Source organism: Pseudomonas sp. Yb2C2 (genome assembly GCF_052112325.1).
In the GTDB taxonomy this organism is placed as follows: domain Bacteria; phylum Pseudomonadota; class Gammaproteobacteria; order Pseudomonadales; family Pseudomonadaceae; genus Aquipseudomonas; species Aquipseudomonas marginalis.
This window is the reverse complement of record NZ_JAVAJK010000014.1, coordinates 56,529-113,116: the sequence shown is the minus strand read 5'-3', so window position 1 is coordinate 113,116 and position 56,588 is coordinate 56,529. Positions and strand designations below refer to the sequence as shown.

53 protein-coding genes and 3 pseudogenes (2 of these 56 cut by a window edge) are annotated in these 56,588 nt (G+C 60.7%); 27 read left to right on the top strand and 29 right to left on the bottom strand.

All coding sequences use genetic code 11. The annotated features are described in order from the left end of the window. The 16 genes from Q8X51_RS20060 to Q8X51_RS19985 form a co-directional block, all read left to right on the top strand. On the top strand, positions 1–171 hold the final stretch of the coding sequence (locus tag Q8X51_RS20060) for a YCF48-related protein (RefSeq protein ID WP_407694634.1). Its footprint begins 933 nt before the window's first position; only the last 171 of its 1,104 coding nucleotides appear in the window; its start codon lies beyond the left edge, outside the window; its stop codon occupies positions 169–171. Between the two features lie 4 nt (positions 172–175). Beyond that, on the top strand, positions 176–2,710 hold the full coding sequence (locus tag Q8X51_RS20055) for an efflux RND transporter permease subunit (RefSeq protein ID WP_407694633.1): 2,535 nt from the start codon (positions 176–178) through the stop codon (positions 2,708–2,710). 126 nt (positions 2,711–2,836) lie between these two features. Next, the gene (locus Q8X51_RS20050) at positions 2,837–4,039 is read left to right on the top strand and encodes an MFS transporter (protein ID WP_330215204.1); all 1,203 of its coding nucleotides are present in this window, start codon (positions 2,837–2,839) and stop codon (positions 4,037–4,039) included. Between the two features lie 48 nt (positions 4,040–4,087). Further along, the gene (locus Q8X51_RS20045; RefSeq protein ID WP_407694632.1) at positions 4,088–5,161 is read left to right on the top strand and encodes a Rieske 2Fe-2S domain-containing protein; all 1,074 of its coding nucleotides are present in this window, start codon (positions 4,088–4,090) and stop codon (positions 5,159–5,161) included. Continuing rightward, positions 5,158–6,201, top strand: coding sequence for an aromatic ring-hydroxylating dioxygenase subunit alpha (locus Q8X51_RS20040; RefSeq protein WP_065926053.1), 1,044 nt, complete (start codon positions 5,158–5,160; stop codon positions 6,199–6,201). Before Q8X51_RS20045 ends, Q8X51_RS20040 begins: the two co-directional genes overlap by 4 nt. Then, positions 6,201–7,154: a PDR/VanB family oxidoreductase gene (locus tag Q8X51_RS20035; RefSeq protein WP_407694631.1), complete on the top strand. Its 954-nt coding sequence runs from the start codon at positions 6,201–6,203 to the stop codon at positions 7,152–7,154. The genes Q8X51_RS20040 and Q8X51_RS20035 overlap by 1 nt, the downstream gene beginning before the upstream one ends. A gap of 63 nt (positions 7,155–7,217) precedes the next feature. Then, positions 7,218–7,790, top strand: coding sequence for a cupin domain-containing protein (locus Q8X51_RS20030; RefSeq protein ID WP_065939499.1), 573 nt, complete (start codon positions 7,218–7,220; stop codon positions 7,788–7,790). Continuing rightward, on the top strand, positions 7,787–8,779 hold the full coding sequence (locus tag Q8X51_RS20025) for a fumarylacetoacetate hydrolase family protein (RefSeq protein ID WP_407694630.1): 993 nt from the start codon (positions 7,787–7,789) through the stop codon (positions 8,777–8,779). The genes Q8X51_RS20030 and Q8X51_RS20025 overlap by 4 nt, the downstream gene beginning before the upstream one ends. Further along, complete coding sequence (locus Q8X51_RS20020) at positions 8,770–9,777, top strand: NAD-dependent epimerase/dehydratase family protein (RefSeq protein ID WP_407694629.1); 1,008 nt, start codon at positions 8,770–8,772, stop codon at positions 9,775–9,777. Before Q8X51_RS20025 ends, Q8X51_RS20020 begins: the two co-directional genes overlap by 10 nt. Further along, complete coding sequence (locus Q8X51_RS20015) at positions 9,764–10,549, top strand: cyclase family protein (RefSeq protein ID WP_065939502.1); 786 nt, start codon at positions 9,764–9,766, stop codon at positions 10,547–10,549. Before Q8X51_RS20020 ends, Q8X51_RS20015 begins: the two co-directional genes overlap by 14 nt. Then, positions 10,546–11,277, top strand: a complete 732-nt coding sequence (locus Q8X51_RS20010) for a FadR/GntR family transcriptional regulator (protein ID WP_027603329.1) — start codon at positions 10,546–10,548, stop codon at positions 11,275–11,277. Before Q8X51_RS20015 ends, Q8X51_RS20010 begins: the two co-directional genes overlap by 4 nt. Further along, complete coding sequence (locus tag Q8X51_RS20005; RefSeq protein WP_235865574.1) at positions 11,274–12,224, top strand: LysR family transcriptional regulator; 951 nt, start codon at positions 11,274–11,276, stop codon at positions 12,222–12,224. Before Q8X51_RS20010 ends, Q8X51_RS20005 begins: the two co-directional genes overlap by 4 nt. Positions 12,225–12,323: 99 nt before the next feature. Then, positions 12,324–13,334, top strand: a complete 1,011-nt coding sequence (locus Q8X51_RS20000; protein ID WP_065947812.1) for an ornithine cyclodeaminase family protein — start codon at positions 12,324–12,326, stop codon at positions 13,332–13,334. A gap of 28 nt (positions 13,335–13,362) precedes the next feature. Next, complete coding sequence (locus Q8X51_RS19995) at positions 13,363–14,379, top strand: dihydrodipicolinate synthase family protein (RefSeq protein ID WP_053121680.1); 1,017 nt, start codon at positions 13,363–13,365, stop codon at positions 14,377–14,379. Positions 14,380–14,395: 16 nt separating this feature from the next. After that, a complete protein-coding gene (locus tag Q8X51_RS19990) occupies positions 14,396–15,865 on the top strand; it encodes an NAD-dependent succinate-semialdehyde dehydrogenase (protein ID WP_065926059.1) in 1,470 nt (489 codons plus the stop codon). A gap of 315 nt (positions 15,866–16,180) precedes the next feature. Next, positions 16,181–17,314, top strand: a complete 1,134-nt coding sequence (locus Q8X51_RS19985; RefSeq protein WP_083221216.1) for an FAD-dependent oxidoreductase — start codon at positions 16,181–16,183, stop codon at positions 17,312–17,314. A gap of 44 nt (positions 17,315–17,358) precedes the next feature. Here the strand turns inward: Q8X51_RS19985 and Q8X51_RS19980 are convergent, their stop codons facing one another. The 10 genes from Q8X51_RS19980 to Q8X51_RS19935 all read right to left on the bottom strand — a co-directional run bounded on the left by Q8X51_RS19980 (position 17,359) and on the right by Q8X51_RS19935 (position 29,325). Next, complete coding sequence (locus Q8X51_RS19980; protein ID WP_407694628.1) at positions 17,359–18,093, bottom strand: EthD domain-containing protein; 735 nt, start codon at positions 18,091–18,093, stop codon at positions 17,359–17,361. Positions 18,094–18,396: 303 nt separating this feature from the next. Then, a complete protein-coding gene (locus Q8X51_RS19975) occupies positions 18,397–19,395 on the bottom strand; it encodes a helix-turn-helix domain-containing protein (RefSeq protein ID WP_065926061.1) in 999 nt (332 codons plus the stop codon). Between the two features lie 89 nt (positions 19,396–19,484). Further along, positions 19,485–20,963, bottom strand: coding sequence for an aldehyde dehydrogenase family protein (locus tag Q8X51_RS19970; RefSeq protein WP_407694627.1), 1,479 nt, complete (start codon positions 20,961–20,963; stop codon positions 19,485–19,487). A 74-nt stretch (positions 20,964–21,037) separates the two neighbouring features. Continuing rightward, the gene (locus Q8X51_RS19965) at positions 21,038–21,886 is read right to left on the bottom strand and encodes a VOC family protein (protein ID WP_407694626.1); all 849 of its coding nucleotides are present in this window, start codon (positions 21,884–21,886) and stop codon (positions 21,038–21,040) included. Positions 21,887–21,909: 23 nt separating this feature from the next. Next, positions 21,910–23,556 (bottom strand): bifunctional 3-(3-hydroxy-phenyl)propionate/3-hydroxycinnamic acid hydroxylase, encoded by a 1,647-nt coding sequence (locus Q8X51_RS19960; protein WP_407694625.1) that lies wholly within the window; start codon positions 23,554–23,556, stop codon positions 21,910–21,912. A gap of 21 nt (positions 23,557–23,577) precedes the next feature. Continuing rightward, positions 23,578–24,399, bottom strand: a complete 822-nt coding sequence (locus tag Q8X51_RS19955; protein ID WP_065926065.1) for an IclR family transcriptional regulator — start codon at positions 24,397–24,399, stop codon at positions 23,578–23,580. 2 nt (positions 24,400–24,401) lie between these two features. Beyond that, positions 24,402–25,253: a fumarylacetoacetate hydrolase family protein gene (locus tag Q8X51_RS19950; protein ID WP_407694624.1), complete on the bottom strand. Its 852-nt coding sequence runs from the start codon at positions 25,251–25,253 to the stop codon at positions 24,402–24,404. A gap of 345 nt (positions 25,254–25,598) precedes the next feature. Beyond that, positions 25,599–27,047 (bottom strand): carotenoid oxygenase family protein, encoded by a 1,449-nt coding sequence (locus Q8X51_RS19945; RefSeq protein WP_407694623.1) that lies wholly within the window; start codon positions 27,045–27,047, stop codon positions 25,599–25,601. Positions 27,048–27,095: 48 nt separating this feature from the next. Further along, entirely contained in the window at positions 27,096–28,277 is a 1,182-nt protein-coding gene (locus Q8X51_RS19940; protein WP_065947808.1) for an MFS transporter, read from the bottom strand. Between the two features lie 55 nt (positions 28,278–28,332). Then, on the bottom strand, positions 28,333–29,325 hold the full coding sequence (locus Q8X51_RS19935) for a SphA family protein (protein WP_407694622.1): 993 nt from the start codon (positions 29,323–29,325) through the stop codon (positions 28,333–28,335). Between the two features lie 139 nt (positions 29,326–29,464). Here Q8X51_RS19935 and Q8X51_RS19930 point away from each other — a divergent pair. The 3 pseudogenes from Q8X51_RS19930 to Q8X51_RS19920 all read left to right on the top strand — a co-directional run. Continuing rightward, positions 29,465–29,599 (top strand): annotated as a pseudogene (locus Q8X51_RS19930) (methyl-accepting chemotaxis protein); the annotation flags it as partial. Positions 29,600–29,870: 271 nt separating this feature from the next. Continuing rightward, a pseudogene (locus tag Q8X51_RS19925) lies at positions 29,871–30,380 on the top strand (MCP four helix bundle domain-containing protein); the annotation flags it as partial. Between the two features lie 609 nt (positions 30,381–30,989). Beyond that, positions 30,990–31,511: pseudogene (locus Q8X51_RS19920) on the top strand (methyl-accepting chemotaxis protein); the annotation flags it as partial. A gap of 252 nt (positions 31,512–31,763) precedes the next feature. Here Q8X51_RS19920 and Q8X51_RS19915 read toward each other — a convergent pair. Further along, positions 31,764–32,252: a GNAT family N-acetyltransferase gene (locus tag Q8X51_RS19915; protein ID WP_074845701.1), complete on the bottom strand. Its 489-nt coding sequence runs from the start codon at positions 32,250–32,252 to the stop codon at positions 31,764–31,766. Positions 32,253–32,396: 144 nt separating this feature from the next. Further along, positions 32,397–33,299: a LysR substrate-binding domain-containing protein gene (locus Q8X51_RS19910; protein WP_065947806.1), complete on the bottom strand. Its 903-nt coding sequence runs from the start codon at positions 33,297–33,299 to the stop codon at positions 32,397–32,399. 157 nt (positions 33,300–33,456) lie between these two features. On the opposite strand from Q8X51_RS19910, the gene Q8X51_RS19905 reads away from it, so the two are divergent. From Q8X51_RS19905 to Q8X51_RS19895, 3 genes are read left to right on the top strand one after another with little or no spacing between them, the layout of a single operon-like run. Next, the gene (locus Q8X51_RS19905; RefSeq protein WP_074845708.1) at positions 33,457–34,017 is read left to right on the top strand and encodes a sugar ABC transporter; all 561 of its coding nucleotides are present in this window, start codon (positions 33,457–33,459) and stop codon (positions 34,015–34,017) included. Beyond that, a complete protein-coding gene (locus Q8X51_RS19900; RefSeq protein WP_065926074.1) occupies positions 34,010–34,336 on the top strand; it encodes a hypothetical protein in 327 nt (108 codons plus the stop codon). The genes Q8X51_RS19905 and Q8X51_RS19900 overlap by 8 nt, the downstream gene beginning before the upstream one ends. Positions 34,337–34,357: 21 nt before the next feature. Beyond that, positions 34,358–35,197, top strand: coding sequence for an MBL fold metallo-hydrolase (locus Q8X51_RS19895; protein ID WP_065926075.1), 840 nt, complete (start codon positions 34,358–34,360; stop codon positions 35,195–35,197). 131 nt (positions 35,198–35,328) lie between these two features. On the opposite strand, the gene Q8X51_RS19890 is transcribed toward Q8X51_RS19895, so the two are convergent. The 11 genes from Q8X51_RS19890 to urtA all read right to left on the bottom strand — a co-directional run bounded on the left by Q8X51_RS19890 (position 35,329) and on the right by urtA (position 45,296). Continuing rightward, positions 35,329–36,207, bottom strand: a complete 879-nt coding sequence (locus Q8X51_RS19890; RefSeq protein WP_407694621.1) for an urease accessory protein UreD — start codon at positions 36,205–36,207, stop codon at positions 35,329–35,331. Further along, positions 36,204–36,857, bottom strand: a complete 654-nt coding sequence (ureG, locus tag Q8X51_RS19885) for an urease accessory protein UreG (RefSeq protein WP_027603381.1) — start codon at positions 36,855–36,857, stop codon at positions 36,204–36,206. The genes Q8X51_RS19890 and ureG overlap by 4 nt, the downstream gene beginning before the upstream one ends. Positions 36,858–36,883: 26 nt before the next feature. Continuing rightward, complete coding sequence (ureC, locus tag Q8X51_RS19880; protein ID WP_065947804.1) at positions 36,884–38,596, bottom strand: urease subunit alpha; 1,713 nt, start codon at positions 38,594–38,596, stop codon at positions 36,884–36,886. A gap of 3 nt (positions 38,597–38,599) precedes the next feature. Then, positions 38,600–39,295 carry an urease subunit beta gene (locus Q8X51_RS19875; RefSeq protein WP_137212780.1) on the bottom strand — a complete coding sequence of 232 codons (696 nt, stop codon included), beginning with the start codon at positions 39,293–39,295 and terminating at the stop codon, positions 38,600–38,602. A 45-nt stretch (positions 39,296–39,340) separates the two neighbouring features. After that, entirely contained in the window at positions 39,341–40,096 is a 756-nt protein-coding gene (locus Q8X51_RS19870) for an urease accessory protein UreF (protein WP_323146692.1), read from the bottom strand. Beyond that, entirely contained in the window at positions 40,093–40,533 is a 441-nt protein-coding gene (gene ureE, locus Q8X51_RS19865; protein ID WP_065947803.1) for an urease accessory protein UreE, read from the bottom strand. The genes Q8X51_RS19870 and ureE overlap by 4 nt, the downstream gene beginning before the upstream one ends. A gap of 23 nt (positions 40,534–40,556) precedes the next feature. Then, a complete protein-coding gene (gene urtE, locus Q8X51_RS19860; protein WP_027603386.1) occupies positions 40,557–41,246 on the bottom strand; it encodes an urea ABC transporter ATP-binding subunit UrtE in 690 nt (229 codons plus the stop codon). Between the two features lie 2 nt (positions 41,247–41,248). Continuing rightward, on the bottom strand, positions 41,249–41,986 hold the full coding sequence (gene urtD, locus Q8X51_RS19855) for an urea ABC transporter ATP-binding protein UrtD (RefSeq protein WP_027603387.1): 738 nt from the start codon (positions 41,984–41,986) through the stop codon (positions 41,249–41,251). Beyond that, positions 41,983–43,131: an urea ABC transporter permease subunit UrtC gene (gene urtC, locus Q8X51_RS19850; RefSeq protein WP_027603388.1), complete on the bottom strand. Its 1,149-nt coding sequence runs from the start codon at positions 43,129–43,131 to the stop codon at positions 41,983–41,985. Before urtC ends, urtD begins: the two co-directional genes overlap by 4 nt. A gap of 1 nt (position 43,132) precedes the next feature. Further along, the gene (urtB, locus tag Q8X51_RS19845; RefSeq protein ID WP_027603389.1) at positions 43,133–44,035 is read right to left on the bottom strand and encodes an urea ABC transporter permease subunit UrtB; all 903 of its coding nucleotides are present in this window, start codon (positions 44,033–44,035) and stop codon (positions 43,133–43,135) included. Between the two features lie 79 nt (positions 44,036–44,114). After that, positions 44,115–45,296 (bottom strand): urea ABC transporter substrate-binding protein, encoded by a 1,182-nt coding sequence (urtA, locus tag Q8X51_RS19840; RefSeq protein WP_137212777.1) that lies wholly within the window; start codon positions 45,294–45,296, stop codon positions 44,115–44,117. Positions 45,297–45,947: 651 nt separating this feature from the next. Between urtA and Q8X51_RS19835 the strand changes: the two genes are divergently transcribed. The 4 genes from Q8X51_RS19835 (at position 45,948) to Q8X51_RS19820 (ending at position 49,897) form a co-directional block, all read left to right on the top strand. After that, a complete protein-coding gene (locus Q8X51_RS19835) occupies positions 45,948–47,096 on the top strand; it encodes a transporter substrate-binding domain-containing protein (RefSeq protein WP_407694620.1) in 1,149 nt (382 codons plus the stop codon). Then, entirely contained in the window at positions 47,093–47,725 is a 633-nt protein-coding gene (locus Q8X51_RS19830) for an ANTAR domain-containing response regulator (protein ID WP_407694619.1), read from the top strand. Before Q8X51_RS19835 ends, Q8X51_RS19830 begins: the two co-directional genes overlap by 4 nt. Positions 47,726–47,938: 213 nt before the next feature. Continuing rightward, positions 47,939–49,474, top strand: a complete 1,536-nt coding sequence (locus Q8X51_RS19825) for an amidase (RefSeq protein ID WP_323146689.1) — start codon at positions 47,939–47,941, stop codon at positions 49,472–49,474. A 54-nt stretch (positions 49,475–49,528) separates the two neighbouring features. After that, complete coding sequence (locus Q8X51_RS19820) at positions 49,529–49,897, top strand: NAD-dependent epimerase/dehydratase family protein (protein WP_065926085.1); 369 nt, start codon at positions 49,529–49,531, stop codon at positions 49,895–49,897. Here the strand turns inward: Q8X51_RS19820 and Q8X51_RS19815 are convergent. From Q8X51_RS19815 to Q8X51_RS19805, 3 genes are all read right to left on the bottom strand, one after another. Beyond that, positions 49,797–50,258, bottom strand: a complete 462-nt coding sequence (locus Q8X51_RS19815; protein ID WP_407694618.1) for a helicase — start codon at positions 50,256–50,258, stop codon at positions 49,797–49,799. The genes Q8X51_RS19820 and Q8X51_RS19815 overlap by 101 nt on opposite strands. A 22-nt stretch (positions 50,259–50,280) precedes the next feature. Next, positions 50,281–51,126 (bottom strand): alpha/beta fold hydrolase, encoded by an 846-nt coding sequence (locus Q8X51_RS19810; protein ID WP_407694617.1) that lies wholly within the window; start codon positions 51,124–51,126, stop codon positions 50,281–50,283. A 561-nt stretch (positions 51,127–51,687) separates the two neighbouring features. Continuing rightward, on the bottom strand, positions 51,688–52,788 hold the full coding sequence (locus Q8X51_RS19805) for an alkene reductase (RefSeq protein ID WP_407694616.1): 1,101 nt from the start codon (positions 52,786–52,788) through the stop codon (positions 51,688–51,690). A gap of 148 nt (positions 52,789–52,936) precedes the next feature. Between Q8X51_RS19805 and Q8X51_RS19800 the strand changes: the two genes are divergently transcribed. Continuing rightward, entirely contained in the window at positions 52,937–53,524 is a 588-nt protein-coding gene (locus Q8X51_RS19800) for a TetR/AcrR family transcriptional regulator (RefSeq protein ID WP_065926140.1), read from the top strand. 48 nt (positions 53,525–53,572) lie between these two features. On the opposite strand, the gene Q8X51_RS19795 is transcribed toward Q8X51_RS19800, so the two are convergent. The 3 genes from Q8X51_RS19795 to Q8X51_RS19785 form a co-directional block, all read right to left on the bottom strand. After that, positions 53,573–54,304, bottom strand: coding sequence for an SDR family NAD(P)-dependent oxidoreductase (locus Q8X51_RS19795; RefSeq protein WP_330215219.1), 732 nt, complete (start codon positions 54,302–54,304; stop codon positions 53,573–53,575). A gap of 45 nt (positions 54,305–54,349) precedes the next feature. After that, positions 54,350–55,618 (bottom strand): carbohydrate porin, encoded by a 1,269-nt coding sequence (locus Q8X51_RS19790; RefSeq protein ID WP_407694615.1) that lies wholly within the window; start codon positions 55,616–55,618, stop codon positions 54,350–54,352. Between the two features lie 61 nt (positions 55,619–55,679). After that, a protein-coding gene (locus Q8X51_RS19785; RefSeq protein WP_330215221.1) for an MFS transporter crosses the window boundary here: on the bottom strand, positions 55,680–56,588 show its 3' portion. The gene runs 333 nt beyond the window's last position; only the last 909 of its 1,242 coding nucleotides appear in the window; the start codon falls outside the window, past its right edge; its stop codon occupies positions 55,680–55,682.

Genomic DNA, 56,588 nt, shown 5'->3' with positions numbered 1-56,588 from the left:
GGCATGCTGTTTCGCAACAGCGAGCAGACCGGGGCGGCGCTGCTGCCGTTGGGAACGCCCTTGGGCAAACCTGTTTCAAGTGTGATCGAGGCCGCCGATGGCAGCTTGATCGTTGCCGGTTTCACCGGGCTGCAGCGTCTTACGCAGCCAGCCACTGCCGCTCCGGAGTGAGGTTATGACGTCCCCTGATAAATTTTCCCCGTCTCGTGCAAGTACGTTCGATGACTTTGATCCACGCTCCGGCTCGCTGCTCGAACGAGCATTGTTCAACCATCGTCTGTGGGTGTTGCTGCTGTGCCTGGCGACCACGCTGGTGCTGGGGTGGCAGTCCAGTCGTGTCGAGCTCAATGCCAGCTTCGAAAAAATGATTCCCACCCATCAGCCCTATATCGCCAACTACCTTGAGCACCAGCAGGAGTTGAGCGGGCTGGGGAATGCGGTGCGCATTGCAGTGGTCAACAAGGGGGGCGACATCTATGACAGCGCCTACCTCAAGACCCTGCAGGCGTTGAGCGACAAGATCTACCTGCTGCCCGGTGTCGACCGTGCGTACATGAAATCGCTCTGGACGCCGGCCACGCGCTGGGTGGCAGTGACCGAAGCAGGCCTGGAAGGTGGTCCGGTCATTCCGGATAACTACGATGGCGGCGCCACGAGCCTTGCGGCCTTGCGGCGCAACGTGCAACTGTCCAACGAAATCGGCCAGTTGGTGGCGCTCGACCAGGCTTCGAGCATCATCCAGGTACCGCTGCTGCAGCGGACGCCCGATGGTCAGCCATTGGACTACACCCGGCTGTCACAACAGCTGGAGTCGTTGCGCAGCCAATACCAGAGCGACAGCATCGACATCCGCATCACCGGTTTCGCCAAGAAAGTCGGTGACCTGATTGCCGGCCTACGGCAAATCCTGATGTTCTTCGCCGTGGCGATCCTGATCACCACGGTGGTGCTTTATTGGTACACCCGCTGCATTCGCAGCACTCTGTTGGTGGTGTTCTGCTCATTGGTGGCGGTGGTTTGGCAGCTCGGCTTGCTGCCGCTGCTCAATTATCAACTGGACCCCTATTCGGTGCTGGTGCCGTTCCTGGTGTTTGCCATTGGCATGAGCCACGGCGCACAGAAGATGAACGGCATCATGCAGGATATCGGGCGCGGCATGCACCGGGTGGTCGCCGCACGCTTCACCTTCCGCCGCCTGTTTCTCGCCGGCCTCACCGCGCTGCTGTGTGATGCGGTCGGTTTCGCGGTGCTGATGATCATCAAGATCCAGGTGATCCAGGACCTGGCGATGATTGCCAGTATCGGCGTGGCGGTGCTGATTTTCACCAATTTGATCCTGCTGCCGATATTGCTTTCTTATGTGGGGGTCAGCCGCCGTGCGGCGCAACTGAGCCTGAAAAGCGAGCACGCCGAACTGGCCGGCCACAATCGCCACGGATTCTGGCGCTTCCTCGACCTGTTCACCCAGCGCCGGTGGGCGGCGCTGTGCATCGCCCTGAGCCTGGCGCTGGCGACGCTCGGCTTCATCGTCAGCCTGCAATTGAAAGTCGGTGACCTGGATGCGGGCGCGCCTGAGCTGCGGGCCGACTCGCGCTACAACCAGGATGATGCATTCCTGACCCGGCATTACGGCGCCAGCAGCGATCTGTTCGCGGTCATGATCAAGACACCCGCCAGCGCCTGTTCGCGCTATGACATCCTGAACAAGGTCGATGCCCTCGACTGGCAGTTGCGCACCTTGCCGGGTGTCGATTCGACCAATTCCCTGGCGTTGCTCAACCGCCGCATGCTGGTGGGCCTGAGCGAAGGCAGCCCGAAATGGTATGAGCTGCAGAACAACCAGGCGATGCTCAACATGGTCACCGCCGGGGCACCGCGCGGTTTGTACAACGAAGACTGCAGCCTGCTGACACTGTACGTCTACCTCTCCGACCACAAGGCGCAAACCTTGAGCCGCCTGGTGGATCACGTCGAGCAATTCGCCGCGGCGAACAATACCGATGACGTCCAGTTCCTCCTGGCCGCTGGCAATGCCGGGATCGAGGCCGCGACCAACATCGTCGTCAGGCAGGCCAACCGCGAAATGCTGTTCTGGGTCTACGGCGCGGTGATCCTGCTGTGCCTGATCACCTTCCGTTCCTGGCGCGCCACGATTTGCGCGGTGATTCCGCTGATGCTCACATCGATCCTCTGTGAGGCGCTGATGGTCTGGCTGAACATCGGCGTCAAGGTCGCGACCCTGCCGGTGATTGCCCTCGGCGTGGGCATCGGCGTCGACTACGCGCTGTACGTGATGAGCATCCTGCTCGGTCATATGCGCCAGGGCACAAGCTTGTCTGAGTCGTATTACCGGGCACTGCTGTCCACCGGCAAGGTGGTGATGCTGACTGGCGTGACCTTGGCGATCGGCGTGGCCACCTGGATGTTTTCGCCAATCAAGTTCCAGGCTGATATGGGCGTGCTGCTGGCCTTCATGTTCGTCTGGAACATGGTCGGTGCGCTGGTTCTATTGCCAGCCCTGGCTCACTTCCTGTTGCCGAGCAAGCGGGTGAGCGCGGGGTCGGCCGAGGCCAGACCCAGCCACCCATTGAGCTTGCCGCTAATGCCGGCCGTAGCCGAGGAGGGGGCCTGTGTGAAGCACCACTCACTGCGCCTGACGTCGGGACACGATCAAACGACGACAGCGGCTGCTGACCCTGTCACGTCATAACAACAAGAAAGGACTTTCCCATGTCTCGTGCATCTCTGTTCCAGCAGTCTCTATGGCTTGACGTCATCGCCGGCCTGAGCGCCTTCGGTATGGCATTTTGCGCGGCGCAACCTGCGGAGGTGCGCGATGAACGTTGAACGCCAGGCGCGGCTACCGCAATCCTTGTTGCTGTTGCTCGGCAGTTGCCTGCCAGTGCTCGGTGCGGTGCTGCTGGCCCCCGTCCTGCCGCGTATGCAGGAACACTTCGCCGACACACCGGGTGTGGCCGTGCTGGTGCCCATCGCCCTGACGCTGCCGGCGTTGATGATTGCGCTGTTGGCATCCGTGGCAGGGATCATCGCCGACCGGCTGGGGCGCAAGACGTTGCTGATCGGTGCGATGGTGCTCTACACCGTCTGTGGCGTGCTGCCGTTGTGGCTGGAGTCGCTGCAGGTCATCGTCATCAGCCGCGCCGGCATCGGCGTGGCCGAAGCGGCGATCATGACCTGCTGCACAACGATGATGGGTGACTACTACAGCGGCGCACGACGTGAACGCATGTTCGCCCTGCAAATGGTCGCGACGTCGTTGTCGGCGGCGATCTTCATTGCCGTCGGTGGTGTGCTCGGCGAGCACGGCTGGCGTACCCCGTTTGCCCTGTATGGGCTGGGGCTGGTGTTGCTGCCGCTGATGGCCTGGTTGCTCTGGGAGCCGCGCGGGCATGCGGCCATCGAGAAGAAGGCGATGAGCAGGGCATTCCCCTGGCGCACCTTGGCACCGTTGTATGGCTTGTCTTTCCTGGCGGGCTTGAGCCTGTTCATCGTGCCGGTACAAGTCGGTTATCTACTCAACCTATTGCACGTTGAAGGCGCTCAGCAGATCGGCTTGACCATGGGCGCCAGTCAATTCGGCGTGCTGGTTGGCGCCCTGAGTTTCCGTCTGTTCAGTGGTGTGCCGGCGCACCGGCAGATGCTCCTGGCCTTCGTCGCGGCCGGGATGGGTGGCGGGCTGCTGGCGGTAGCCGACAGTCATGGGCTGGTGGTGATCGCCGTCCTGATCAACGGCCTGGGCATCGGCCTGATGATGCCAACCCTGCTCACCTGGATCATGAGCCAGGTCGACTTCCAGCAGCGCGGCCGCGCGGCCGGCGGCTTCACGGCGATGTTCTTCGCCGGTGAGTTCGCCAGCCCGCTGGTGGTGCTGGCGATCACCGGCGGGGTAATCGGCGCCTTGCCAGCCGCACTGGGCATCGTCGCGGGCGTTCAGCTGGTGGTAGCCCTGGCCTGTCTTCGGTTGCGAGGCAGCGGGGCTGCTTTTACTACTGCGGTTGTCGCAGACCCTGAGCACTGACCTGCCCATTCGACGTTTCATAAAAATAAGAACAACGAGGAGAACATCATGAGTTATTTGCTCAACACCTGGTACATCGCTGGATGGGCAGACGAGCTGGCGCAAGGTGGCATGCTGGGCAGAACCATCGTCGAGCAACCCATCGTGTTCTTTCGCGATAGCCACGGTGTGATCCAGGCGCTCGCCGATCGTTGCCCGCACCGTTTTGCCCCGCTGCACATGGGCAAGGTTGTCGGCGACAGCGTCCAGTGCCCGTACCACGGCCTGCGTTTCGATGGCAGTGGCCAATGCACGCACAATCCCCATGGCGAAGGAAACATCCCCAAGGCCGCCTGTGTTCGCGGTTTCGCGGCCGTTGAGCGCCACGGGGCGATCTGGGTCTGGCCGGGCGATCGTCACCTGGCCAGCGATGCCTTGATTCCTGATTTTTCCTTTTTCGAGCAGGCGCCCACCCATGCCAAAGGGCATGGGTATTTGCCGACCCGTGCGCACTACGAGTTGCTGTCCGACAACATCATGGACCTGAGCCATGTTGATTTCCTGCACCCGGATACGCTCGGTGGCGGGGCGTTGTCGCACACGCGTGCCACCGTTGAGGAATTGCCCAACGATCGTGTGCGCATCAGTTGGTGGGCACCGGATGATGTCCCTCCACCGGCTTTCGCCGCTCAGCTTGAAGACCCGACCCGAGCAGACGTCTGGGCCGAGGTCATCTGGCACGCGCCCGGGCTGATGCTGCTGGGCAGTGGCGCCACTGTGCCAGGGCGTCCCAGGGAGGAGGGGGCTGTCACTTGGAACCTGCATCTGATGACACCGCAGGACGCGATGAACACCCATTACTTCTTTGCCAACACGCGCAGTTTCGAGCAGGACAATGCGCAGTTGAATGCCTTCGTCCAGGAGATGTTGATCGGTATTTTCGCCGGTGAAGACAAACCCATGGTCGAGGCTCAACAGCGCCAGATTGGTGAGGTTGAACTGCTTGGCCTCAACCCTGTGTTGCTGCCAGTCGATGCAGGGGCCGTGCGCTGTCGACGTGTTCTGCGTCGATTGATGGAAGCCGAGCGAGCGGAGACGCAAGCCAGTCGGTCATCAAACTATGAAAAAGAGGAACTGCGATGAGCTTTCTACGCAACGTCTGGTACGCGGCCGCCTGGGGAAACGAGATCAAGGCTGGCGAGTTGTTCCAACGAACCTTGCTCAATGAACCCGTGGTGTTTTTTCGCGACACCCAAGGTAATGCCCAAGCCATTGCCGATCGCTGTCCCCACCGTTTCGCGCCCCTGGGCATGGGCATCCTCAAAGGCGATGCGGTGCGTTGTCCGTACCACGGCCTGGAATTCGATGGCAGCGGCACCTGTGTGCATAACCCTCATGGTGATGGTGCCATTCCCAAGGCGGCAAAGGTCAAGGCCTACCCGCTGGTTGAACGCTACAGCCTGCTGTGGATCTGGATGGGCGATGCACAACTGGCCGATGCGACGCTGATTCCGGATTTCAGTTGCATGGATGAAGACCGTTGGTATGTCGGCAAACGCTACCTGCACGCCAGAGCCAACTACGTGCTGGAAACCGACAACATCATGGACCTGAGTCATATCGAATTCTTGCACCCGTCTACGCTGGGTGGCGATGGCGTCAAGAGCGCGTTGACCAGCGTGCAAGAGGAGGGCAACACCGTTTGGTCCAACCGCCAGACGGTTGCGGAAATCATGCCGGAGTTTCTCTACACCGCCTGGAACATTCCTCAGGGCACACCGGTGGACCGTTGGATCGATGTGCGTTGGGATGCTCCGGCGAACATGTTGCTGTTTTCCGGCGCCGTGGCGACCGGGCTCCCCAGGGATAAGGGCGTTTCCACACCGATTCCGCATCTGTTCACTCCAGAGACCGAGACCACGACTCACTACTGGTTCTCAGTCTGTTTCCCCAAGGCAATGGGCGAATTTGCCGAGAGATTCGCTGATGAGCAGGCGGCCGCGATCAGCCGGCCCTTTGCCGATGAAGACTTGCCAATGCTCGAGGCGCAGCAGCGCATGATGGGCGCTGCATCGTTCTGGGACTTGAAGCCGGTCCTGCTGATTGGTGATGCAGGAGCGGTCCGGGCGCGGCGTGTCCTCGACCGCATGATTGCTGCCGAACAGCCTGCGGGTGCCCAGTGATGATTGAAGTCATCGTCACTCGCAAGCGCCTCGAAGCCGAGGGCATCTACAGCTTCGAACTGGCCCCGGTCGAAAATTCCATGCTGCCTGCCTTCAGCGCTGGCTCGCATATCGACGTGCACCTGCCCAATGGCCTGGTGCGCCAGTACTCGCTGTGCAATCACCCGGAAGAACGCCACCGCTACCTGCTGGGAGTGTTGCTCGACCCAGCGTCTCGCGGCGGTTCGCAGGCCATGCACCAGCAAGTGCACGAAGGCAGCCGGCTGCGCATCAGCGAGCCACGCAATCTGTTCCCGCTTGAGCATGGGGCGGGGCACAGCGTGCTGTTCGCCGGCGGTATCGGCATCACGCCGATTCTCTGCATGGCCGAGCGCCTGGCGCGGATCGGCGCGCCTTTCGAGCTGCACTATTGCGGTCGCTCGGTCGGGCGCATGGCCTTTATCGAGTACCTGCGCCATTCGACGTTTGCCAAGTGTGTGCAGGTTCATGTGGACGATGGCGAGGATGCCCAGCGTCTCGACGCCGTTCGGGTTTTATCCGGGCCAGCCGCCGACCGTCACCTGTACGTCTGTGGCCCCAACGGTTTCATGGAACACGTGCTCGGCACGGCTCGCGAGCAGGGCTGGGCCGAGGCGCGACTGCACCGTGAGTACTTTGCCGCCGCCGCTGCCCCGGCGGGTGAGGCGGGCGGGTTCGAAGTGCAACTGGCGAGCACCGGACAGTGTTTCCAAGTGCCGGCCGCGCTCAGCGTTGCCCAGGTGCTGTCGGAGGCCGGCATCGAGATCCCGTTGTCTTGCGAGCAGGGCATCTGTGGCACCTGCATCACGCGCGTGCTGGAAGGCGAGCCAGAGCATCGTGACATGTTCTTGACCGATGCCGAGCGAGCCCGCAACGACCAGTTCACGCCGTGTTGCTCGCGCGCCAGGAGCGCGCGGCTGGTGCTCGATCTTTAAGGTTTTTCCATGCATCCATCTTTACCCGCTGCGGTGTTTCGCCAACTGATTGAGGAGTCGGACATGCAACAACTTCCTGGTTTCAAACGCGTGGTCACCGGGCACGATGCCCAGGGCCAGGCGGTGGTCGCGCTCAGCGGACCGACGCCCAATAGCTTCCCGCTCAAGGCCGTGCCTGGCACGGTCTTCCATGAGATCTGGAGCAGTGGCGCCAGCCCGGCCGTGCTGGATAACGGCGACGACCCCACCCGCAAGCCGCTTCAATTGAGTCCGGCACCCCTGGGCAGCGTCATTCGCGTGGTGGATATCCCGCCCGACAGCATGCAGAACCAAATCAGCGCCGAGGATGCCGCGGCGGCCTTTGTCGAAATTGGCCAGGCCCATGCCGGCACGGGGCAGGCGGATTCCAAACACAAGCTGATGCACCGCACCGAAACGCTCGATTACGGCGTGGTCACGGAGGGGGAGGTGTGGCTGGTGCTCGATGGCGAGGAAGTGCATCTCAAGCGCGGTGACATCGTCGTGCAGCGCGGCACCAACCACGCTTGGAGCAATCGCACCGAGCAGATGGCGCGCATGTTGTTCGTGCTGCTCGATGGCCGCTTCGCCCCCGAGCTGCAAGGAGAACCGGCATGAAGCTCAGCACCCTGAAAGATCACAGCCGCGACGGTCGCCTCTTGGTCGTGTCGCGCGACCTGGCCTGGGCGGTGGAGGCCAGCGATATCGCCGCGACGCTGCGGGAGGCTATCGAGCATTGGCCGAGCGTCGAAACGGCTTTGCGCATGCGGTATGACGCCTTGAACGAAGGCACGCTGACCGGGGCCTTCGCCTTTGATCCGCAGCGAGCCGCCGCGCCCTTGCCACGTGCCTGGCAGTGGCTGGACGCTTCGTCTTTCCTCAGTCATGGCGAGCGCATGCAGAAGGCGTTCGCGCTGGATCCGATCGAAGGTGTTGAACACACGCCGCTGATGTACCAGGGCTGTGGCGATGACTTTCTGGGCGCTCACGACGACATCGTGCTGCCCAGTGAAAGCCACGGTATCGATTTTGAAGGTGAATTCGCGGTGTTGGTCGATGAGGTCCCCATGGGCTGCTCGGCGCTGGACGCCGTTGACCATATTCGGCTCATCGTGCAAATCAACGATGTCAGCTTGCGTGCGCTCGCCCCTCGGGAAATGAAGACCGGCTTCGGTTTTATCCAGGCCAAATCCTCGTCAAGTTTTGCCCCGGTGGCGATCACCCCCGACGAGTTGGGCGAGGCCTGGCGCGACGGGCGTGTGCACTTGCCGCTGAGGGTCGAATGGAATGGCCAGTGGTTCGGTAATGCCCACGGTGGCGCCATGCATTTCGGCTTTCATCAATTGATCACCCATGCGGCGCTGACCCGGCGACTCAGGGCCGGCTGCGTGATCGGTTCCGGCACCGTTTCCAATGCCGATCCCACGGTGGGCGCGGCCTGCATCGCCGAGCGTCGTGCCGTTGAGATGATTGAGCACGGCGCGCCACAGACGTCCTTCATGCGCTTTGGCGACCGCGTGCGCATGGAGGTCTTCGATCTGCAAGGGCAGTCGGTGTTCGGGGCGATAGACCAGTGCATCGTGCGCGGAGGCCTCCCATGCGCGTAATGATTACCGGGGCCAATGGTTTTGTCGGCCGGGCGTTGGTGAAACGATTGCTCCAAACCAATGAGTTGCGAGGCCGGTCGATCAGCGCGTTGATATTACTGGACAAGGAATTGGTGGGGTTTGCTGAGGATAAGCGCCTGCGCCGGCATTGCGGCAGTGTCACCGACGCCGCGTTATTGCGCCGGGCCTTGGCCGATGGCATCGATGTGGTCTTTCACTTGGTCAGCATCCCGGGTGGCGCGGCCGAGCAGCGCTATTCACTGGGCTATCAGGTCAACCTGCTGGCAAGCCTGGAGTTGCTTGACCAGTTGCGCGAGCAGCCTGGTACGCCGGTGCTGGTGTATGCCAGCAGCGTGGCGGTGTACGGCGGCGACCTGCCGGCTCGCATGGATGAGCGTGCCGTGCCGCACCCGCAGTTGAGTTACGGTGCGCACAAGGCAATGGTGGAAATGGCGATCAATGACCTTGCCCGACGGGGCGAGGTGGACGGTCGTGCCGTGCGCCTGCCCGGCATCGTCGCCCGTCCACGTGAACCCAATGGGCTGCGCTCGGCGTTCATGAGCGATCTACTTTACGCCTTCGCTCAAGGTGAACCGTATTGCTGCCCGGTGTCGCCGCAGGCGCAGGCGTGGTGGATGTCCGTGCGGTGTTGCGTGGATAACCTGCTGCGGGCCGCCGAATTGCCGGCGGCCGAGCTCGGCGCGTCACGTGTCTGGCAACTGCCGCTGTTGCACCTGTCCATTGCCCAGGTCATCGATGCCCTGGCCGCAGCCTACGGCCAGGAACGCCGCGCGCTGATCAGCTTCGCGCCGGATGCCGGGCTGCAAGCGTTGTTCGGCAACTTCCCTGCAATGAAAACCCCTCTGGCCCGCGCCCTTGGCTTTCGCCATGACGGCTCTGCCGGCGCCTTGATACGAAACAGTTTGAACGCTGCTGCCCCGGCGCGTCGTATGCGTGGACGGGTGGCGCTTGGAGTGACTGATCATGCAAACAGCTAAACGCCGCCTCGTGGACCTGTCCGTCACCCTGGACAACAACCCCTACACCGATCCACCGCCGTTGCTGCCGAAAATCGACTACATGGACCATCAGCAAGGCTGGCCGGAGATGGCCGCGATGTTTCCCGGCCTGTCCAAGGCGCAACTGCCTGGCGACGAATCCTGGGCGGCCGAGCGCCTGCAGATCACCACGCACAGCGGTACGCACATGGACGCCCCTTGGCACTACGCCTCGACCACGGACGGTGGCAAGCCGGCGTTTGGCATCGACGAGTTGCCGCTGGACTGGTGCCTGCAACCCGGCGTCAAACTGGACTTTCGTCATTTGCCGGATGGCCATGTGGTCAGCGCTGCCCAAGTGCAAGCAGAGCTGGAGCGTATTGGCCATATTCTACGGCCGCTGGACATTGTCCTGGTCAATACCCGTGCCGGCGCGCTGTTTGGCCAGCCTGGGTACCTGGACGCCGGGGTTGGCATCGGCCGTGAGGCCACGTTGTACTTGTTGGAACGCGGCGTGCGCGTGGTGGGCACCGATGCCTGGAGCTGGGACGCGCCGTTCAAGTACACACGCGAACGCTTCGCCGCCACAGGCGACGCCTCGATCATCTGGGAAGGGCACAAGGCCGGACGCGACATCGGTTACGGCCAGATGGAGAAGCTGGCCAACCTGGAATGCCTGCCGGCCCATGGTTTCCAGGTGTCCTGCTTCCCCTACAAGATCAGGCACGCTTCGGCCGGTTTCGTCCGCGCCGTAGCGATTTTCGAGGAATGAGCGTGCCGGCTGCCGGTGGGAAAAAGCGCGCTAGCCTGTCCCAGGGGCTTGAGGCGCTGCTGTCGGAGCACATTATCGAGGGACGGCTGCGTGGCGGTGAACAGTTGCCCACCGAGTCGGCCCTGATGCTGGAGCATGGCGTCAGCAGGACCGTGGTGCGCGAGGCCATGTCGCGTCTACAGGCCGGGGGAATGGTCGAGACACGCCACGGCATAGGGACCTTTGTATGCGGTAGCGCCCTGTCGTTGGGGGCCTTCATCGACCCGGAGACGATCGGTCTCATCACCGATTCGCTGGCGATCATGGAGTTTCGGATCGGTCTTGAGGTCGAAGCCGCCGGGCTCGCGGCCCAGCGACGCAACACGGATCAGTTGACGGGGTTGCGGGCACTTCTCGATCAGCTCGGGCAGCCGGATGTCAGCGTCAATGATCGGGCGGCGTTGGATTTTCAATTCCATTTGGGCATTGCCCAGGCGACCGGCAACCCCTACATCGCCAGCACACTGCTCAACCTGGGCGAGGTCATCATCCCCCGCAGCCGACTGGATTCTGCGCGTCTGTTTCACGATGAGCCTTTGCATTACGAACAGCGCATGCAAAGCGAGCACGAGCAGATTTACCAGGCGATCTTCCATCAGGACACTGAGTGTGCGCGTGCCGCGATGCGCCTGCATCTCCAGGACAGTCGCGAATACTTGCACCAGGCCCGCCAAGAGTTGATGACATGACGGAGAACCAGAGCTACCCGGTGCCGGACATGGCCACGCAGCCTACTGCCACGGCGCTCACCATCATCGATCCCCGCTGGACTTTGTTCGTCCGGGTCGTGGCGGCTGGCAGTCTCAGCAAAGCGGCCGTACTACTGGACATGCCGCAGTCCATGGTGAGTCGCAATATTGCCCTGCTCGAATCGCAATGTGGCGAACGCCTGTTCCATCGCAACGGACGTGGGGTGGTTCTGACCGAATTTGGCGAGCAGTTGCTGCCCTGTATATCGGATCTTCTGGCGAACGCTGAAAGCCTTGTCGATGACATTCGCAACCTGCGTGGAAAGCCGGTGGGGGAGGTAGTTGTGGGCATGTTGCCTTCCGCGGTGCGCCGGTTTGCGGGGACGCTCTTTTCTGCGGTGCGCGCGCAGATGCCCGGGGTGAGATTGCACCTGATCGAGGGCGCCAGTGCTCAACTCGAAGAGCAGTTGCACGATGGTCGTCTGGATATGGCGCTGGTGCTGCGCGAGAGCGAGGCGAGCGTCGGCCAAGCTCATCTGTTGGCCAGGCTACCGCTGCACCTGGTAGGACCCGTCGCCGATCCTCTGCTCGGAAATCGAGATATTGCGCTGGAAAATCTATCTGGGTTGCCATTGGTCGTGCCTGGGCGGCCGCATCTGCTGAGGGCCAGGCTCGATCATTTGGCTGCGGAGCAAGGCGTGGAACTGTGCGTGGCCGTGGAAGCCGACTCGGTCCAGCTCCAGTACGAAGTCGTCGCGGCAGGCGGAGGCTATGCGATTGCCTCGGTGTTGCCGGGCTCACTGGATCAACGACTTATTTCATCGCGCATTATAGAGCCCGTGTTGGAGCGCTTTGTCGTGCTGGTCGAATCGCCCCGGCGCCCCTTGACCCGTGCTTCCCGTGAAGTGCGACGGCTGATTTGCAATCTGTCCATGCCATCGATTTAAGCGATAGCTGCTTTGCATCCCCAGCAGTATTCGGTGGGGGGCGCGCCTCGTAGGGTGTCAGTCAACCAACGACTGATCCCCGATTGCGAGGTTTGCGCCATGCATCACGCCCAAGAACTCCAAGTCATTGCCCCGACGCTTTTTCTCAGTGACGCCGATGTGGCCTCGCTCGCCGACTGGAGCACCGCCGTCGCCGCGCTCGCCGAGGCGTATGCACGCCCTGCATCGGATGCCATGGTGCCGCCTCGCTCCATGGCCCGGGGCGATGGCATCTGGCTGCGCAGTTTGACTGCCGTACCTCCGGCTGGCGGCCATATGGGCTGCAAGTTGATCGCAGCCTCCATGCGGGCGCGCTGCGCCAGCTACCTGATTGCGTTGTTCGATCAGAAAACCATGGCGCTCAGTGCCCTGATCGACGGCAACCGGGTGACGGGTTTGCGCACCGCGGCAACCGCTGCGCTGGCAGTCGATTTACTGGCGCCCAAGCGCGCGCTGCGGGTGGGGGTGATTGGCTCGGGGTTTGAGGCCCGTGGCGCATTGGACTGCCTCAAGTCCGTGCGCGATGTGGCGCATGTCCGGGTATTCAGTCCAACGCCCGCTAGCCGCGAGCGTTTTGCCGAGAGCTTCAGGCCAGGGCTGGAGATCCAAGCGGTGAACAGCGCGCAAGAAGCTGTGCAGGATTGCGACGTGGTGATTTGTGCCGCCCGCAGTCGTGACGAATCTCCGGTCCTGCAAGGCGCTTGGCTTTGCCCGGGGGCCACGGTTGTGTCGTTGGGTTCCACCTTGCCTGAGCAACGGGAAGTTGACCCGGTCACGATGGAGCGAGCCGTCTGCATCGTCGCCGATATGCCGCAAGAGGTGCTTCACGATACCGGTGACGCCATTGCGGCGATCAGTGCCGGCGTTTATGTCGCCGACAAATTGGTCGCGCTGTCGGACCTCGTCGCGGGCCGTGTCATACCGCGCCAGCACGCAAGCGACATCGTTCTCTACAAGTCTGTTGGCTCGGCGCTGCAGGACGTCGTCATCGCCCAAGCGCTGTACGAGCGCGCCCGGCAACAAGGCCTCGGCATCGAGTTGCCCGCCAGCATTGTCCCTGTCTCGAAATAACCCCTCCACTGTTCGAAGGAAAATCATCATGGCCACATACAAGAAAGCAGATGCCCGTGCCTGGGCGCGGGAAAACCTGGTGGGCTGCTCGGCGGTCACCATTCCAAGTTTTAGCGCCGATCTGAAGCGACTCAACGAACGTGGCATTCGCCACGACATTGAACATACGGTCGGCCTGGGCTACAGCGCCACGTTGCTGTGCAGCGAACTGGCGATCTCTCCCCAGGAGAACGCGCAGTTCACCGCCTGGGCCCGTGAGTCGGGGAAAAACCTGATCCTGTTCTTCCACGCGGCTTTTGGCACGCTTGCCGAGAATATCGAGGCGGTGAAGCTTGCCGAGAATGCCGGTGCCGACATCGTCCTGCTCTCCTATCCGCCGCAGTTCTGGCCGACCAGCGAGCAGGAAATCTACGACTACACCAAGTCGTTCTGCGACGCGACGGACCTTGCCGTCATGCTCTTCCCGATTCCGCTCTGGGGCTTCGAGCGCGTGCATCCGGCGGGGATGTCGTTGGAGTTGGTTCGTCGGCTGTTGGCCGATTGCCCGAATATCGCGGCCATCAAGTCCGAGCAAGGGTTCCCGCTGCCGGCGGGCATTTGTGAGATGTATTACCACTTCCGTGATCAGGTGGTGATCAGTTGCCCGATCGAAGGCGACGCAATCCCCTTGATGAGCCTGATGAAGTTGCAGTTTTCCGGCACCAGCAACACCGCCTGGATGAGCGACTACTACCCGAAAGCTTTCGAACTGGCACGCACGGGCCGCTTTGAAGAGGCGATGGAACTGTACTGGAAGGTCAATCCGGCACGCAGCGCCAACGGCGCCGCCGCGCAAAGCTATGCCGGCGGCACTGGTGTGCTCAATCGCACGATGTGGAAATACCAGGACTGGCTCGCCGGCTTCAACGGCGGCCCACTGCGTGCCCCGGCGATGCGCGTGCCGGATCGCTTCATGAAGTCGCTGCGTCAAGGGTTGGTTGCGTCGGGGTTGCCGGTGACTTCGGATCCTGACAGCGCCTTCATGATCGGGCGTCATCCGTGCTGATCAGGAGGGTTGCACAGTGAAGCATTTACTTAAAGATCCCACGCTGTGGCGTGACGGTGCCTATATCGCCGGTGAGTGGCTGACCGAGACGCCGCACGGTCACTACACGCTGCGTAATCCGGTGGACCAAACGGTGCTGGCCGAGTTGCCGCGTTGTCGTGAAACTGAAGTTCGGCACGCCATCGACGCGGCGAATGAGGCCTTTGGCCCATGGCGTCGCCTGACGGCCAAACGCCGTGGCGAGGTGTTGCGCCGCTGGTATGAGTTGATGGTTGAACATCGGGAGGACCTTGCCACGCTGATTACCCTGGAGGAGGGCAAGCCACTGGAGGAGGCGCGGGGTGAAGTCGATTACGCGGCGTCTTTTGTGCGCTGGTTTGGCGAGGAAGCCACACGGGTGCGCGGTGATCTGATTCCGGGCGTAAAGGACACTCAGCGCATCGTGGTCCTGCGCGAACCCATCGGCGTCTGCGCGGCGATCACGCCCTGGAATTTCCCCGCTGCGATGATTACACGCAAGGCCGCTCCGGCCCTCGCGGCCGGTTGCACGATGGTGGTGAAACCGGCCAGCCAGACACCGCTGACCGCGCTGGCACTCGCCGAACTGGCGCAGCGCGCTGGCGTGCCCGCCGGCGTTTTCAGTGTGATCACTGGCAACGACACCCGCGACATTGCCGGTGAGCTTACGGCCAACCCGCTGGTGCGCAAGCTCACCTTCACGGGGTCCACGGAAGTGGGCCGGCTGCTGCTGGCGCAAGCGGCGCAGACGGTCAAGAAATGCTCCATGGAGTTGGGCGGCAACGCCCCGTTCATTGTCTTCGATGATGCTGATCTGGATGCTGCGGCTGACGGGGTGATGTTGGCCAAGTTTCGCAATGGTGGACAGTCCTGTATCGGCGCGAATCGGGTGCTGGTGCAGTCCGCGGTTTATGACGCACTGGCCGAACGCATCGTCGAGCGCATGGCACGCCTGAAGCTGGGCAATGGTCTGGAGCCGGGTGTACAAGTCGGGCCGTTGATCGATGACGCGGCGGTACGAAAATCCCAGGCGCTGGTTGATGATGCGCTGGCCCAAGGCGCTCGACTGCTGTCTGGCGGCAAGCCCCATGCGCTGGGCGGGTGTTTTTTCGAGCCCACCTTGTTGGCTGATGTGACCCATGGGATGCGGGTTGCTCGTGAGGAGATCTTCGGCCCGGTCATGCCGCTGGTGCGTTTCGACACGGATGACCAAGCCATTGCCATGGCCAACGACAGCGAGTTTGGCCTGGCCGCGTATCTGTTCAGCCGTGACGCGGCGCGTATCTGGCGCAACGCCGCGCGCATCGAGTCGGGCATGGTGGGCATCAACTGTGGCTTGATTTCAAATGAGGTCGCACCTTTCGGTGGCGTGAAGCAGAGCGGTCTTGGGCGAGAGGGATCTCACCTGGGAATAGACGAGTTCCTAGAGGTTAAATACCTCTGCTGGGATGGCTTGGAAAGCGTGTAAACAACCGTCGTTAAAGGCCGGTGGACGGCGGTTCGTGTGAGCCGTCGTTCATCGGCTTTTGTATTTGTTCTGCCGCAAAGGCAGGCACTCCGAGTAATGCCCCCGGCTTACCTGCGAGACCCATCGCCGCCAGCGATACCTCGGATTGTGCAAAGCGATTTCAGCCCTGATAGCCGATTCGATAGTCTCGTGGCTGATCCGGCATTTTTCGTCGGCATTCCATGTTGCTGCGGCATTGACGCAATGACGCCGCAGCGCTCGTTGGTGCGCCATGCAATGTCTGCCCGAGTGAATAAGAATAATTAGGAGAGCGTGATGATTGCAGCAGTCAACAAGGTCCTGGTGATCGGGGGAGGGTTCTCCGGTATGACCGCGGCTATCCAGCTCGCCCGCCAGGGCGTCGAAGTGGACCTCGTCGAAATCGATCCATTGTGGTGTCCTTTGGGAGCGGGGATTACGCTCAGTGGGCCCACGCTGCGAGCGCTTGATACGGTTGGGATTTTGGAAAGGGTCGCCGGGGAAGGGTACCTGTCGACCAATTTCGATGTGTTTTCACCGGTGGGCGACCTGATCGTGCAATTGGCGCTTCGACCGCCGGTCAGCGATAAGCCGATTCCCTGTGGTGGCGGCATCCTGCGCCCGGTACTGGCTCGAATATTTGCCGACAGGACGCGGGAAGTGGGGACCCGTGTGCGCCTGGGCATCACCTACGACAGCGTCATCGAGCATGATGATGGCATTGATGTGTCTTTCACCGACGGGACCACTGAACGCTATGACCTGGTCGTCGCCGCTGACGGCGTGCATTCGCGCACGCGAAAGGAGTTTTTCCCGGAAGCACCCTCGCCAAAACCCATTCATCAGAGCGTCTGGCGCGCGGTGCTGAAGCGTCCGCCGGAAATCGTGCGCCCCACTCATTGGCTGGGTAGCACCAAGGTTGGCGTCAATCCAATCTCCGAAACGCACATGTACATGTTCCTCATGGAAAGCCGCGAGTTTTCCGAGTGGATCGACCCGGCCAGTTGGCCGGGTGAAATGGCGCGCCTGTTGAGTGAGTTCCCAGCTCCGATCCTGCAAACGCTGGTGCCGCAACTGTACGAGGCGGACGCCAATATCGACTATCGTCCGCTGTCCAATCTGTTGGTGCCGTTGCCCTGGCACAAGGGCCGAATCGTGCTGATCGGAGACACGGTGCATGCCACCACACCGCACCTGGCTTCCGGGGCTGGCATCGGTATTGAGAGCGCCATCGTGCTTGCCGAAGAGTTGCTCGGCAATAGCAATCTACAGACGGCCCTGAGCCGGTTCGAAACGCGGCGCTGGGAGCGTTGCCAACTCGTGGTCGAGAACTCCGCGCGTCTGTGCGAGATAGAGAAAAGTGGCGGGGACAAGGAAGAGCATGCGCAGATCATGCGTGAGTCCACTGCGACGCTGGCTGAGCCTATCTGATTGATTGCGACCCTGCTGGATGAGAAGGGTCGCGCTTCTGGTCGTTAGGAGCAGTGATCGAAAATAACGACCTCTTTGACGTAAGCGAAAAAAGACGCCGACGTCAGCGCCACGCCGTCCTCGGCAAGTTTTTGAAACAGCGCTCGCTGATACTGCCGAAAGGTCGAAAAATCCGCTTCATTTTCAAACCACAGGCTAGAGGCGCCTTCGTATACGGCGATGTTTGGCCCGAAATAGGCCGTCACCTTGTCACCCTCGGGCAGATACCGGGAGCGAACATACCGGCGTAGGGCGTTCTGGAAGTCGGGCTGTTCGCGGGTAATGCTCTCGTGAGCTGCGTCCCAAGCGTCGAAAAAACGATTGAGCGCCATGGATGGATTTTTCTTCAGCAGGATCATCACTTTCCATGGGAGAGGCGCTGTAGCGGTGCTAGCCGTCTCCGCTTCATCCATCAATTGAGCGAGCTGCTCGGAAAGGTCAGCGAAGTTCTTTGCATCAGGGCCCACGGTTTGCTGGGTATAGGGATCGCTGAAGGTGCGAATCAAGCCTGGCACGTCTTCAAAAAACAGCTCCGTAATGGAGTCTTTGTGGAAGGACTGTGCGTAGGCACTGTCGGCGTCAACCCCGAAAGCCGCGTCGATGACATGGTTCTGCACGTACCGTTTGACGCCTAACGGTTTGGCTTTAGCGATTTCTCCGTGGGTGTGCTCTACATAGTTTATAAACTCGGCATGCGTCATTCCGGGTTTTCTGCGTACAGCGGCTAGGATTTTGATCATGAGGCGTTCTCGCTATTGGCAGGGTGAAGGGCGCCTGAACCTTAAATGCACTTCATGCTGTTGTAATTCATCTGATTGTTTTTCAACACCAAAATATAAGGCCAGGTTTAACCCGCAAACCAATCGGTATTCGTGCTGGTAGGTATCGCGCAATAACATGCTTGACCAGCCTTGAGTCAGCTTTGGATTTTGAGCGTTTTGTATGAGCCGATTTGGCGGTGAATCTATGGCAAAGAAAATTAACCGCGAGCAAGCTCAGCCCCCACAGGGGATATCGTGAACCCAGATGAATTGGAAACTGGCTCAAGCCGCTGTTGATTTCTCCCGACTGCCGCTCGCAGTGTCGCGGAACAGTCTGGGCGACATGCCGAACGTCGATTTGAAATGCCGGCTGAAGTGGGAGCTGCTGCCATAGCCCCAAGCGTAGGCGATCTCGGTGAGCGAGCGATGAGCATGTTCCCGATTGCGCAGGTCTTCGGCGCAACGTGACAGGCGCCGCTGCCAGATGTACTCGCTGACACTGCACCCCAGCTCATCCTGGAAGGCGCGGTGCAGGCTGCGTACCGAGCACTGTTCGGCGTTGGCGATGCGTTCGATGGTCAGGTCGCGGTCGGCCAGGTGGCGCTCGATGTACGCTTTGAGGCGGTTCTGCTTGAAGAAGCGGAAGTCGTGTTCGAGTTGCTTTTCTTCCTGCTTGTTCTTCAGCGCGTTATCCAGTAGCCCGGTGATGCTGTCGCCGATCAGCCCGGCCGAATGGTTGTTCAGCAAGGGGTATTGGTTGTAGGCATCGCTGATCAGGTGCATGAGCATCCGCCCCAGTCCATTGCGACCGTTAAGATGCATGTCGGCGGTTTGCGCGAGCTGCCCGGATGCCCCCTGGAACAGCAGGATGAAGTGTTCGCAACCTTGCATGCTGGTCACGTTGAAAGGTTTGCCGCAGTCGACCAAGAGCATTTCGTCAGGGGCCAGCACGCTACTTTGCTGGCCCTGCTCGAAGTGACTGACACCAGCCACCTGCATGATCAACATACGCGGCGTATCGAGGGCATCAATCGCTTTGCTCAGGTGGCGCGAATATCGATGGGCGCTGGCGGTCATTCGACAGAAACGCAACTGGCCCAGGTCCCCGTACTCCAGCCGACCCTGGAAGTTGCTGTCATGCAACGGGTCGATGAACGTCGATTCCAGCCGTTTTATATAGTCCGGCGTACGCCCCAGGTGATCGCTCATGAACTCTTTCCATTTCATCAAGCGGTCGGAGCGAACAACCTGATCGGTGGACACGCAGGCTAAATGGTTCATTTTTCGCCTCTATTTATTATTGTTTTTCTGACGGATCGGGCTAAGGGGTCGATTTGCCCGATCCGGGTGTGATCAAGGGTGCCAAAGACTCAGAACGGGTAGTGATGGCCTCCGGGCTGCCAGGTCACCCAATGGGCACGGGTAAACTCATCCAGGGCATAGTGACCGTTGAAGCGACCGAGGCCGGAATTCTTTTCACCACCGAACGGGGCATTGGGTTGGTCATCGACGGTGATGTCGTTGATATGGGTCATGCCCGCCACAATGCTCCGGGCGAAATTCAAGCCGCGGGCCATGTCCCGGGTGAACACGGCGCTGGAGAGGCCATACTCGCTGGCGTTCGCTAACGCCAATGCATGGGTTTCGTTTTCTGCGACCAGCAGCGGCAGCAGGGGGCCGAACGTTTCATCGCGGGCCAGTTCCTGATCGACTCCCACTTCACCGAACACATGGGCGGGCAGCACCAGCCCGGATGCCGGGCCGCCGCAAAGCTGCTTGAGGCCAGCACTCCGGGCACCGTCGAGCTTACGCAGCAGGCCATCGAGCTGGCTCTGATTGACCACTGGCCCGATCACCGTGTCGGCCTTGGTCGGATCGCCCGTCTTGAGGTTGCGCACGCGCTCCACCACCAGCGCTGCGAAATCGGCATACAGCGAGCGGTCGACGATCACCCGGTTGACGCTCATGCAGATCTGGCCCTGGTGCAGGAAACGCCCGACCACCGCAGCGTGCGCCGCAACTTCAATGTCGGCGTCATCCAGCACCACCAGCGGCGCGTTGCCGCCCAGTTCCAGGGCCACGCGCTTGATGTGTTTGCCACCGGTGGCAATACGACCGACATTGCGTCCCACATCCGTCGAACCGGTGAAGGAAATCAGGCTCGGCACCGGGTGCTCGACAAAGGCATCGCCGATTTCCGAGCCGGCGCCGACCACGACGTTGAGCGAGCCCTCGGGGAAGCCGGCTTCTTCGAACAGGTGGGCAATCAGCAGGCCGCCGGTCACCGCTGTGTCGCTGGCGGGCTTGAGCACGATCGTGTTGCCCAGGGCGAGTGCCGGCACCACCGAGCGCATGCTCAGGTACAGCGGGAAATTCCATGGGCTGATCACGCCCACCACACCCAAGGGCTCACGGAAGACAAAACTCTGTTCGCCGGGCTTGTAGCTGGTCAGGATTCGACCTTCAACCTGCATCGGCATCGTCGTGCATTCACGCACCAGGTTCAGCGTGAATTGCCATTCCATGCTCGCCTTGATCCGGGTGCTGCCGGACTCGTCGATCAGCCAGTCGATGATCTCTTCGCGGCGGTTCTGGATGACTTGGGCGAGCTTTTCAAGTTGAGCGCTGCGCTGGGTGGGGTGCAGTTGTGCCCACGCGGCCTGCGCCTGCTGCGCCGCCTGATAGGCGTCGTCGAGATCGGCAATCGAGGCCAGGGGCATCTCCAGCAATTGTTCGCCATTGAAGGGATTGCGGTCGTCCAGGCGGCGTGCGGAGCGCCCTGCACGCCAGGTACCGTTGATGTATTGGTTGCCGTTGATGGCGTAGGGCCCGAGCGGTTGAGTCGTCATGGTCTTTTACCTTTGGAGGCAGGTGGTCGCCTCGTTTAGAAATTAAGGGGGCAAACGCCGATGGGGAAAACTGCTCAGCTCCTGATCCAGGCGCGGCCCCAGGAATTGAGGGTGTATTCCTCCTGTGCCCAGACACCGGGCTGGCGGCTGGCATCGGTGACTTCGAGCTCCGCCGAGAACTCCAGGCGGTTGCGATCGGCATCGACCACCATGAAGAACAGGTTGTTGCCAGGCCCATGTCGGCCAGGGCCGAAGAAAATGGTGATGCGCTCCTTGGCGAAACGATCCCCCCAGTCACGGATGTCATTCCACTCGTTGGTTTCGTAACAGTGGTGGTCCCACTCGTTTTTCGAGCCGCGGAAAAACGCCAAGGTGTGGTGTTCGTCGTCCGAGCGCAGGAAGCACGTCGTGAGTTGGCCGGTCTGCTCGTCCACGACATTGTCCGAAACGGTAAAGCCCACCGTGTTGACGTAGAAATCAATCATGGCTTCCAGCTCCGTGGTCTGGAACACCACGTGCTGCAAGCGACCCGGCATGCCTGGGTGAGGGGCGTGGAGGGCAGGGGGAGCGACGCCAAATATCGTTTGCCGGCCCTGGGGGTCGCGGATCAGGAACGCCCCCGGCTCAAGCAGCGGCGAGTTGGTCTCTTCGATCACGCAGCCATTGCCGAGCAGGCGAACCCGCAGTTCTTGCAGTCGAGGTTGGCTTCCCAAGTCGAACGCTGCCGCGAGCAGGCCGCTGTGGTCGGCGGGGGAAACGAGCATGGCGCGTTGCGGGCCGCTGAGCATCCAGCTGCCATCGGCTTGCGCCTGGCTGTCCATGTCCAGCATCCGCCGATAGAAATCGATTTGCCGTTGCGCGTCCTTGCTCGCCAGGTGCAGGTAGCACAGGCGTGCAGGTGTGGAAGTCTGGAGTGTTTGCATAACCACCTCTGTGCTTGAAGGTTTTAGTGAAAGACGGGCGCGCTGCTCGGTTCGATTTCGCTGTTGTGGGGCATGGCGATGCCGAACAGTGACTGCAGCGATTCTGCGGCCTGGGTCTCGGTCGCCTTGTCGAAAATCGCCGCGATGTAGCGATCCGGGCGCAGCAGCAGAAACGGGTGGGAATCGCCCAGCAGGGTTTTGAGCTGGCCTTCACGGTCTTGAAGCACCATGCAGCCCGGGATCGACGGTATGGCATGGACGGACGCGGGCAGGATCAGGATGCGTCTGGCTTCAAGGTGGCTCCAGAGATCATGCTTGAGTTCATCGATACGCTGGCGGGTCGGGTCGCCGTATTGAATCAAGGCGAAGCCGGCGCCGATGGTGTCATCGAGCAGGCGTTCCTGGCCGTGGGCATCGGTGAGCTTCGGTTGGGGGAACATCTGTCCGCAGGACAAGGTGCCTGCTTGCCCCTCGGTCAGCACCAGGCCCCGGGTGAAGCGGGGTTTGGGCTTGAAGCGCATTTGCAGGAAATAATCGCGCAACGGCGGCAACAGGCCGATCAAGGCGAATGCGCCACTGATCAAGCGAGCGCGCAGGACGGTGGCCGGTGCCATGACCACGCCGAGGTTCAAGGCCAACTTGATCAATGCCCACGCATGATCACGACGCTCGCTTTCGTATGACAGCAGTGCGCTTTCCGCCATTTTTCCCTTCAGCACGCCGACCAGCTTCCAGCCCAGGTTGTGGGCATCGCGAACGCCGCTGTTCATGCCTTGCCCGGCATAGGGCGGGGTCAGGTGCGCAGCGTCGCCGGCGAGAAATACCCGTTGCACCTGCCACTGCTCGGCGACCCGGGCATGGAAGGTGTAGACCGTCTTGCGCACGATGGAAACCGGCGTGTCTCCCTTGAACGGGCGCAGCAATGCTTGCAGGCAGGTTTCGTCGAGCACCTGTTCGTCCGTTTCATCGGGCTTGAGCAGGAACTCGAATCGGCGCGTACGGTGAGGGCCGGGCACCTCCACCACCGGACGCCTGGCGTCGCAATACACTCGGGTTTGCCAGAAGGGGTCGTCGTCCTGGTCGGTATCGACCACCAGCCAGCGTGAGGAGAAGCTCGAACCGACCATCTCGATCCCGAGTTGCTTGCGCACCGGACTACGCCCGCCGTCGCATGCCACCAGGTAAGCCGCGTGGACTTCCATCAGTTGCCCTTCGGCGTCACGCACCAGCGCGCACACGCTGTGTGGGTCCTGGGTGAATTCCACCAGCTCGTGGCTGAACCGAGCCGTCAGGCTGGCAAAACGTTCAAGGCCTAGCCTGAGGGTGTTTTCAAAAAGTGGTTGGCGAAACGCGTTGCGCTTGGGGAAGCCATACAGCTTTCCGGTCGGCTCGACCTTGCCGAAGCAGCGACCGCCGGGCCGGGTGAAGTAATGCACGCCGTAGCCGGGCACGACATCACGCAGCACGGCAGCATCCAGCCCGATGGCCTGCATGGTGCGCAAGGACTCATCATCGATTGAAACCGCCCGTGGCTCGGTAACCGTGCCCGGCTTGCGGTCGATGATCAGGGTGTCCACATCGGCTTGGCCGAGCAGGTTGGCCAGGGTCAGCCCGGTAGGACCGGCGCCGATGATCAGGACCTGGGTGTTGATGCGTTTGAGGGTTGTCATTGTTATTCCCTTCCGGATGGCTCAGCCCAATGGCTTGGCGCGGTTGGCGAGCGCAGCCATGCGTTGCGACAGATCCTGGGCCAGGGCAAGGATCTGCTGTCCTTGTGTCTCCTCCTGGGCACTGTCGCGTTCTCGCACCGGGCGCACGCAACTGATGCTGCCAACGACCTTGCCATCGCCGTCGAAGATCGGCGCGGCCAGGCCATAGACGCCCGCGTCGACTTCACCTGCGCTGGCCACATAGCCTTGGCGACGCAGTTGCTGCAACGAACGACGGAACTGTTCCCAGGTCTGGCCCAGTTGACTGGCACGCGCCTCTTCGGGGTGGTCGAGAAACAGCTGGCTGTGTTGACGCGAGGTCATGTTGGCGAGGATCGCCTTGGACGTCGCACCCAGGAACAACGGCCTGGGCGAACCACGGGAATAGCTAACCTCGCTGAACAAGTCCCCGTGCTGGTGAATGCATACGACCTGGTCCTTGAACAGCCGGCAGATCAGCCAGACCTGTTGTTCGCTCCACTGTGGGAAGTTGGGCTCAAGCGCTTGTGCGGCGCGCAAGAGGGGGTCGCTCAGGCGCAACTGGCGGTCCCAGGTAATGATCCGTGCGCCCAGGGCATAACGCCCGGCTTCGACCTGGAACAATAGATTGGCCTCGGCCAATTCGCGCACGTAGCGGTAGATCGTCGAACGGGTAAAACCCAAGGCGCCGCCCATGTCGTCCACCGCCCAGATCGGGCTCTGTTCGGTGAACAGGTCGAGTACCCGCAACATGCGCTCCAGGCTCGAGCCTTTGCTGTCGCCATCCTGCTCGGGCAGGTGTTCAGGGGTGTGTAGGTTTTCCATGTTCATTGCTCGTCCACGATGCTGTTGCGCAGGGTGCCGATTCGAGCGATTTCGACCTCGACCTGATCGCCCGGCTTCATCCATACCGGCGGCTCGCGGAACGCACCGACGCCGCCGGTGGTGCCGGTGACAATCACGTCACCCGGGGCCAGTTCAGTGAAGGTGGAGCAGTACTCGATCAGCTGGCGCACATCGAAAATCATGTCGCTGGTGCGGGTGTGCTGCATCACCTCGCCATTGAGGCGGGTGGTCAATTCCAGGTCCTGTGGATCGCCGATCTCGTCGCCGGTCACCAGCCAGGGGCCGAAACCGCCGGTATTCGGGAAGTTCTTGCCGGGGACGAACTGAATGGTGTGCTTCTGCCAGTCGCGGACACTACCGTCGTTGTAGCAGGCATACCCGGCCACGTAGTCCAGCGCTTCGGCATGTTTGACGTGGCGGGCCACTTTACCGATCACCACCGCCAACTCGCCCTCGAAATCAAGCTTGTGGGACGCGGTCGGGCGAACGATGGGTTGCAGGTGGGCAGTCTGGCTGTCGGCGAAGCGGGTAAAGATCATCGGATAGGTCGGCATTTCCCGACCGGTTTCGCGCACGTGAGTGGCGTAGTTGATGCCGATGCACAGCACTTTGCCCGGGTTCGGGATCACCGGCAGGAACGTCACTTCAGCAAGGGGGATACGCGGCAGGCTTGCCAGGCGCGCAGCGCTCAGTTCGTTCAGACGGTTCTGGCCGATAGCCTGTTTTAGATCGCTGCCAAGGGTTGGCTTGAGCGATTCCAGGTCGATGATTTGATCACCTTCGACCACGCCGTAGCTGCTACGGCCCTGGACAATAAAGCTTGTGAGTTTCATGGAGGCTCCTAGGAAGAGGGAGGGTGCAATGAGGGTTAATCTAATCGTGCTATAAAATCCTGTAAAGTGGGATTTATACAAAAATCCTAAAATATGGAATTTATGTGTTTTTTGCGCGACTGTCCCTTTGGCGGACTTGGGGAGCAAAGGGCGGGGAGGCAGGCAGCCACCGTAGATGGCAGGGGCCGCGAGAGGTGCGCAAAAGGCTCTAAACCTGTGGGAGCGAGCTTACTCGCGATGAGGTCAGCCAGTTCAATACTCATGTAATTGAACCGCCGCCATCGCGAGAAAGCTCGCTCCCACAGGGATTGTGCTTAATTGACGGATATCAGGGCCTGATGCCAATCAATCGCTTGGTGCCCAGCAGCCATGCAGCGACATGCGCATCCGGAAGGGAATCCTGATGCGGGCAATGGGGCCGCTGGCCATGTCACGGGTGTCCAGCACGACCAGTTCGCTGCGCCCTTCGGCAATGAGGTTGAGCATGGCAACCACGTAGCCATCGGCTTCCTCTGCATCCGCCGAGCGCGGTATGAAGATGGGTTCCTGGAAGCATCCGCTGTCGCCGGGAAACCAGGCGTCGGTGCGACCTGTCTGCAGGTCCAGGTGCGCCAGCAGGTTGAAAAACTGGAAGGGAATCGGCCCATTCGCCGGGTTGTAAGGACGCTCAGGATCAAAGGCGAGCAGAAAACCATGCTGGTACTTTCGACCGATGTAGCGATCATCACACCGTGGAAACTCGCAGGGATATTCCGTCAGTGGCTGCGGTTGAACGTTCTCCTGCGCGCCATTCAGGTCGAAGGTCCAGCGCATCAGGCTGGCGGCCAGGGTTTCAGGCGGTGGTACGTAGCCGTCGGCCTGGGGGAAGAAGTAGAAGATGTTGCCGCCGGTGACGGGCATGTCGACATACACCTTGCCGTCCTCATCGAACGCATTCAGTGTGTGCCCCTGGAAGCCGTCCTTGGGCCCCTTGAACCAACGTACATCTTGCGCACACCCGTTACGCGGTACGACCGCGAACAGCTGAGGCAGATCGGGTTGCCACTGGAAATGCGGGCCGCCGTTTTTCATGCGCTCGACGTCCACCGTCAACGGAATCAACGGGAACACCACGTACCGTTCGGTCACCGCGAAATCATGCACCATCGCCGCATAAGGCGCCTGGAACCAGATCTCGTGCAGCAGTTTTCCGTCCGGAGAGAGTTCGAAGTAGGCCAGGTCTGGCGTGCCGTCGCCTTTGGCTTCATAACTGCAGGCCAGCAGGTTGCCTGTCACCGGATCGAGCTTGGGGTGGGCGGTGAACGTCGCGGCTTTGATCTGCCCATCAAAGGTCCATTCGCCGAGGGTCTCCAGGGTTTCGAGATCCATCGCCCAAGGCAGGGCATCTTCCTTGAGCGCCAACAGGACGCCGTTGTGAGGGATGACGGTGGTGTTGGCGGTGGTGTTGTTTTTCGCCGCGAGGGGGTCATTGGTGAAAGCGTTGCGATAAATACCATTGAGCGAGCGGCCTTCCCGGCGCTGGGCCAGCAGGCGATCGGTTTTCACGTAGCGGCGTCGCAGCGAGGCCTTACCGTTGGCAAAATGAAAGCGGCTAACCATGCCGTCACCGTTAAAAAAGATATCGGTGCCCAGCATGGGGGGATACTGCGGGTCTGGCGCGACTTGATAAAAAGTCCCGTGGATCGAAGCGGGAAGAATGCCTTCGATCTCCAGGTCAAACACGTCGGCTTCCACCCGGCTGGGTGTGTAGAGTGCGCCGCTAAACTCAGGTGTCTGAGGGTATTGAATGGTCATCTGGCAATCTCATCAGTGTGCGGTTTCATTCATTTGCAAGGTGCAGCGTCAGGCCGATTGTGCAGACATGGCCGGCCCGGAAGGTTTTACGCCGCGCCGAAAGCGGGCAACGACCAGGCACGAGATAATCAAGGCTAGCAAATAGGCGGAAGCGGCCAGCCACCCCACCGCCCGGAAGTGTCCCTCGCCGACGACCAGCGCAGCCCCGAATGGCCCCAGCCCCTGGCCGACGAAAATGGCGGCGTTACCCAGGCCCGCCAATCGACCGGAAGGGTCCAGTTCCGCCGCCATGGAAAGCAGGTAGGGCAGGCTGAAAAACCAGACCATATGAATCAAGCAGGCCGTGGTGATAAAGGCAACGGGGCTGGTGCCATAGACCATGATCAAGGTCGCCAGCAATGCCGTGCCGAAGCTCAACAGTTGCGGAAACAGCAGGCCCAGGCGCCGTCCGATCAGACCGGCCAGGCCGGCGCCAAGGGCACCGGCAAGAATGCTGCCGCCGAGGATGCCGCCAATCTGCTGGGGCTCCAGGCCGATGCTCTTGCCGATGCGTTCCTGGTACACCCACAGGGCCGAGTGACCGAAGAACAGCAGGGCAAACAGCAGGATCAACAGCATGGCGGTGAGACCGAATGGCTGGATCGAGCCATTGGCCGCGCGATGGGCGTCCGGGTAGCGCTTGGGCACTCTCCGGCAACCCAGCGCCGCGAGCACGCTGGTGATCGCCAACAGGGAAAACGCCCCATTCACGCCAAATGTTTGAAGGACCAGCGGCATGGAGGTCACCAGCAGCATGCCCCACAGCAGGTTGCCGATGTTGATGACCGCGAAGGTCGCATCCTTGGACGTGCGCAGCGCTGCGGTGGCATAGACCACCGCCATGACCGCGCCGCCGCTGGCGCCGCAGATCATCCTGGAAATGACCAGTCCGGCCTGGCTGTGCAGTTGTGTGCTGACCAGGTTACCCAATGCCAGGATCAACAAGGCCACCAGGGCGAAGCGGCGCCGGTCGACGCTCGCCATGAACAGGGCGCAGCCCCCGCAGGCGATGGCCATCGCCATGAGTTCCGCAGCGAAGATCGCGCCGATTGCATTGAGCGGCAGGCCGAGCTGGTCGATCAAGGCACCGCCCAGGATCGGCTGGATCTGCAGCGTCCCCAGGGAAATGACCATCATCAGGCAGATGGCGCCCAGTGATTTTTTGCTGTCGATGGAGTCGAGTGCGTTCATGAAGCATCACCTCAGGTAAAGAGCCCGCTCATGCGTGAGCCGGCCTACACGTCAATCAGAACTTGTGAACGTAGCGAACCTGCACCTGGTAATCCGCTCGGGAGCGATTCTCGACGCCGGTTTCTTTATAGGTGTTGAGCCAGAAGGCTTTGTCTTCGGTGATTTTCCAGAACAGGCCCGGGCCAAAGCCCAGCACCTTTTCCCGGGAGTCGGTTAGGGGGCTGCCGTTGACCTTGTCATCCGAAATCTGCCGGAAGTAGTAGCCGTTGATGCCGACCGAGACCTTCGGGAACACTTCGTACGAGGCGGTGAAGTTGGCCCATGCCGACTGTCCTGACTGGGTGTCGCGCACCGCTTGCCCTTCAAAGAACTGCTGCGAACTGCTCGCCGGATCGTCGTTCTTGAAGTTGTACAGATAGTTCAGCCTCCAGCTTACTTCCCAACGGGGTGCCGGCATCCAGGTCGCTGCCCAGTAGGGGTTCAGGGAGAAGTGGTTGGAGCCTGGGTTCAGGTCTTTGTCTTTGTCGTACTTGCCCGTTGGTAGAATGATGTCGAAGGCCATGCGCTGGACGAAAACCGGCCGGCCGCTGGCGTCGACGATCGGATCGAACTGGACCTGTGGCCCGACCGTGACATCGCCCATGCCGGTAGCGTTGTCCTTGGGCTTGGCACCGTTGTCACCGAAATCGCCGTCCAGGGAAACAACGGGGACCAGCAGGCTCCAACCCAGGTGTGCCCCTCCCGCGAAGGTGTCGGGTGAGTAGTAGCTCAGCTGATTGATCATCGTGATGACGTTGATCTTCGGGTCATCGAAGGCGCCGTTTTTCTTGCCGCCGTTGGTCCTGATGCTACTGGCGGTGCTGAACTTCAGGTAGGTCTGGTGAGTCAGCCCGGGTGGCCCCGCAAACCCGTCGTAGAAGCTGGTGCCGCCCAGGTTGATACCGCTGGGTTGGCTTACGGACGGTGGAGGAGGGCCGTCGGCTGCATGGGCGGCAAATGATGCGAAGCTGAGTGCCAGGCACGCTGGCAAAGATTTAGTCAGACTCATCGAAGTGGCTCTATTCTTGGAATTGTGAGCGGGGGAATGTCCCCTGGCACTTCGACTTTAAGTCCCGGTGGTGGGTGATGCTTGAGCGCAACGGCCAGAGTTGACTGAGCGTGCCATGATGGGGCGATGATCCCCAACACTCTTGGCGCTCAACGCGGCGATTGAGGCGGCGCGCGCGGGCGAAGCGGGCCGTGGCTTTGCGGTCGTTGCAGACGAAGTTCGCAAGCTCGCAACTCGCACGACTGAAGCAACCGAACAAGCTGCCGGGATGATTGCTCGCTAAGTACGGTTCCGGTGAAGCTCCTCAGGCGTGACGTTTACCCATACGCTCTCTGCCTTGGTACCTGCTGTCTAACTCGCGAGGCCCACTGTGAAGCATGCGCACGGCCATGATAGCTATGAGCTATCATGGCCGTGCGTATTACTAACTGGATGACCATTCTGCGTCTACGTATCGTGGAGGTATTAAGCGTGATGGGCTGGTAGCACCGTTCGCGTCTTCCAAATCAACACAGGCCTGTACAGGTCATGTTTCCGAGATTTCCATGAAGAAAACGCTTTCGTTGGCCACACGCATAGGGCTTAGTTTCGCGGCCATCCTGGCGCTGCTCATATTGATAACCACCATCGGCATTCACCGCGTTGCGTTCATTGACTCCACCTTGGGCGACGTAAGCGAAAATGCCGCAAAGGTGCAGCGCTACGCAATCAATTTCCGAGGCAGTGTCCATAACCGTGCCATCGCTATTCGGGATGCCGTGCTGGTAACGACTGATTTGGATTTGGCAAAACACTTATCGGAAGTCTCAGCCTTGGAAAAGGCCTACTCTGACTCGGCAGCTCCAATGGATCAGTTGTTCAAGGGCGCAAGCGTAACTGACGAGGAGGTTCGATTACTGAGCGCTATCAAGGACATCGAACAACAAACCCTTAACTCCACCAGAGCGGTAATCTCCCTGCGCCAGGCGGGTGACATACCAGGGGCTCAGGCGCTGCTGATGCGTCAAACGTCTTTGGATTACAGTGAGTGGCTCAAGCGCGTCAATGCATTGATCGACTACGAGGAAGCATCAATCAAGGCGAAGTTGGGCGCAGTGCAGGCAACCGCCAGCCAGTTCAGTACGCTGATGCTTATCGCGACAGGTATTGCCCTGCTGCTGAGCATCACGTTGTCGGCTGTACTTATTCGCTTTGTTACATCCACGCTGGGTGCTGAGCCCACAGACGTTGCATTGGCCATCGAGCGACTGGCAGCTGGTGATCTGAATCAAACGATTTCCACAGAGTATCCCGGCAGTGTCATGGGCGTCCTGAAAGACACGCTGGGCCATCTCGCAGAGACCATTCGTCAAGTACGTAAGGCGGCCCAAGAAGTCAATTACTCGGCCACCCAGTTGTCTGCCGCATCATCGGCTAATAATGAGCAGACCAGCTTGCAAACCCGCGAAGCCGAGCAGGTAGCCGCAGCCATCATGCAAATGGCGGCGACGGTTAATGAAGTATCCGGGTATGCCGCGCAGGCAGCTGATGCCTCCCGGTTGGCTGATACTGACGTGGGAAGTGGGAACAAATTGGTTGCAAGCACCACGGTTGCTATCGAACAGCTGGCATTAACCCTCGAGCAAACGACTGCTACCGTGAACCAGGTGTCCAAACATAGTGAAAATATTGCGTCAGTGATCGACGTAATCAACTCCATCGCCTCGCAAACCAATTTGCTTGCTTTGAACGCAGCTATCGAGGCTGCTAGAGCTGGCGAGCACGGGCGTGGATTTGCGGTGGTAGCGGACGAAGTACGTTCTTTGGCCAACCGGACACAGCAGTCGACCGAAGAAATTCGAGAGATGATCAGTACGTTGCAATCGGGTACCGAAACAGCATCTCAAACCATGCGCGATAGTTGTGAGTTGGCGAGCCAAACGGTCACACAAACACGCAGTGCGCAGGAGGCGTTGGCAAGGATCAGTGAGCAGGTTGCCGCTATCAGTCATATGAACGCCCAGATCGCGAGTGCCTCCGTGCAGCAGAGTAGCGTGACCGATGAGGTCGCTGAAAACATCAACCGCATTCATGGCTCGACGGTTGAGTCGGCCAATGGCGCGCGCCAAGTGGCAGCAGCCAGCATCGAGCTATCAGATTTAGCGGATCGTCTTATCGCTAAAGTGGCATTCTTCTCTGCGGCTTAGTGGATTCGACAGTTTTTCACAGCCGGACTGACGTTTATGCGCGACCGCTGGGCTACTCAGCAGGATGCTTCGACAAGAAGTAATAAATATCCTATCAAACCCCGTAACGCTTGTTTCCACCTGAGGTAATGCAGTACTTACCCCTTGATCCTTGTTGCACAGCGCTGCCCATTCAGCACTGATACAGCAGAACCAAAGCAACTGACTGAATACCTGAAAGCAGCTGCATTAAGCGGGCTTTCAAGGTGAGTATTATGCTCGGGCCGCTCTGCTGCGGGTCATATGGATGAGTGCTGATCTACGACTATCCAGGGAGATTCGCTCTTCGACAGCAAAGGGCAAGAAGCCTAGTTTTGGATAAAGCAGCAAGCCTGCTGTATTTTCATTGAAGCACGAGATCTGCACCTCTGTGGCGTCGTAGCGGTCGAACGCCAGAGCTGTCATCGTCTCCACGATGAAGGTCGCCACACCTTTACCTCGTGCCTCTTGGGCAACGATGACATTGCCGATACAGCAAACCCCACCCGTTTCAGCCCGATAGAAGTTAGCAAAGCCGACAACGCTGTTCCGGGTCTCGACAACCGTGGAGTCGAATCGTTGAGTAATAGCGTTAGACAGTTGAGCTTCAGTCAGAGGGTATTGAGCTTTCGGGAACATATAAAACAGTTCCCGAGCGTTCAGGGGAAAGCTACAGATAGTTTTGATGTCATCAGCCTTCACTGGCCTGTGTTGCAATATCATCGCGCGTCCTTGAGGTCTGTGTTTCCGGCATTTTAGCTCAACTAGATTTGCTCAAGCACCTTGCCTGATTACCGGGGGCATGCATCGATGCATACATAAAAACGTATGGGACAACCTGGTGGCAGGCCTGCAAAAGGAGGTTCCCTACGACTCAACCGTCGTTGCTTTCTTCGCTTCGTCCAGCATCCATTGAGCAAACGCTTGTATTGGCTCTCTGCTCAATGCGATGGGCTCGGGGAGGATGAGGCAGAAGGTTTTGGAAATGGTTTTCCCCTCTGGCCACGGAGCGACCAGACGTCCTAACGCCAGTTCAGTTTCAACGTAAAGACGCGGGACCAGCGCAACACCGAGGCCGGCCAATGCCGCCTCGATCAACATGCCGTGAAGATCGTAGCGCGCACCAATCGCTGGATTGGTAAGTGGGATCCCCGTTTCCAGGGAATAGCGCTGCCAGGCATCCGGGTTCTGCCGTCGGTGCAGGCGTGGAAGCATGTCCAGTGTTGCTGCTCCTGTGCTCTCTTGGAGCAATGCAGGATGACAAACAGGAACCAGCACTTCATGCAAAAGGTGGTGAGTCCGCATACCCGTCCACGCTGGGTGCTCGAAATGGATGGCAGCATCGAATCCGCTCCCGGCCAGGACGAAGGGGTCCATGCGCTCGGCCAAATGCACAGTGATGTTCGGATGCTTTTGCTGGAATCGTGTCAAGCGAGGAATGAGCCATCGCATCGCGAACGTCGGGATAGTGGCGATGTCCAGGCTCGCACCATCGTTCGGCTGCCCCATTAAGTACTGACTGTCCCGATCCAGGCGGTCCAGCGATTCGCGAACTTGGGCCGCGTAGCGTTCCCCGTTGGGCAGGAGCCGGACACGATTGCCGACTCGTTCGAATAGCGCGACACCGAGGAAGGCTTCCAGCCGGCCAATCTGGCGACTGATGGCGCCTTCAGTCAAAGACAGTTCTTCTGCCGCGCGCGCGAAGCTGCCGTGACGAGCGGCCGCTTCGAATGCTGTCAATGCCGTGCTGCTCGGGATCTTCTTTCGCATAAGCGTTCTCGGTCTAAGGGTGGTGATCCAGATAAGCTTGAGCTTTTATCACTGAAGCATACCGAAAAATCGCTTTATTCGTTGATGTCAAGGCCATACCGTGATGGAACATCAACAAGGAGGGCCGGACACACGATGTTCGGCCGCGACGTTATCCATGATCTATACCGTCGAGTGCAGCTTTACCGACCCCGCCAGCGAAGCCGAGTGGAATGATTTCTATAGCCTGGAAAAACTACCCGCGCTTATTTCCGTGAGCGGGTTCCATACCTCGCAGCGCTTCAAGGCGTTGAGCACGGGTTGTCCTGTCTACCTTGCCATGCATTCGATCGACGGCCTGGCCGTGCTTGAGGGCGATGAGTATCGCCAGAAGGGCGGCGGCAATTTTGCACGCTGGCAGCAGCACATCACCGATTGGCACCGCAATCTGTATGGCGCCCTTGAACGTGCGCCTGCCGTCGGTGAAGGCGAGCATCTGATCGTAAGCGCAGTCGGTCCCGAGCCGCTCATCGAGAGGGGGCTGGCGCCTGATCGGATGCGCGCCGTCGCATTGGAGAAGTGCCCTGAAATCAGATGGCTGGCGAAGCTGGATAGCTCCATCCGTCTCGATGTGGATACCCTTCCGAACCACGTACACCTCTATGCTCCGATGACCGCGCAGTTGACGAGTGGCAGTGGCGCACTGCCCCACACGCCGGGGCAAAACCGACATGCCTAACCTGACAATCTTCATCCAGGCGGAAAAGATGCCGCCCGAGGCGAATCTGGCGGAACTCACTGAAGAATGTACTCGGCTTTGCACGGACGTCCTCCAGGCTACGTTGGACAACGTGCATGTCATCTATGTCTCTGTTCGCCAAGGGCGCGGGCATCCTGCTTACGCGGAAATCAGGTACCGCCTCGAACCGCTCAGAACGCCATCGGTCATGGATGTCTTCATGGCGCGACTGGATGAGGCCGTAGAGCGCCATGCGGGGCTAACGGCGCGCATCCGTTGCATCGGCTATCCAGCTGCTGCCATTTACGCGCGGAACTGATGACGCGCAAGGAGTGCTGCAATGAGCGACATGAAATTTCCGGGCCAGCAGATCGGCGAGTTTTCGATTACGGCCATCAGTGACGGATACCTTTGCGCAAGTCTGGATCTCCTCTCCAATATCGATCCTGCGCAGGCGTCCAAGTTGCAGCAGGACGCAGGCGTGAGCGACCCATCCTCGATCCACATCAACTGTTACCTGGTGCGTGGAAGGGGCCGCACGATTCTCATCGATGCGGGGGCTGGTGGTTTCAAGCAGTGGGGCGGAAAGCTGAAGGCCAATCTCGCACTGGCTGGCGTGCAACCCTCTGACATTGACGCGATTCTCCTGACTCACGCACATCCCGACCATGTTGGGGGGCTGGTTGATTCTTCCGGGGCAGCTGTCTTTCCCGATGCAGAGTTGGTCGTGCACCAGCGTGAGGTTTCTTTCTGGGAGGACGATGGCAATCTCAGCCGAGCGAGTGAGCGTGCTCGTGGCAACTTTCTGTTTGCTCGGAAGGTGTTCGATCAGTATCGGGAGAAAATGCGCACATTTACTGATAACGAAGTCCTCCCTGGCATCAGTGCGACGCCCCTTCTGGGGCATACGGCGGGGCATTCCGGTTATCGCCTCGAATCCGATCAGAGGAGTCTGTTGATCTGGGGGGATATCGTTCATTTCCCTCAAGTCCAGATTGCGCGTCCCGACGTATCCATTGCATTTGACCAAGACCCGCTGCTTTCCGCCGCCACACGTTCAAAGTTGTTGGATGTCGTCAGCTCGGACAAGATTCTTATCGCGGGTATGCACCTTGGCGAGCTTGGATTTGCACATGTCGAGCGGATAGGCAAGACCTACAAAATTTCCTACGAAACTTAGCGGCTGTTCGAGATGCCTACGATGCATCGGCTGCGGCGAATGAGGTCATTGATCCCACGGCGCCTCCTGCCAGCGGTCGAACAGAAAATCGCTGAACGCCGTCAGCCGGCGTGGGTTGCAATCGTCACTCCTCATTTGCGGCGCATACGCGGTGCCACACCGGTCAGATGCTCACGTACACACGCCCAGGCTATGTGAAGGCTGTTGCGCAGTGACACGGCATCAAGGGTCATGATGCGTAATGAAACCCCGCAATCGTTGGGCAATGCGCTGACACCCAGATAGCTGTCGGGGTGAGTGGGCAGGGCATTGCGCAATGCGGTTTTCAGCGCTTCGACAGGCAAGCCCTGACCCACGAGCATGAATGTCGCCAGGGTCTGGAAGGCACCACTGACGCCCGGTAATTGCCGCAGCAGGTCTTGCCCGTTCAGCGCCAGGCGATCGCCGGCCAGCAAGCGGCCTGCCGGGCAGCGCACTTCCAGGTCGGCGCGGTAGACATCGAAGAGGCCGGCACTGTCCTGGGGGGTGTGCAGGCAAAACGCGTCGCACAGCATCACCCTGGCGCCCGGGTGCAGATTCACCCTTACCTGGCTGTGCAGTTTTGCCTGGGGAAACAGGATCGTCGCCATAGGCAGGTACTCCAGTAGCGCTCCGTGTTCGGCGGTGAGGCTGACGGTCTGCCGTGCCGATTGCTCGAGCATACTGTGGGCTACCGTCGCCGCGCCAGTGCTGACATGCACTTGAGTGTCCGGCCCGGCATGCAGGTGCATCCGCAAATCCTGGCCTGCGAAAATCCCGCCCGAGCAAGACTGCACATACACGGCGGCCATGCCTTTCGGGTCGTCGGACAGCTTCAGGGTGCGGCCCAGATGAAAGGGATAGCCCACGCGCTGTTCGCTGATATAACTGGCGCCGGACGGCGCTTTGCTGAAGGCAATCCGGGCCTGCACCTGCGAGGATGCCTTGGGCGGTGCAATCAACGGGTGAAACAGTTCCTGCGGCGCGTTCATGGTCGGTCAAACAACACGGCGCGGCTGATGGCGTCGACGACCGCGTCGACCCCGTCACCCGTCGCGCAGTTGGTGAACAGCACGGGCCGGCCGTTGCGGGCTTCGGCTGACTCGCGACGCATGCGTGGCAGATCCACGCCCACATAGGGCGCCAGATCATATTTGTTGACCACCAGTAGATCACAGCTCAACACGCCGGGCCCTCGTTTGCGCGGGATGTCATCGCCGCCGGCGACATCAATGACAAAGATCCAGTAATCCACCAGATCCAACGAGAAGGTCGAGGCCAGGTTATCGCCGCCGGACTCAATCAGGATCAGGTCCAGGTTCTCGAATCGCGCTTCCAGCTCGTCGGCCATTTGCAGGTTCAGCGTCGGGTCTTCGCGGATCGCCGTGTGCGGGCAGGCGCCGGTTTCCACCGCGAGCACCCGTTGTGGGTCGATCAGGCCGCTGCGCTGCACGCGTTCGGCGTCCTCGCGGGTCGCCAGGTCGTTGGTGATGATGGCCAGCTCGGTGCCGCGCGCGATGAAGCGCGGAATCAGTTGCTCCAGCAGGCGAGTCTTGCCCGAGCCGACCGGGCCGCCGATCCCGACGCGCGCGGCGCCGGGGTGGGGTTGCGGCTGCGGTGCGGCGTTGAATGCAGTGCTCATTAGCAGGTTCCTTTTATTGGCTGTTATCAGCGCAGCATGTAGCGCTGGGCCAGGGGCACTTCGCTGACCGGCTCGCAGGTCAGGCGCTCACCGTCGGCGTACACATCGAAGGTCTGGGGGTCGACGCGAATGTCCGGGCAGGCGTCGTTGTGCAACATGTCGGACTTGCGCAGCGTGCGGGTGCCGAAGGCCGGCAACAGGGCTTTTTTCAGGCCCAGTTTCTCAGCGGTATCGGCCTCCACCGCAAGGCGATTGACGAAATTCACCGACAGTGCCTGTTTGGCCTCACCAAAGGCCCCCCATTGCGGGCGCATGATCAGCGGCTCGCAGGTGTACAGCGAGGCTGCCGAGTCGCCCATCACGCCGTGCACGATAAACCCGCCCTTGACCACCAGCTCCGGCTTGACGCCAAAAAAGGCCGGCCGCCACAGCACCAGGTCAGCGAGCTTGCCCGGCTCCAGCGAGCCGATGTAACTGTCGATGCCGAACACCCGCGCAGCGTTGATCGTATACTTGGCGATGTAACGCTTGATGCGTTCGTTGTCGCCCAATCCGGTTTTTTCTTCCGGTAGACGGCCGCGTTGGTCTTTCATCTTCGAGGCCAGCTGCCAGGTGCGGCAGATCACCTCGTTGATGCGCCCCATGCCCTGGCTGTCGGAACCCAGGATCGAAATCGCCCCGGTGTCGTGCAGGATGTCTTCGGCGGCGATGGTCTGCGGACGCACTCTGGATTCGGCGAACGCCACGTCTTCCGGCACGTCCGGATTGAGGTGATGGCAGACCATGATCATGTCCAGGTGCTCGTCGAAGGTGTTGACGGTGTACGGGTTGGTCGGGTTGGTCGAGGAGGGGATGCAATTGGATTTTCCCGCCACGCTGATGATGTCCGGGGCGTGGCCGCCGCCTGCGCCTTCGGTGTGGTACATGTGGATTGTGCGGTCGCCGATGGCGGCCAGGGTGTCTTCGAGAAAACCCGATTCATTCAGGGTGTCGGTGTGCAACTGCACCTGGAAGTCGTATTCATCGGCGACCTTGAGGCAGGTATCGATCACGGCGGGCATCGCGCCCCAGTCCTCGTGGATCTTCAATCCCAGGCAGCCACCGCGCAGTTGGCCGAGCAGCGATTCCGGCTTGCTGGAATTGCCCCTGCCGAGAAAGCCGAAATTGATTGGCCAGGCTTCAGAGGCCTGCAGCATCTTGCCGACGTTCCATTCGCCGCCGCAGTCGATCCCCACGGTAATCGGCCCGAGCGAGCCGCCGATCAGCGTCGTCAGGCCCGCCGCCAGCGCGTGATCGCACAGTTGCGCCGAGTCGAAATGCACGTGCACATCGATCCCGCCCGGCGTGACGATCAGGCCTTCTGCGTCGCGCACGGTGGTTGCGACGCCACAGATCAATTGCGGATGGACACCGTCCATGACCTGCGGATTGCCGGCCTTGCCGATGGCCACGATCTTGCCGTCCTTGATGCCGATGTCGCCTTTGACGATGCCGATCACCGGGTCGATGATCAGCGCGTTGCAGATCAGCATGTCCAGCGCGCCGTCTGCGCTGTCATGCCCCGGCATCAGGCCCATGCCGTCGCGCAGGGTCTTGCCGCCGCCGTGCAGGCATTCATCGCCGGGCACCGCGTAGTCGAATTCCACCTCGGCCAGCAGCGACGTATCCCCCAGGCGCACCGCGTCGCCGGTGGTGGGGCCGTACATCGCGGCGTATTCCTTGCGCGTCATTGTTGCCATGGGTCACGCCCCCTTGAACTGTTGTGCGCGGGCTCGATCAAGCGCGATGGCTTTGCAGGCCGGATCGTGCAGGTTGCCATTGGTCAAACCGCTGAAACCGTGGATGTCCCCCGTGCCGCCGAATTGCACCAGCTGCACTTCGCGCAACTCCCCCGGCTCAAAACGTACGGCGGTGCCCGCGGGAATGTCCAGGTGCATGCCGAAGGCGGCGGCGCGCGGGAAATCCAGCGCCTTGTTGACTTCGAAAAAGTGGTAGTGACTGCCGATTTGCACCGGCCGGTCGCCGGTATTGATGGCCCGTACGGTGGTCGTGGGGCGACCGCTGTTGAGTTGTATATCGCCCTCGGGCGAGATGATTTCGCCAGGCGTCGGCATGACGGCCAACGGCAACTGCCCGGGTCGAATCGGCTGATGCACGGTGACCAGTTTGGTGCCATCGGGGAACGTACCTTCCACCTGCAGCACCGGCAGCAGATCGGCCACGCCGGGCATGACGTCGTCAGTGTTGAGGAGTGTCGAGCCGAAACCGATCAGCTCGGCCACGCTGCGACCCTCACGGGCGCCTTCCAGTATCTCATCGGCAATCAGCGCCGAGGCTTCCGGAAAGTTCAGGCGCAGCCCTTTGGTGCGGCGTTTGCGCGCAAGTTCGGCGGCGGTGTATAGCGTCAGCCGCTCAAGTTCGGTGGGCGTCAGCAGCATGTTCAAGCTCCTGTGTCGGCAGCAGGCGTTTTCGTGCCCGCCACCTCAATTGGCGAAAAGACGGAGGTCCTGGGTTTCGTGCCGCATCACGGCGATCTCGGCCATGGGTGTGAAGCCGCTGGCGTCGTCGAGGGTGAGTGGCGCCTGAGCCAGCAGTTGCAGCAGCAAGGGCTGGATGTCGGTGAGCACCCGCTGCGCATCCACATGCCCCATTACGCCCAGGCGCACAGCGGCACTGACCAATCCGGTGCACAGCCCATGGGCGGCGGCGAGTTGGCAGTGCTCGAGTTGCATGCCGAGTTGTTGCCACAGCAGCCCTTGCAACACCGGCAAATGCCCCGGCGTTGCCCGGGCGAGCACGTGTTGCTGGTAAGCGGCAGCGCCGGGGGTACCGAGCGCGACATGCACGCCCAGCAACGATTGGCCGACGCGACGTGAGCCTTGGCGCAGTTCCTCGGCCAGGGTCAGGGCCTCGATGTGACTGTCCAGGTCCATCAGGGTGGCGAGGTCAGCCGCTGCATGCCAGGCGGCGCATAAAAACACCCGGTCAAAACTGTTCCAGCGATGGCGCAATTGACCTTCGACGAAGGCCCGCACCTGAACGCTGCGATCATTCTGCAGGCCGCGCTGACGGCGCCTGACAGGGACGGGGTCGGTCATCGCGGCGTTCTGCCCCAGGCGCGCATCGGCCACCAGCGTTTCCAGGCCCCATGACCAGGCAACCGCACCACCAGGGAAAAAACTGTCGGCCTGTTGCAGTGCCAACAGGCTGCTGCGCAACTCGGCCGGTGCGGCGTTCATAGGCGCAGCACCCGGCCGTCCGCGAGCAGCGGCGCCAGACGCTCGAGGTAGTCGGCCTCCGGGCCATTCAGCGGGATCCGTAACGCAGTGCCTGCAAAGCGCACGGCCCAGTGCATGTTGCCGGCGAAATACCCCAGCTCCAGCGCGGCGGCAGCGTCCCGCGGTTGCAGGTCGAGAAAGTGCACGTCCTGCATGTGCACGACGATGGCGCGCTGACCGTCGAGCATCAGCACCGAGCCGTTACGCAGCTGCTGATGGCGCTCCAGCCGAATCGCACAGTCGGTGCCGCGATCACTGGCCAGGCGCAGGCGATGACGCTGAATGTCGCTGGCCGACAGGCTGAGGGTTTCGACCAGGCCTGCGTGGCTGAGGTCATGCAAGCGGTCGGCGAGGGCAGGGTCGCTGGCCTGGCCCAGAATGCGGTCGAGGATCAACATGGTGTGTGCTCCCAGGTCCGGTTTCAGATGGTCAGGTAGCGCAGGATGCGCTCGCGGTCGACGGTTTCCCGGACCTCGCTGTGCACGAACTCGCCTTTCTCGATGATCAGGTAACGGTCGGCCACCGCCATCGCAAACGACAGCACCTGTTCGGAGACGATCAGCGAAAATCCCCGTTCTTTTTTCAGCAGGTTCAGGGCCCGGGCGATGTCCTTGATGATCGACGGCTGAATGCCCTCGGTCGGCTCATCCAGGATCAACACTTTGGGGTTGGAGACCAGCGCGCGGGCAATCGCCAGCTGTTGTTGCTGGCCGCCGGAGAGGTTGCCGCCCTTGCGTCGACGCATCTCGAACAGCACCGGGAAGTACTCGTAGATGTAGTCGGGAATCGGTGCGGCAGGGGCGCCCTGCATGCCCGTCAGGATATTTTCCTCCACCGTCAGGTACGGAAAAATCATCCGCCCCTGCGGCACGAAGCCCACCCCGGCGGCGACCCGCTCATAGCTCTTGCTGGCGGTGAGTTCCCGGCCCGCCAGCGTGATGCTGCCGCTGCGCGCCGGCAGCATGCCCACCAGGCTTCTGAGCAGGGTGGTCTTGCCCATGCCGTTGCGACCCATGATCGCCAGGGACTCGGCCGGTGCGAGGGTCAGGTCGAGATTGCGCAGCACATGGCTGTCGCCGTAATACACGTTCAGGTTATTGACGGTCAGCATGCTCAGTGCCCCAGGTAGACGTCGATGACGCGAGGATCGTTTTGCACCTGATCCATCGAGCCGTAGGCCAGGGTTTTGCCCTGGTGCAGGACGGTGACTTTGTCAGCCACTGACTTCACGAACTCCATGTCGTGCTCGATGATCACCATGGCGCGGCCCTTGGCGATGCGCTTGAGCAGGCCTGCGGTCTTTTCCCGCTCGCCTGCACTCATGCCGGCCACCGGCTCGTCCAGCAGTAACAGTTCCGGGCGCTGCATCAGCAGCATGCCGATCTCCAGCCACTGCTTTTGCCCGTGGGACAACAGCCCGGCTTTGCGCCCCAGCTGGTCCTGCAGGAAAATCATCTCGGCGGTCTGCTCGATCTCTGCTTGCAGGGCCGGGTCCTTGCGGGCGAACAGGCAGTTGAAAATGCCGCGTTTGCCGGGCGATGAGATGTCGAGGTTCTCGCGCACGGTGAGGTCTTCATACACCGAAGGGTTCTGGAACTTGCGCCCAACGCCCGCGCGGGTGATCTGGTATTCGATCATGTTGGCCAGTTGCAGGTCCTTGAAACGAATGCTGCCGGCACTCGGGCGGGTTTTGCCGCAGATCATGTCAAGCAGGGTGGTCTTGCCCGCGCCGTTAGGCCCGATCACCACGTGCACCTGATTTTCTTCGACATAGAAATTAAGGCTGTCCACTGCCTTGAAACCGTCGAACGACACCGTGAGGTCTTCGACACTCAGCAACAGGCCACTCATGACTGCACCTCCTGTTTGTTGTGGCCAAGGCGTTGCAGCAAACCGGCCAGCCCGGTCGGCAAGAACAGCACCACGCCCATGAACAGGAAACCGATGAAGTACTGCCAGAAGTTGACGAAGTTTTCCGACAGGTAGGTTTTGGCCACGCCGATCAACAGCGTGCCGTACACCGCACCGACCAGCGACAGACGCCCGCCAAGGGCTGCGTAAATCACGATTTCGGTCGAAGGAATGATGCCCACCAGCGACGGCGACGCGAGGCCGACCTGCAGGGTGAACATCACCCCGCCGAGCGCCGAGATCAGTGCTGCGACGGCAAAGATGAACGCTTTGAACAGCGCCGTGTTGTAGCCGGAAAACCGTACGCGGTCCTCACGGTCACGGATCGCCACCACCACTTTGCCCAGCCGGCTGCGCAGGATGAACCCGCACAACGCCACGCAGCCCAGCAGTAACAGGGTGGTGATCAGGTACAGAATCCAGGGCGTTTGAGGCGTTTGCAGGCTCAGGCCAAAGGCGGTCTTGAAGTCGGTCAGGCCGTTGACGCCGCCGGTGTAGCCTTGCTGGCCGATGATCATGATCGACATGATCGCCGCCAACGACAGGGTGATGATCGAGAAGTACACGCCGCCCACGCGCTTCTTGAAATACGCGTAGCTGAACACAAACGCGAGCAATGCCGGGAGGACGAGGATCGCCGCAAAGGTGAATGTCGCCGACTCGAAAGGCTTCCACCACCAGGGCAGCGCGTCGACGCTGTTCCAGATCATGAAGTCCGGCAACGCCGAGCCGTAGAAGGCGGCGAGCGCGCTCGCCGCTTCGTCGTTGGCGGTGGCTTCAAGTTTCAGGTACATCGCCATCATGTAGCTGCCAAGGCCAAAGAAGATGCCCTGGCCCAGGCTGAGTATCCCGCCGTAGCCCCAGATCATCACCATGCCCACGGCGCAGAACGCCAGGCTCAGGTATTTGCCGGCCAGGCCCAGGCGAAAGTCGCCCAGGCTCAGGGGCAATATCACCAGCAACAGCAGCGACAGCCAGACCAGGCTGTGGCGCTCGAGCAACGGCAGCAACCCGGTGCGCAGCCGGCGCGTGGTCGGCGTCGAGGTGCTGGGGCGGGTGAGGGGCGTCTCAGTCATATCGTTCATCTCAGCGTCTCACTTTCGCGGCGAACAAGCCGTTGGGGCGGAAGAACAGCAGCACGATCACCACCAGCAGCGTGATGGCTTTGGCCATGGACCCGGTGGTGAGGTATTCCAGCGAAATCTGCGTCTGGCCGATGGCGAAGGCCGACAGGAAGGTGCCCAGCAAACTCTCCACCCCGCCAAACACCACGACGATGAAGGTGTCGACCAGGTACTGCTGGCCGCTGACCGGGCCGGTCGAGGCCAGCATGGTGAACGAGCTGCCGGCGATCCCTGCCAGCCCGCAGCCCAGGGCAAACGTGACCGCATCGACACGGGCGGTGTTAATGCCGGCTGCCCCCGCCATGGCGCGGTTCTGGGTCACCGCGCGAATGCGCAGCCCCCAGCGGCTGCGGTACAAAAACAGAAACACGGCGCCGGCGATCACCAGTGTCAGGCCGATGATGAAAATCCGATTGAGCGGCAGTTCCAGGCCTTCGCTGATCTTCCACGCGCCTTGCAGCCATTGCACCGTGGGCACGCTGACTTCCTTGGGCCCGAAGACCTGGCGGAACACCTGCTGCAGCACCAGCGACAGGCCCCAGGTCGCCAGAAGCGTGTCGAGCGGGCGGTTGTACATGAAGCGAATAAAGCAGCGTTCGAGCAGGAAACCGAACGCGAAGGTCACGACGAAGGCCACGCCGATGCCGATCACGAAATACCAGCCCATGTAGTCGGGAAAGTAGCGCGCAAACACCACGGACGTGACGTAGGTCATGTACGACCCCATCGCCATCAACTCGCCGTGGGCCATGTTGATTACGCCCATCAGGCCGAACACGATGGTCAGCCCCAGGGCCATCAGCACCAACACCGAGAACAGCGAAAACCCGCTGAAGACCTGCATCACCAAAATATCGAAAGTCATTGCGTCGCTACCTGTCGCTGCACGTTGGCGGACCGCGTGGGCGGGAGAGGGCGCGAGTCAGATCGCGCCCGACCCTGCATCACAGTTTCGGGAAAGGGTTAGGCTCGATGGGCGCGGACTCGTAGATCACGTCAACCTGGCCCTGGGCGTTGAGGGCGCCGATGCGCGCACGCTTCCACAGGTGGTGGTTGTCCTTGTGGACCTTGACCTCGCCTTCAGGCGCGTCGAGGGTCAGCTCCGAGGACGCGGCGATCACGGCCGGGACGTCGAAACTGCCGGCTTTTTCCACGGCTTTCTTCCACAGGTACACGGCGGTGTACGCGGCCGCCATCGGGTCGCCGACTACGCGTTTGTCGCCATAGCGGGCCTTGAAGGCGGCGACGAATTTCTCGTTGACCGGGTTTTTCAGGCTCTGGAAGTAGCTCATGCAGGTGAGAAAGCCGGTGAGGTTTTCGGCGCCGATGCCGGTGACTTCTTCTTCGGTGACGGCCAGCGCCATCAGCGTCTGGTTGCTGCTGTCGATGCCGGCGGCCTTGAGCTGTTTGTAGAACGCCACGTTTGAGCCACCGACGATGGTGGACAGTACGATGTCGGGCTTGGCGGCCTTGATTTTGTTGATCACCGAGGAGAACTCGATGTTGCCCAGGGGCAGGTAATCCTCACCGACGATGGATCCGCCCTGCTTGGTCACCGACGCCCGTGCCAGCTTGTTGGTGGTGCGCGGCCAGATGTAGTCCGAGCCCACGAGGTAGACGGTCTTGCCTTTGTTGGCCATCAACCAGCTGACGGCTGCCAGGGTTTGCTGCGACGCTTCGGCGCCGGTGTAGATGATGGCCGGGGATTTTTCCAGGCCTTCATAGAACGTCGGGTAATACAGCAACGCCTTGTTGCGTTCGAACACTGGCAACACCGCTTTACGCGACGCCGAGGTGAAGGCGCCGAACGTAGCGACAACGTGATCGTTTTCCAACAGCTTGCGCGCCTTCTCGGCGAAGGTCGGCCAATCGCTGGCACCGTCCTCGACGATCGGTTCGATGGTCTTGCCGAGCACGCCACCGCTGGCGTTGATTTCGTCGATGGCGAGTTTTTCCGCGTCCACCACCGAGGCCTCACTGATGGCCATGGTGCCGGTCAGCGAGTGGATGATGCCGACCTTCACGGTCTCGGCTGCCTGCACCTGGCTGACCAGGGAAAACGGCAACAGGCTGAAGGCGCCCAGCAACAGGGCATGCTTGATCAAACGGCGTTTGTCGTTGTGCATTCACTTCTCTCCAGGAATAAAAAAAGCCCGACATCCCGGCTAAATCAATAGTCGGGAAATCAGGCTTCTTGTGCCGAATCTGGCGGGACAGCTGTGTCCGATCCAGTCGTACGCGAGGTGCTTCCCTACTTGCCAAGGGGGCGTAGGGCAAACAGCTGGCGCGATGTCTCTGGAGAGTTATAGCAAGGGCAGTGCCAATTGCGACCAGGGCGTTTTCCGGGCAGTCGAAGGGGCGTGCGAGTGACGCCTGCATCTATTGTCGCGTGTCACTGGCCTGCGCTGCTTTGGCGCGGATGCACCCTGAATGCACCAATACCGTGAGCGTGTGGGCGGCATGGATGGGCTCCACGGCAAGGATTGAAACCGGCCGGCGCCGCGGGTGCAGCTCGCCCATTGCGTGTGGCCCACTATCTGCATGAGCGACAGGCAACACCCTCGCAGGGTCCCTTGTCACACGCCCATTCTCGGCAGGTGTGGAAGGCCCCTCGCATGACTGGCCCTGACAGTGTTGTCGCGCCAGCCCCAGGCACAACCCGCCTGAGAGCAGCCATTTTGTTATACGGCGTCTCGCTCAATCATTATTTGCACAGGCCTCCAGACCCCCAATCCACGAGCGGGTGTCTTTTCTCACGTTGAACAAGGTTGATAGGCATGGTTGACCAGTCGATCCGCATAGGCGGTCTGTTTTCCGATACCGGTGTCACGGCGGCTGCCGAGGGCTCGACGATGCGCGGCGCGCAGTTTGCAATTGCGCAGATCAATGCGGCAGGCGGGGTCGGTGGTCGCCCGCTGCAGTTGATCACCCGCAACCCCGATTCAACGCCTGCGCTGTACGCCATGCATATCGAATCGCTGATCCGCGAAGAACACCTGCGGTTTTTCTTTGGTTGCTACACCTCGGCTGCACGCAAGGCGGCACTGCCGATTGTCGAGCGCTACGACGCCCTGTTGCTGTACCCGGTGTATTACGAAGGTTTCGAGTATTCGCGCAACATTATCTACACCGGCGCCACACCGAATCACAATGCCTTGCCCCTGGGCAATTACATGCTCGACAACTTCGGCAATCGCGTGTTGATGATCGGTTCCGAGTACGTCTACCCGTACGAAACCAATCGCTTGATGAGCGACCTGTTGTACGAGCGTGGCGGTACCAAGCTGGGCGAGTATTACCTGCCGCTGAAAAACGCACGTCCGGAAGATTTTGCCAAACTGATGGTCAAGGCCAGGGAGCTCAAGCCCTCGTTTATTTTCTCGACGGTCGTCGGCGAAACCATGGGGCATTTGTACCAGGCCTACGCCGACGCAGGCTTTGACCCCTCGGTGATGCCGATTGCCAGCCTGACGACCAGCGAAACCGACATCCAGCAAATGGGGGTTCACCTGGGCCCTGGGCATATCTCGGCGGCTACGTATTTTCAGTCGGTGGACACGCCGACCAACCGCCAATGCATCGCCCAATACCGCGAGTTGTTTGGTCAACACCAGGTCACTGACCGTTGCTGGGAGGCGGCGTACTTTCAGGTGCACTTGCTGGCCAAGGCGATCATTCGAGCTGGCAGCACGCAAGTGGAGGATGTGCTGCAGGCCATGCGCGGGCTGGAATTCGAAGCGCCACAAGGACGCATTCGGGTCGATGCCAACAATCACCACACGTACCTGTTTTCGCGGATTGGCCGGGCCAACGTCGAGGGCCAATTCGACATCCTTTACGAAAGCCAGAGTGCACTCAAGCCTGACCCTTATGCCATTGCACCCAATTTCAATGAATGGTCCGGCTCGGTGGGGAGACGTCCATGACCTTGCGCGCCGCCAAGAAACGCCTGCGCAACGACAGCGCGACAGGCATCAAGGACCTGCGCGATGTCAGCGTATTGGTGATCCACCCGGATGACGAGGATGGACGCAACCTGATCGAGCAGTTGCAGCGCATCGGTTGTCAGGTGCGTGTGCAATGGCCGATTCCGGAGCGCTTGAGCGCCGACGCGGACGTGATCGTATTGGCGGTGTCGCCGGAAAGCCTGTCGACCAACACGCCATGGCTGCTGCACGCCAGCACGCCGCCGATCATTCCGGTGATTGCCTATGAGAACCCGATCATCGTCGAGGCATTGGTGCAACTGAACGCTTGCGCTGTCATCCCTTCGCCCGTGAAGTCGTTCGGTTTGCTGACCGCTTTGGCGATCACCCTGAGTCAGTCACGCAAGGCCCGCGAACGGGAACGGCACGTCAAGCGCCTGGAAGGGCGCATGGCGGTCATGCGCACCGTGCAGCAGGCGAAAATAATCCTTATCGAAACCAAGGGCATGTCGGAGACCGATGCCTACAACGCCTTGCGAGATCAAGCCATGGCCAAACGCGAACCGGTGGAAAAAATCGCCGAAGCGCTGGTCAAGGCCCATGAGTTGTTCCGACAAGCCTGTTCCTGAACAGCCTTTGAGCATCAAGCTTGTGAGGGCTTGATCCTCTTCTGCGTGGACGTTTGCCATACGCCTCCCTTGGCAGGTATGGATCACCGCGTGGCGACCGGCGTGGACAATGGAGTCCTCCGGAGCGAGCCGTAACCTGTGCAGTGGGCACGGGTGGCGCGCGTCAATGATCGCCCGAGATCGGGTGGTTCTTAACGTCATTTGGAGAACACCATGTCCGTAAAACGCCCCAGCAAAGCCGACTTTCTGATTGCCGCCGAAGACCACGGTTATCACCTGACAGATAGCCAGATGGAGGCCTTCCTCAACCTGGCCGATGAAACGTTGAATTCCTACGAAGCCATCGATGCGCTCTACGCTGCCAACGTCGCGCAGCAACCGCCTGAACGCGAATACAACAAAGCCGCCGAGGCAGACAACCTGCACGGCGCCTGGTACGTGAAAACCCGAATCGTCGGCGCGGCGCAAGGCCCGTTGGCCGGCAAGACGGTGGTCATCAAGGACAATGTGTCGGTGGCTGGCGTGCCCATGGCTAACGGCTCATTGAGCCTGGACGGTTATATCCCGTCCGAAGACGCCACTGTGGTCAAACGCTTGCTGGCGGCCGGGGCCACGGTGGTGGGCAAGTCGGTGTGTGAAGACTTGTGTTTTTCCGGGGCAAGTTTTACCTCCGCCAGCGGCCCGGTTAAAAACCCCTGGGACCTGACGCGCAACGCAGGCGGTTCGTCCAGCGGCAGTGCGGTGCTGGTGGCGCTTGGCCAAGTCGACATGGCCATCGGCGGCGATCAGGGCGGTTCGATCCGGATGCCGTCGGCCTGGAGCGGCATCGTCGGGCACAAGCCGACTTACGGCCTGGTGCCTTACACCGGCGCTTTTCCGATTGAGCGGACCATCGACCATGTGGGCCCGATGGCCAATAACGTACGCGATGTGGCAGCGATGCTCGATGTCATTGCGGGGGCCGATGGGCTTGATTCCCGGCAGAAAAATCCGCCAGCGGTCAACTGCCTCGCGACGCTGGAGCAGGGCGTGGCCGGCTTGAAAATCGGCTTGCTGCGAGAAGGTTTTGCGATCCCGGGAATGTCCGAGCCGCAGGTGGATGCCCTGGTCAAGGCGGCGGTTGCCCAGCTTGAAAGCCTGGGCGCCAGCGTCGGCGAAGCAAGCGCGCCGTGGCACACGGGCGTGGCGTTGGATCTGTGGAACGTGATTGCCACTGACGGCGCGGCGTATCAGATGTTGCAGGGCAATGGTTACGGCATGAACGTCGACGGTTATTACGACCCGGACATCATGAGTTACTTCGGCGAAAAACGCCGCGAACACGCCGATGCGTTGTCCAGTAGCGTGCGAGCGGTTGCGTTGACCGGTCACTACAGCCTGAAAAACCTGCATGGCGCCTACTACGCCAAGGCGCGGATGCTGGTACCGGAGCTGACGCGCCAGTACGACGAGGCATTCAAGGATTTTGACGTGTTGGTGATGCCCACCATGCCCTTCGTAGCCACGCCGTTGACCGCCGCGGACGCACCCGTGGAGGAGTACGTGCACAGTGCACTGGACATGCTTGCCAATACCGCGCCGTTTGACCTCACGGGGCACCCCGCGACATCGATCCCGGCGGGGCTTGCGGACGGCTTGCCGGTCGCCATGATGATCGTTGCTCCGCGCTTCCAGGACGCCCTCGCACTGCGCGTTGCCCAGGCCTACGAACACGCCCGCGGCGTATTCCCTAAACCCCCGGCGCTGTAAACCGATGGCCTGCCCAGGCGCTGGCGAATACGTTCGCTGGCGACTGGGCCTGGAATGGCCAGCGCGCAACGCCTGCTGGCAGAAGGCTGGCGTGTGCAGGGGCTGAGTCGCCGCGCTGCCGGTATCGACCATCCGCGCTTTCACTGGACTGAATGCGATCTGAGTGACTTGCAGGCCTTGGATCAAGCCTTGCAGCCCATCGAAACGGTGGATGCCATCGTCCACGCGGCAGGTTTCATGCGTACCGCCCCGTTGGGGCAGTTGCAGCCGCAGGATGGCCAAGCCATGTGGCAGGTTCACGTGGCGGCGGCGAGCCATTTGGTCAACACCCTGCACGCCAGGCTGCACCCCGGCGCCCGAATCGTGATGATCGGCAGCCGCACGATGCAAGGCGTCGTGAAAAGACCTGCGCGGGGTCTTTAGCCGGCTGCAAGTATTCTGTTAATCCCTGGAACCACATCACCTCGACAAAATCACCGCTGATTTTCAGATCGCCTGTATGCAACCCCGTCAGGAATTCATCCTTGCTGTCTTTAGCCGACAGAATGGCGAAGCCTCTTTCTGTGTTTCTAAACGACAGCGTGAATGCCGGCTTTTGCGTTAAACCTGCGGCGGATTTTATCTTTCCGTTCGCAACGGTGAAGTAGCGACCCACGCCATCCTCTGTTCGAATCTGAAAGAACAACGACTTGCCTTTAACAAATTTTGCGCAGCCGGGGTTTTTCTTGATGGCCCGCTGAAACAGCTTGGTCAGCGCCCACAACAAAAATTTAAACTTCAGCATGATGTGCTGGCTCCGTAAGTTGTCATTCGCTGAGGAACGCGATGGCGTGTTTCAGAAAGCGCTCAGGGCATTGGAATTGGGCGCCGTGGCCCGCATCCGGGTACAGGAATAACTGGGCGTTCGGGATGTTCTGGGCCATGTACCAGGAGTTGACTGTTGGAATCATGACGTCATTCATGCCGTTCAGGATGAACGTTGGCTGTTTGATAGCGCGCAGATGCTTGAAGGGATCATTTGGGTCCAGCTTGGGCATAAAGTGCATGTGGGCTTCGATCTGTGCCTGCATCACCTGCACAGAGCTGGGTGGATCCTGGTCGACACGCTGATGACGGCGCTCCCAGAACGCGAGCCCTGCCTGCCGCGCCGCCTCGGAGCGACCGAAAAACAGAAACAGAAAATCGTCCACTGTGGGAATGGGCCGTGGTGCGGCCTCCAGCACGCCAGGGTCTGAGTCCGGATTACCGCCACGAGGCCCGGTACCCAGCAGCATCAGTTTGCGCACGAGGTCGGGATGGCGTCGTGTCAGGTCCTGGGCGATAAAACCGCCAAGCGAGAAACCCAGCACATCGACTGTTGATAGACCGAGTGCGCGGATCACTGCGGCAGCGTCGTCGGCCATCAGCTCAATTCGGTTACGCGGCTCTCCGGAAGAAGAGGCAATGCCGCGACCGTTGTAGAGGATGACCTCGCGCCCTGCCGCCAGCCCATCCGTCATGATGGGGTCCCAATGATCCATGCCGCCACGGAAATGCTGGAGGAGGAACAGCGGAGGCTGATCTGTCTTGTCATTGCCCCAGCGGCGATAGGCAAATGTCTCGCCATCGACGTCGATATACAGGGTAGGGGCGGTTAGATGGCTATAGCTCATTTTGAAGTCCTCCAAGGTGTTGTCATCTGATGCAGCAAACCATGGCTGTTTGGGTACAGATTGCACCCGCGCGGGTTGTCCGCACCGGGCTCGATGTCTGGTTGCACTGCGACGGGTGTTGACGGAGCAATGCGACTTCGCAGTGTTACTGCTGCAACATCAAGCTACGCCAGACGATTACAGGCTGAGCCGCGTCTTCAGGTACTTTGCTGGTCGGTGACTGCGCAGGTGTCGCTTCGTCACGTTGTGGCGCTTGATCCTGATGTGGGCCTGTGTGTCCTGTATCGGGTGGTGCGGCTGCGGTTGATTCAACGCACTCATTGATGTCGCACTTATCGTTATTCAACTTCATCTTTCCAGCCTTTTGCGCGCTCCTGCCTTACCCCTTGTGCCCCCAGTCGTGATCGTTCTGTAATCGACGCTGGCTCGTTTGGTGCCAGAACACAGGTAACGACACCAAGCGCGCCATTTATACGGAGTTACCTGGACCTTCCCGGATACAAGCTTCGGTCACGCAGTGAGAGGGATGCACAAATAAAACCTGGCCCGGTCAGGCACCGCCTAGTTGGTGGCAGCGCTTGATTCGGCCAGTGTCGGGTAGTCGATGTAGCCCGTCGCACCGCCGCCGTAGAGGGTGGTGGGGTCGAAGGCGGACAGCGGCGCACCGGCCTTGAGCCGCTCCACCAGATCCGGGTTGCCGATAAACGGGCGGCCAAAGGCGATGAGGTCAGCCTTGTCCTGCGCAAGCCGCGAGTTGGCCAGGTTTTGGTCGTAGCCATTGTTGGCGATGTAGGTGTTCTTGAAGCGCTGGCGCAAGGCGTCGAAATCAAACGGCGCCACGTCGCGTGGCCCACCGGTCGCGCCTTCGACGACGTGCAGGTAAACGATGTCGAGCGCATTGAGTTGGTCGACGATGTAATCGAACTGAGCCTGCGGCTCACTGCTCGACACACCATTGGCGGGCGAGACCGGCGACAGGCGAATGCCCGTGCGGTCCGCGCCAATCTCGGCGACCACTGCAGCGGTCACTTCCAGCAACAGGCGCGCACGATTTTCGATCGAACCGCCGTAGGCATCGGTACGCTGGTTGGCGCCGTCCTTGATGAATTGATCGAGTAAATAGCCGTTTGCACCGTGGAGTTCCACGCCGTCGAAGCCGGCCGCAATGGCGTTTGCTGCCGCTTGGCGGAAATCGTTGACGATGCCTGGCAGTTCGTCGAGTTCGAGTGCGCGTGGCTCGGACACGTCGGCAAAGCCGTTATTGACGAAGGTCTTGGTCTGGGCACGGATGGCCGACGGCGCTACTGGGGCGGCACCGCCCGGTTGCAGGTCCACATGGGAAACCCGGCCAACGTGCCACAGCTGCACAAAAATCTTGCCGCCCTTGGCATGCACCGCTTCGGTAACCCGGCGCCAGCCGTCGATCTGCGCCTGGGTGTAAAGACCGGGTGTGTCTTGGTAACCCTGGGCCTGCGCCGAAATCTGGGTGGCCTCGGTGATCAGCAGTCCGGCCGAAGCGCGCTGGCTGTAGTAAGTGGGGGCGAACTCGCTGGGCACCAGTCCAGTGCCGGCGCGATTGCGCGTCAGGGGGGCGAGCACGATGCGGTTGGCGAGGGTCAGTGAGCCAAGGGTATAGGCAGTAAACAGATTTTGATCGGTCATGTGAGGTGTCTTCTGTGGCTGTGGCGGAAGAGGGATTTGGCTTGCCTTTATGATGGTGATCATAATCAAAGCTGTCAATTATTTTGATTGCAATCAACATCTATGTACTATGGGCGTAGGTTTTTTGTGCAAGTTCGAGGTATCGCAGGTGAAAGTGACCAAAGCGCAGGCGCAGGCAAATCGCGAGCACATCGTCGAGACGGCCTCCGTGTTGTTTCGTGAGCGGGGGTTTGACGGCGTAGGTTTGGTGGATCTCATGGGGGCCGCCGGGTTCACCCACGGAGGTTTCTACAAACATTTCGGCTCAAAGGCCGATCTGATGGCCGAGGCTGCAGCCAGCAGTCTTTCCCGGTCGCTCGCCGGCACCGAGGCGCTTGATATTCAGACGTTCATCGATATCTACGTGTCGAGGGATCACCGTGACCGGCGTGGCGAGGGCTGCACCATGGCGGCCCTGTGTGGAGACGCCGCGCGTCAGTCGGATGAGCTGAAGCGTGCATTCGCCGAAGGCATAGACCGCATGCTGCAAGCGTTGGTGCAAAAGTCTCCGACCGTCGAAGACGCTGCGCCGGGCGAGACGAGAGCGAAGATGATCGACGTACTGGCTCATGCCGTTGGCGCGATGGTGTTGTCGCGAGCGTGTCCGGATGATTCGCCGCTCGCCGATGAAATACTTGAGGTTTGCCACGCCCGGATATCGGCTTCCTTGCCGGTATCGCCAGGCAGCGAGCAATAGTCCGGGAGACCTCAAGCGCGCCTGCCGATGCAGGCGCGTCTGTGTGGGTCAGATAGCGGTGGTCAGGTAGCCACCGTCGACCGGCAGAACCACGCCGGTCACAAATGACGCCGCATCCGAAGCCAGAAATGCAATCACCTTGGCGACCTCTTCGGCACTGCCGAAGCGCTTCATGGGCGTGCGAGAGAGCAAACGGTCGATCCTCGGTTGATCATCGATTTTCGCCAGCAGGGGGGTCGTGATCCACCCCGGCGCCACGGCATTGACGCGAATGTTGTCAGGGGCGTAGGCCTCCGCCAGGGATTTCGTGATCTGGACAACCGCCCCTTTGGCTGCCGAGTAAGCCACGAGTTTGCCCCCGCCGAAGTAGGAGAACATCGACGCGATGTTGATGATCGACCCACCTTGCCTGGCCAGCAGCGGATGCGCCAGGTTGATGAGGCGGTAAACGGCATTGAGTTGAACCGACAACACCTGGTTGAAGGCCTCCCACTCCATCTCCTTTTCGCCCAGGGTGCCACCCGCAGCCGGTACCAGAATATCCAGGCGGTCCAGGCTTTGGATCACGCCTTTAAGCGCACCATCGTCGGTGACGTCAACCTCGCGCAGATCGAGCTCAACCCCCTCGGCGACGATTGTCGCGTCGGCGCCCAAGCCGATCGCCACGACCCTGGCGCCATGCCGGGCCAGATACTCGGCGGTCGCTTGGCCAATCCCGGACGTGCCGCCGCTGACGAGCGCGACCTTGCCTTCAAACAGAGAGCTGCTGAACATAGTCATCGTTACCTCATGGAGTCAGTTAAACGTTTTATTCAAGGCTCGGGCTTACAGACCCAGTACCGAACCCACATCCAGCACCACTAGCAGGCCAACCACGAAGCCGTTGTTGCTCAATTGCGTCGCGCCCGGGTTGTAGAAGTTGTCCGGGTTGATGATGTACTGGATGCTCGGTTCGATCGCCAGGTGGCGGGTCAAGGCAAAATGGCCGTTGGTTTCCACGGCGTAGACATTGCGTTCACCCAATTCAGGATCGCCACCAGCCGCCGTGCGCAGGCGCTGCTGGAACTGCAACTGGTGGGCGTTGACTTGCAGGTAGCTGACTTTGAGATTGAGCTTGTCCTGCGCCCGATCAAAGGGGGCAAGGTAGGTCAGCCCGGCTTCGGCGAAATGGCTGAAGGGTTGTTTCTCGTCGGCTGCCGCCGACAGCGAGCCGAATACCTGTACGCCTTGTTGCCCGCCCTGCCATAGCGTCTGTCGGAACTTGAAGAAGCCGCCGGCCGTGCCGTGGTCGCTGGCACCCGTCAAGGGGTCGACCTGGTTGGACGAGTTGAAGTACGCATTCAGTTCGTACTGGGTGGTGTCATCGCCAGGCTTGCTGCCCAGGCCCACCAGGAAGCTGGTGCCACTCGCGTCGTCGGTGCTGAAATCCAGGCCTTTGCGCTTTTTCAGGTAGTCCACCGGGTTGGATTCGAACGCACCCGCGTGCACGTAAAAGCGCGGGTTCACTTGATACTTCAGGTAGCCGCCCCAGGCACCGAAGGGCGGCGGCAACATGCCGCTTGAGGCGTCCAGGATAGGGTCGTTGCAGGTGACCCCCGTTTCGCAGTTATAGATGTAGAAGTACCGCCGGCCATTGGTCCGTCCGACGTGCAGGTCGAGTTGACCATCGAGCCATTTTTGCTCGTAGGTCAACACGCTCAACTGGTTGCTGGCGATGTCATTGTGCAAGGGCGCACCGCCAAAATAGCTGCCGACGGCACCTTGCCATTCGCCCCCGGTCGGCTGACCGGTACCGTTATCGAGGATAAAGACGGTTTGTTCGAAATGCAGGGCTGCGCCGTCCAGGCCACTGAGCGTGGCGAGGTTAACGTCTGCGCCGATGTAAAGGTCACCGCTGTTGCCGAAGCTGTAGGGGCGCGGGCCGGTGTCGAGGTTTTTCATCGACAGGCTCGTGAATTGCACATGGGGCTGGATGCCGTAGCCGGCCAATTGCTCGCCCAGGCCGGCCAGTGGACCTTCACGGTCCAGTGCCCAGGCTTGGGGGTAGGTATACACCAGCAACAAAAACGCGCACAAACGAAGGGTAGGGTGCATGGTATTGGACTCATTTTATTGTTGTTGTGATGAGTAAATGGAGCCGCGTGGTGATCTCGGATCACGCACGCTGTGTGCAGGCTTGCATTGATCGGCGTTGCAGCACGCCAGGCGCAGTTTCCTTGAGCAGCAGGGACAGCCCTGCTGCCAGCAAGGCGCCGCCGCAGGAGATCCACATCACAATCGACAACCCGAACTGATCGGCGGCGAACCCTGCGACGGTGGGCGCCACGAACCCTCCCACCAGTTCGCCAACGCCCATGATCATGCCCAGCGCCGTGGCCATGACTTCACGCGGGACGGTTTCAGCCGGAATGGTGGACATGAACAGCGTGAAGCAGCCAAGCCCGGTAAAGGTGAGCACCATCAGCACGCCGAGTATCATCGGCGAGGGCGCAAATAGCAGGGCTATCGGGCAGCAGGCAGCAACCAGCGAGAACAGCACCAGCGTCGGACGGCGGCCGATACGGTCGGAGATGCTGGGCACCACAAACCCCCACACAACCCATGCCGCACCCAGGCAACTCATGATCGTGCCCATGCTCGGTGCGCTGTAACCGCGGACGCTGACCAGAAACGTCGGGGTAAAGGAGATCAGGATCACGAACCAGGTCAGAAACACGCAACTGATCAATGTGCACAGCACGATGTTGCGGCTTCTAAGCAATGCCAGGCGATGCCCGCTGAGCTTGACGTCATTCACCGGAGCCTGACGAGGTTCATCCTGACGCACATAGCGCCAGATAAGCCATGCGATCAGCAGTCCTGGCAGCAGCGACACAATGAACGCATGTCGCCAGCCGTATGCCTCGGCCAGGGCAATCAATACCGGCGGGCCGATTACTGCGCCCAACAAACCCGCTGCCGAACCTTGCAGCAGGCCCATGTTCAAGCCCCGGCGATGCGGCGATGACGCCTCCACCATCATCGATTGAGACAACGGCAGGATGGGCCCCTCGGCCAACCCCAT

Coding starts and splice junctions, on each gene's coding strand:
- Q8X51_RS20055 (WP_407694633.1), top strand. CDS start 176: ATGACGTCCCCTGATAAATTTTCCCCGTCTCGTGCAAGTACGTTCGAT.
- Q8X51_RS20050 (WP_330215204.1), top strand. CDS start 2,837: ATGAACGTTGAACGCCAGGCGCGGCTACCGCAATCCTTGTTGCTGTTG.
- Q8X51_RS20045 (WP_407694632.1), top strand. CDS start 4,088: ATGAGTTATTTGCTCAACACCTGGTACATCGCTGGATGGGCAGACGAG.
- Q8X51_RS20040 (WP_065926053.1), top strand. CDS start 5,158: ATGAGCTTTCTACGCAACGTCTGGTACGCGGCCGCCTGGGGAAACGAG.
- Q8X51_RS20035 (WP_407694631.1), top strand. CDS start 6,201: ATGATTGAAGTCATCGTCACTCGCAAGCGCCTCGAAGCCGAGGGCATC.
- Q8X51_RS20030 (WP_065939499.1), top strand. CDS start 7,218: ATGCAACAACTTCCTGGTTTCAAACGCGTGGTCACCGGGCACGATGCC.
- Q8X51_RS20025 (WP_407694630.1), top strand. CDS start 7,787: ATGAAGCTCAGCACCCTGAAAGATCACAGCCGCGACGGTCGCCTCTTG.
- Q8X51_RS20020 (WP_407694629.1), top strand. CDS start 8,770: ATGCGCGTAATGATTACCGGGGCCAATGGTTTTGTCGGCCGGGCGTTG.
- Q8X51_RS20015 (WP_065939502.1), top strand. CDS start 9,764: ATGCAAACAGCTAAACGCCGCCTCGTGGACCTGTCCGTCACCCTGGAC.
- Q8X51_RS20010 (WP_027603329.1), top strand. CDS start 10,546: ATGAGCGTGCCGGCTGCCGGTGGGAAAAAGCGCGCTAGCCTGTCCCAG.
- Q8X51_RS20005 (WP_235865574.1), top strand. CDS start 11,274: ATGACGGAGAACCAGAGCTACCCGGTGCCGGACATGGCCACGCAGCCT.
- Q8X51_RS20000 (WP_065947812.1), top strand. CDS start 12,324: ATGCATCACGCCCAAGAACTCCAAGTCATTGCCCCGACGCTTTTTCTC.
- Q8X51_RS19995 (WP_053121680.1), top strand. CDS start 13,363: ATGGCCACATACAAGAAAGCAGATGCCCGTGCCTGGGCGCGGGAAAAC.
- Q8X51_RS19985 (WP_083221216.1), top strand. CDS start 16,181: ATGATTGCAGCAGTCAACAAGGTCCTGGTGATCGGGGGAGGGTTCTCC.
- Q8X51_RS19980 (WP_407694628.1), bottom strand. CDS start 18,093: ATGATCAAAATCCTAGCCGCTGTACGCAGAAAACCCGGAATGACGCAT.
- Q8X51_RS19975 (WP_065926061.1), bottom strand. CDS start 19,395: ATGAACCATTTAGCCTGCGTGTCCACCGATCAGGTTGTTCGCTCCGAC.
- Q8X51_RS19970 (WP_407694627.1), bottom strand. CDS start 20,963: ATGACGACTCAACCGCTCGGGCCCTACGCCATCAACGGCAACCAATAC.
- Q8X51_RS19965 (WP_407694626.1), bottom strand. CDS start 21,886: ATGCAAACACTCCAGACTTCCACACCTGCACGCCTGTGCTACCTGCAC.
- Q8X51_RS19960 (WP_407694625.1), bottom strand. CDS start 23,556: ATGACAACCCTCAAACGCATCAACACCCAGGTCCTGATCATCGGCGCC.
- Q8X51_RS19955 (WP_065926065.1), bottom strand. CDS start 24,399: ATGGAAAACCTACACACCCCTGAACACCTGCCCGAGCAGGATGGCGAC.
- Q8X51_RS19950 (WP_407694624.1), bottom strand. CDS start 25,253: ATGAAACTCACAAGCTTTATTGTCCAGGGCCGTAGCAGCTACGGCGTG.
- Q8X51_RS19945 (WP_407694623.1), bottom strand. CDS start 27,047: ATGACCATTCAATACCCTCAGACACCTGAGTTTAGCGGCGCACTCTAC.
- Q8X51_RS19940 (WP_065947808.1), bottom strand. CDS start 28,277: ATGAACGCACTCGACTCCATCGACAGCAAAAAATCACTGGGCGCCATC.
- Q8X51_RS19935 (WP_407694622.1), bottom strand. CDS start 29,325: ATGAGTCTGACTAAATCTTTGCCAGCGTGCCTGGCACTCAGCTTCGCA.
- Q8X51_RS19915 (WP_074845701.1), bottom strand. CDS start 32,252: ATGATATTGCAACACAGGCCAGTGAAGGCTGATGACATCAAAACTATC.
- Q8X51_RS19910 (WP_065947806.1), bottom strand. CDS start 33,299: ATGCGAAAGAAGATCCCGAGCAGCACGGCATTGACAGCATTCGAAGCG.
- Q8X51_RS19905 (WP_074845708.1), top strand. CDS start 33,457: ATGATCTATACCGTCGAGTGCAGCTTTACCGACCCCGCCAGCGAAGCC.
- Q8X51_RS19900 (WP_065926074.1), top strand. CDS start 34,010: ATGCCTAACCTGACAATCTTCATCCAGGCGGAAAAGATGCCGCCCGAG.
- Q8X51_RS19895 (WP_065926075.1), top strand. CDS start 34,358: ATGAGCGACATGAAATTTCCGGGCCAGCAGATCGGCGAGTTTTCGATT.
- Q8X51_RS19890 (WP_407694621.1), bottom strand. CDS start 36,207: ATGAACGCGCCGCAGGAACTGTTTCACCCGTTGATTGCACCGCCCAAG.
- ureG (WP_027603381.1), bottom strand. CDS start 36,857: ATGAGCACTGCATTCAACGCCGCACCGCAGCCGCAACCCCACCCCGGC.
- ureC (WP_065947804.1), bottom strand. CDS start 38,596: ATGGCAACAATGACGCGCAAGGAATACGCCGCGATGTACGGCCCCACC.
- Q8X51_RS19875 (WP_137212780.1), bottom strand. CDS start 39,295: ATGCTGCTGACGCCCACCGAACTTGAGCGGCTGACGCTATACACCGCC.
- Q8X51_RS19870 (WP_323146692.1), bottom strand. CDS start 40,096: ATGAACGCCGCACCGGCCGAGTTGCGCAGCAGCCTGTTGGCACTGCAA.
- ureE (WP_065947803.1), bottom strand. CDS start 40,533: ATGTTGATCCTCGACCGCATTCTGGGCCAGGCCAGCGACCCTGCCCTC.
- urtE (WP_027603386.1), bottom strand. CDS start 41,246: ATGCTGACCGTCAATAACCTGAACGTGTATTACGGCGACAGCCATGTG.
- urtD (WP_027603387.1), bottom strand. CDS start 41,986: ATGAGTGGCCTGTTGCTGAGTGTCGAAGACCTCACGGTGTCGTTCGAC.
- urtC (WP_027603388.1), bottom strand. CDS start 43,131: ATGAACGATATGACTGAGACGCCCCTCACCCGCCCCAGCACCTCGACG.
- urtB (WP_027603389.1), bottom strand. CDS start 44,035: ATGACTTTCGATATTTTGGTGATGCAGGTCTTCAGCGGGTTTTCGCTG.
- urtA (WP_137212777.1), bottom strand. CDS start 45,296: ATGCACAACGACAAACGCCGTTTGATCAAGCATGCCCTGTTGCTGGGC.
- Q8X51_RS19835 (WP_407694620.1), top strand. CDS start 45,948: ATGGTTGACCAGTCGATCCGCATAGGCGGTCTGTTTTCCGATACCGGT.
- Q8X51_RS19830 (WP_407694619.1), top strand. CDS start 47,093: ATGACCTTGCGCGCCGCCAAGAAACGCCTGCGCAACGACAGCGCGACA.
- Q8X51_RS19825 (WP_323146689.1), top strand. CDS start 47,939: ATGTCCGTAAAACGCCCCAGCAAAGCCGACTTTCTGATTGCCGCCGAA.
- Q8X51_RS19820 (WP_065926085.1), top strand. CDS start 49,529: ATGGCCAGCGCGCAACGCCTGCTGGCAGAAGGCTGGCGTGTGCAGGGG.
- Q8X51_RS19815 (WP_407694618.1), bottom strand. CDS start 50,258: ATGCTGAAGTTTAAATTTTTGTTGTGGGCGCTGACCAAGCTGTTTCAG.
- Q8X51_RS19810 (WP_407694617.1), bottom strand. CDS start 51,126: ATGAGCTATAGCCATCTAACCGCCCCTACCCTGTATATCGACGTCGAT.
- Q8X51_RS19805 (WP_407694616.1), bottom strand. CDS start 52,788: ATGACCGATCAAAATCTGTTTACTGCCTATACCCTTGGCTCACTGACC.
- Q8X51_RS19795 (WP_330215219.1), bottom strand. CDS start 54,304: ATGACTATGTTCAGCAGCTCTCTGTTTGAAGGCAAGGTCGCGCTCGTC.
- Q8X51_RS19790 (WP_407694615.1), bottom strand. CDS start 55,618: ATGCACCCTACCCTTCGTTTGTGCGCGTTTTTGTTGCTGGTGTATACC.